Here is a 56,506-nt window from a genome sequence, read left to right as displayed (position 1 = left end):
ATCTTTTCAGATACTGTGGTCAACAAATCCAGAAAGTGACGGGTCTGGGCATAATCGGCAAACTCATAGCGTTTGCTCCATCCCAGAGGGCGACGCTGAATTTCCCAGCCATCAGGGGCCTGCAAGTCCTGGAGATCTTGGTTCACACATCCCCCGTTATCAGTCAAAGCGCCCTAACATTTCGGCCAGGGCACGCATATGGCCTTCTTCATCGGCACGAAGATGGGCAAACACCTCGGCAGAGGGAAGATCGCGCATCCGCTCGGAAAAATTCTGAGCCTCGCTGTACAGCTGCACTGCAGAAAACTCCAGATCCTGATCGTGGGTCAGCATCTCCCGCAAATCCCTGCCTGGTCGGGGAGGACGCAATTGCGCACCCGTCGGCGCTATACCCATCAACAATAACTGTTGGCTGAGCAGACCGGCATGATCCAGCTCTTCCCGCGATTCATGACGAAAATATTCAGCCCAATCGGTCATACCCCACAGCGTACAAAGACTCGATTGGGTCCGGTACTGCTGAACTGCCGTGTACTCATGGGCCAGTGCACGGGTAAAATACCCAATGATGCGGGGATGATGATTACGCATCACATTCATGGGACTCAGCTCAGATTACCGGTCACATCACCATCACGGCCACTGCCATCGGCACTGGGGGACTGAGGTAAAATATGTTCCACCTCGGTGTGTACCCGGGCAATAATGTGCGCCGCAACCAAACCGTCACCCACCCGTTCACAGGCATCCGCGCCAGCACGAACGGCAGCATTCACCGCACCGGTCTCGCCCCGCACCAGTACCGTGACATAACCGCCACCCACAAACTCACGGCCAACCAGACGCACTTCGGCAGCCTTGGTCATCGCATCCGCCGCTTCAATGGCGGGAACCAGACCACGTGTTTCAATCATACCCAGAGCAATACCCGTAAGTGCTGCCATCTGTGTCTCCTTGATAATATTTAATGCTGCCAGGAAGGGCGTAGGAACTACGCCCGCTCACTCGCGTTCATTTCACGACAATACTCAGGCTGTCGGGGCTTTGGGCAGAATGTGTTCCACCTCGGAATGGACACGGGCAATGATGTGAGCAGCAACCAGACCGTCACCAACACGTTCGCAAGCATCGGCACCAGCGCGAACGGCAGCATTCACCGCACCCGTTTCGCCACGCACCAGAACGGTCACATAACCACCACCGACAAACTGACGGCCAATCAAACGCACTTCGGCAGCCTTGGTCATCGCATCAGCCGCTTCAATAGCCGGCACCAAACCACGGGTTTCAATCATACCCAACGCAATACCTGTTACTTCAGCCATTTCTTCCACTCCTCAACAAGATAACAAAAAATTCAGGACCGAATCCTGCCACGGCTTTAGGCGGTGGCGGTTTTCGGCAGGATGTTCTCTACTTCAGAATGCACACGCGCAATGATGTGTGCCGCCACCAGACCGTCACCAACACGTTCACAGGCATCGGCACCAGCGCGAACGGCAGCATTCACCGCACCCGTTTCGCCACGCACCAGAACGGTCACATAACCACCACCGACAAACTGGCGGCCAATCAAACGCACTTCGGCGGCCTTGGTCATCGCATCAGCCGCTTCAATAGCCGGCACCAAACCACGGGTTTCAATCATACCCAACGCAATACCTGATACATCTGCCATTTGCACCCCTCCTTACGAGAACAAAACCCAATACCGGGAACGTTCAAGGTTCCCAAAAGTCAATGATTCCACCAATGGTCAAATCAGTGTGAATCTCAAAATCGCCTGCCGCATAGCGTGCTGCCGATCCTGCCACCGTAAACACCCATTTACCGGGTGGAACACCTACGGGATCCGTAGCCACATTGAGTTTCCCCATGGCATCGGCCAGAACCCGCAACGAACTTTGTTTCAGTCCCGGAACCCGACGGGTCACCACCAGCTCCGAAACCACCTGCATAATCTCCACGACTACAAGGGATCCCAGTTATCGATAATGCCGATAATGGTGAGGTCCGAAGGGTAGTCCTTACTGCCTGCCGCTTCACGGGCGGCCGAAGACCCCACACAAATCACCCAGTCACCGGGAATACAACCAATGGCATCCACGGCCAGGGAGCGGGGTCCACCTTCCTTTTCCTGGACGACCAGCAATGGACGATGCCCCATTTCCGCAATACGGTTGGTCGATACCAGGGTTTTCTCCACACGCATGATTTTCATGGGAGAGGCACCTCCTCCAATGGACTGCCCAGTTGGTGATCCTGAATACTGCCATGCAAAAAAAGCATTCCTGCTGTCAGCAATTCACTGTAGCGCGCGCAAATGGCCGCAGAAACTCGATGCAGCTTGGCGATAATCCGTTCCTTGTGACCGGGCACATTCGCATCATAGTAATAATGAATCGCCATAGGTATGGGCAAACCCTGCTCCACGTTCAGATGCCGGAAAATCTTGACCCCCACATCCAGATCGGCGGCACCTTCTTCTACCGTATCCAGACGCGCGAAGTAAGCAAGATTGCGGACCTGTAATTCCTGAAAACCATCGCCGATACTGATAAAGCGTTCGCCATGACCATTATCGGGATACCAGCCCCCGTAATTCTCCGCAACGTATTCAATCTGACTCAAATTATTGATGAGCAGATTGGCAATCAGCCGCCGCATGCCATCATGGGGCTTGCCTTCGCCCTGCCCCCAACCGCCTACATCACTGGCGTTTTCGATGGCTTCATAAATGGCGAGGCGGGCTTGATCCGCGTTCATCCCCAGCGTTTTTTTGTAGATCTCGGCATTATCCACGAAGCGGAAAAGACTGAGATCGCCCTGGCTGTCCGGCACATGAATGCGAATAGCATCCGTATCCGTATCCAGACCAATCAGCAGAATATCCGTGCTGGCACCACAACAAAAAGCATTTTCAATACCTTGGCGAAACTGCTGCAGACGCTCCAGAGCTGCTTCCATGGCCACTTTTTCATTGCTGTGGTGAGCAGCACAGCCCTGATGCGTGGGATCCAGGGAACTGCCATGGTACACCGCCACTTTCAGATAACGGCTGCCACTATCAGAAGTGCTGGGATATCCCTCTCGGAAGCGGCGCAATTCTGCCGCCTGCCAGTCGAGAATGTCCGACTCCACATCAAAGAGAGTTCCCGCGAAAGCGGAACGCCTTAACAAGTCCGAAGCAGGCAGACGTAAAATATAAGGAAACAGCCCTTTCAAACGGCCATCCGCGCAGGCGGAAACATTAACCGCATGAAAACCACAGTCCACCAGCAAGGCATCCAGACTTTGACCATCGGCCTGTTCCTGATGAATACGCTGGGAGAACTGTTCGACGCCCGCCACCAATGCGGCAAATACGCTGGCGCTATATAGCTTCGGCATATCCACACCGCGTATCCAGGACTTTTCCAACACTGCTTCAGGAAAAGTATGACCCAGGCGCTGCCCCGCCAGACGGTTGGCCTGCTCCGTAAAATCCCGAAGCCCACTCAGCGCCGCCACTTCTTTCAGAACCGGGACAATATCATCAAAACGTGCCTTGATGGTGCTTTCGCAGCGGGCAAGGCGCGCATTCTCCGTCTTGTTTACGAGAGGATGATGACACTGGCGCTCCGGCAGACTGGCACAGGCCGGATGCACTGCTGCCTGACCATCTGCCTGCAGGGGAACCTGAATACGTTCAGCCTGGGCAAACTGCCGGGCCATGGGCAGGGATTGCCCCCCGGAGCCACCACGCAAGCGTCTGATTTTGCGGGTATCCACTTTCAGACCTCGCCTCGCAGCAGGGATTCAGCGGCTTCTACAAAACAGCACATCATCCTCGGGCGCCCCCGGAATACGTCACCAGTGAACCCCGGGTAGAACTTCCGCTACTACCCGTCAACTTGGAATCGCTTACCGCTGCCGACAAGGTCTGACCCTTGTTGACGCCCGCAGACATCACGCAAATTCTGGCATCACCGCGTTGCGTCGGATTCCGCTTTTGCGCCCAGTGTCCCTCGGTTCCGGTCACCCGTTTACTCCGGCTCCAATCGTCGCCGGTAATCTGCCAGGCCCCCCGTTCCGGTACAGATGCTTCCGAAACCACTGGCACAGCCTGGGCCACGGCAGGCTGCAGTGCCGGTGCCGGACTGTGCGGAACTTCACGGGTCCGGAATTCCGGTGTACCCGTAACCAGGCCTCTCGCCAGATTTACCGGTCCCGTAACCCGATCATTCTGGTCAGCGCTGTTGCCGGTAATACGACTGGCAACCTGCCGTGAAGGCGGAACAATGCTGAAAGTCTGGGGATGACCCTGGATTACTTCAGCAGGCTGAGGCGGCATGGCCGGCGCCACAAAACGGGCACTGGCCGGGGCAGTCGTGACTGCAGGTGTCGCTGCCGCCTGTGCCAAAGCCTGTTGCTTCAGGACACAACTACTACAACAGGCAGGCTCTGGCGTTGCCGGGACTGGCACTTCCTCTGCAGATAAAGCAGTTGCTGCAGGATAGACCTCAGACAGATCACTAACGGGCTCAGCAGCATAGGGCGTTCCTGAAACCGGCGAATAGGCACCGGCTTCATTGCCGGTCACATTTTCCGAGGGCGTCAGCAATGGCCCACTGACCAGTTGGCCCGTGGAAGTTCTGGTTAAACCCACTTTGGGAGCTTCAGCATGTGGAGTGCTCTCACATGCCGCATAGTGCTCTGCTCCATAATATTCCGTACCGGTGACGGGCAAGCACTCTCCACGCTCGTCACCAGACATTTTTGGGTGTGCACTGACTCCTGTTCCGGTCAGGTTGGTTCCCGACAAGCTGGACATCATGCCCACTTTATCCACACCGCCACCGCAAAGGTTGGCTACGGCATAACCCGTACCCGTCACCCGCTGGCAGCTCCCGGGCTCATTACCAGTCACCTTTTCAGAACGGTCCACCAAGTTACCGGTAATCCGTTGCCCCTTGTCGGTACTACTGATACCCACCTTGGCTGGAACCGGTTCCGGTGCCGCCGTACGGCAGAGCGACTGAAAGGTTTCCTGACTCAAGTACTCGGTCCCCGTTACCGGCCGGCATTCTCCGGAATCCAGGCCAGTGATTTTCGGTGAACTATCCACTGCGGTGCCGGAAATCATCTCACCGGCAAATGTATGGGTTTGTGCAACCTTTGCCGGCGCACCGTTAATGGTCATCCGCGCCACACCGGCATCGGCGTACTGAGACCCGGTAATCCGCTGCTGCACACCGGATTCCGAACCTGTCACAGCGACCGCCCTGGCTTCGTCAGAACCACTGATGGGCAGGCGCTGTTTCGCTGAAACACCCATCACCACCTTCTGGGGTCGGGCGGGTAATGAGGAGTGGCAGAAAGCCCCGAAATTTTCCATGCTGAGGTATTCCGTGCCGGTTACCGTCGAACAGGTACCCGCTTCGTCACCGGTCACTTCGTTGGAACGACCCATTTGCGTGCCGGACACGGACTGCCGTGACGATGTACTCGTCACTCCCACCTTGGCGGGATTTGCTGCAGGCCGGGCTGCACAGAAACTCGCAAACTGATCAGTCCCTACATATTCCGTACCGGTAATTCCACGACAGGATCCGGCTTCATTGCCGGTCACAGAAACCTGTCGGGAAACCTGAGTTCCCGTGACTTCCGAACCGGACAAAGTGGTATCCACTTCAACTTTCTGGGGCGCGCGATATTTACGCGAACGCAACTGACCGGCAGCCTGGGCGGGTTGGGCACGACCCCGGCCATGTTCCGCCTGTTCCTGACGATGAAGACGGGCAAATTCCCGGCCGCTACCATTTTGCAGATAGCGCAGCCGAGCTGCTGCAGAACTGAGCCCACGCATCACCGTCAAGGCCACTTTACCTTTCTGGGAGAGGGTCTGACGCCGCGCCTTACAAAGCTGACGCACCGAATTTTCCCTCCAGGCGAAATCCGTGGGGTTGCTATCGACCATTTCGCAAACAGAATCCAGGAAGGATTCTTCCACGCCGGGAATCAATGCTGGCTCCGCATTTTCGGCGACCATCACCGGTTGACTAATTTCTGACGGCGCTGGACGGCGGCGCCCACGCGGCCGTCTTTCCTCCGGATCAGACCAGCATTGCGCGCCACTACATCTAGATGCACGACGCGCCAATGCCGCTTCTCTTCCAGAAGCTTTCTGGGCCATGTTTTCGATTTGAATAGATGGGGACATCACCACAGCCGTGGATTCTGTCCGCATTGTTTGGGGTACAGACTTTGGCTCAGCAGCTGCTGGCACTGACCGTGATCTCTCGGTTTGCTTGCGCACGGCCTGCTGGCGCCGCATCTTCTGCGCCAAAGCCCGACCACGCAAGTGACCGGAAGCGGATAACTCAGACATATTGCCTCCCTTGGAGTCGCCGCCGTGCAAGTTGAACACGGCGGCATCGTCACTGTTGCTCCTGATCAGGAGCCCCGGTACACCACAAACGCCAGACCCTGGCTCTGAGTGTAGTTGTCGTAACCGATCAACTTCACCAGATGACCCGGATATTCGCGGTGGCAGGCTTCCAGCTCGGCCAGAATGGTATCCACACTTCTTTCACCAAACATGGGGAGCTTCCACATATACCAGTAATGCGTGAACGAACGACTGGGCTCAACATGCTCTACGGCTGGGTTCCAGCCCTGAGAAACAATGTACTGAATCTGAGCCCGGATCTGTTCCGCAGACATGGGGGGCAGGTATGAAAATGTCTCATACCGGCGGACTTGCTTGTAATCTTGCACATCGGCCATGATGACCTCCTTCCTGAATGAGTCGATGAATGTTCAGAAATCAGCGGTTCTGCACGTCGAGCTTGTCGACCGTATCGAACTCAAACTTGATTTCTTTCCAGGTTTCCAGAGCGATTTTGAGTTCTGGGGAATGGCGGGCTGCATTCATCAACACTTCCTTGCCTTCCTTCTCGATCTCTACGCCACGGTTACGGGCTTCCACGCAGGCTTCCAAAGCCACACGGTTGGCCGCTGCACCTGCCGCATTACCCCAGGGGTGACCCAGAGTACCACCACCAAACTGCAGTACGGAGTCATCACCAAAAATGCTGACCAGAGCCGGCATGTGCCATACGTGAATACCACCGGAGGCTACGGCAAAGGCGCCGGGCATGGAACCCCAATCCTGATCGAAGAAAATACCGCGACTACGATCTTCAGGAATGTAGGATTCACGCAGCAGATCGATCCAGCCCAGGGTTGAAGCTCGATCGCCTTCCAGCTTACCGACCACCGTACCCGTATGGAGGTGATCACCACCGGACAAACGCAAAGCCTTGGTCAGCACCCGGAAGTGGATACCATGGTGGGGATTACGGTCGATCACGGCATGCATGGCGCGGTGAATATGGAGCAATACGCCATTTTTGCGGCACCAACGCGCCAGACCCGTGTTGGCGCAAAAACCGCCGGTCAGGAAGTCGTGCATGATGATGGGCATACCCAGTTCCTTGGCGAACTCGGCACGTTCATACATTTCTTCCGGAGAAGGTGCGGTCACGTTCAGATAGTGACCCTTGCGTTCACCGGTCTGGGCTTCAGCGTTGTGAATGGCATCCGCCACGAACAGGAAGCGGTCACGCCAGCGCATGAAGGGCTGGGAGTTGACGTTTTCGTCGTCCTTGGTGAAGTCCAGACCACCGCGCAGGGCTTCATACACGGCCCGGCCGTAGTTCTTGGCAGACAGACCCAGCTTGGGTTTAATGGTACATCCGAGCATCGGCCGACCGTACTTGTCGAGCAAGTCGCGTTCCACCTGAATACCGTGGGAAGGACCATTACAGGTCATGACGTAGTGCAGCGGGAAACGCACATCTTCCAGACGCAGGGCACGTACAGCCTTGAAGCCGAAGACGTTACCGACCAGCGAGGTAAATACGTTGACGACTGAACCTTCTTCAAAAAGATCAATCGGGTAAGCAATAAACGCATAAAAGGCCGCGTCGTCACCAGGAACATCTTCGATGCGATATGCGCGACCTTTGTAGTAGTCCATGTCGGTTAGCAGGTCAGTCCAGACCGTAGTCCAGGTGCCGGTAGATGATTCTGCTGCCACCGCCGCCGCCGCTTCTTCCCGATCTACACCGGGCTGCGGGATAATCTTGAAACACGCCAAAAGATCCGACTCCAGCGGCACGTAGTCCGGAGCCCAGTATGTGTGGCGGTACTCCTTGACGCCGGCTTGATATTTACCAGCCATAAGATTCCTCCTAAAGTATCAGTCTAACTTGACCTGCAAAGCTGTAACCCTTGACGAATGTACAAAGCCTATTCCATAAGGTAAAGTAAAAAGATATTAATGTTACCTTTTGGAAAAATAAAACCTTGATAACCCGTCATCCGACCCTGCACCAATTACGGATATTCACGGTGCTTGCGCGACACCTTAACATGACCCGCGCTGCGACGGAATTACACCAGACGCCATCGGCGCTGTCCATACAGATCAAGCAACTTTCCGAAACCGCCGGTGAGCCGCTCTACGAACAAATGGGCAAAAAGCTCTACCTGACCTCTGCAGGCGAGGCTGTGGCCCGGGCAGGTCATGACATCCTGCGCCGTCTGGATGCCCTCAATCAGGAACTGGATGCCCAACGTAATCTTGAATCCGGCACGCTGAATCTTTCCATCATTTCCACTGCCGAATATTTCGCGCCCCGTCTCATTGGCACCTTTTGCAAGGAACATGCCGGCATCGAGGCGCATCTGGAAATTGCCAACCGCGACAGTATCCTCGAAAGGCTCAAGCAGAATCTGGATGACATCTATATTATGGGGCAGGTGCCTGAGGATATTGATGGCGTTGCCCGCCCTTTCATGGATAATCCGCTGGTAGTGCTGGCCCCCGGCGATCACCCACTGGCCGGACAAACCCGTATTCTCCCCCAGCAACTGCGCGACGAAGCTTTTATTCTTCGTGAGGAAGGCTCAGGCACCCGCCTGACTGCCCAGAATTTTTTCCAGGAGCGGGGCATTCAGCTCAAAGTCAGAATGACCATGAGTAGTAATGAAGCGGTCAAGCAGCTGGTTGCCGGCGGATTGGGCTTGAGCGTCCTGTCGCGCAATACCATTGCCGCAGAAGCCAATGCGGGCAATATTGCGGTGCTGGATGTGGTCGGCTTTCCGATCCTCAGACACTGGCATGCGGTCTACCGCAAAAACAAACGGCTGACCGCCGTCGCGCAAAAATTCATGGATTTTTTGCTGCAGGGTCATTACTGATTCTTCAGGGACATGCTGAATGCGGTTTTATCTTGGCCGATCCCGGCAGCCGTGCCATTATTCCGCGATGTCTCCGCCCGTTCTAAAACTGCATGAGTAAACACCCCCTGCGCAGCGTATTGAAAGTGGGGAGCAACACCCTGCTTTCCCGACTTCTCGGTTTTGCCCGGGACATCATTCTTGCTCATCTGTTTGGTGCGGGAGAAATGGCTGATGCTTTTTTTGTGGCCTTCCGGATCCCCAATCTGTTTCGGCGGCTGTTTGGAGAGGGTGCATTTTCCCAATCTTTTGTTCCGGTGCTGGGGGAATATCGCGCCCAGCGAACAATGGCGGAAACTCAGGCCTTTGTCGCTGATGTCAGCGGTTGGCTGGCACTCAGTCTGGCTATTTTCACCCTGCTCGGCATCCTCGGTGCCAGCCTTGTCGTCTATGCCATCGCTCCCGGTTTTGCCGCTGATCCCGGCAAATTTCAATTGACGGTGGAATTGTTACGGATCACTTTTCCGTATCTTTTCCTGATTTCTCTGGTCGCCCTGGCCGGGGGCATTCTCAACACCCACGGGCATTTTACCGTACCCGCCTTCACCCCGGTTTTTCTGAATCTCAGCATCATCGCCGCCGCCTTGCTCTGGGCGCCACATCTGCAACAGCCGGTCATCGCCGTAGCCTGGGGGGTGCTCATTGGTGGCGTAGTGCAATTGCTGTTTCAGTTTCCTTCCCTGAAAAAACTGGGTTATCTGCGCTGGCCACGGCTGCGCCGCCGGGATCCGGGCGTCGCCAAGGTGCTGCGGCTGATGGGACCGGCCGCTTTCGGGGCATCGGTCGCCCAGGTCAATTTGTTTCTGAATACCATTCTGGCTTCTCTGGTTGGGGCTAATGTGGTTTCTTATTTATATTATTCCGACCGCCTGGTGGAATTTCCGCTGGGAGTTTTCGGCGTGGCCCTCGGCACGGTGGTCCTCCCCCTGCTTTCCCGACAGGCGGCAGAAAGCTCTGCACAATTTCCGGAAACCCTGGACTGGGCCTTGCGCCTGACCTGGCTGATCGGCCTGCCCGCCACCATCGGCCTGCTGATTCTGGCAGAACCGCTGTTGATCAGCCTGTTCCGCTACGGCGCCTACAGTGCCGCAGATGCGGCGCAAAGCAGTTTGAGCCTGATGGGCTACGGCATTGGCATTTTGCCCATTATTGCCGCCCGGGTGCTGGCGCCCGCTTTTTATGCTCATCAAAATACCCGTACACCCGTGCGTTTCGGGATGATCAGTGTGGCCGTCAATATGGGCATCAGTCTGGTGCTCGCCTGGCCTTTGCAGCAGTTGGGTCTGGCCCTGGCCACCAGTACCGCAGCCCTGGTCAATGCCGCCCTGCTCTGGCGTCGCCTGCATCGGGATGGCCTCTACCAGATGCAACCGGGATGGCTGCCCTTTTTGCTGAAATCAAGCAGCATGGCGGTTATCATGGGTCTGGTGTTATTTTTTCTGCGTGGGGATACCGCACTGTGGCTTGCCCTGCCTTTGTGGGAAAGGCTGCTGCGGGTGCTGGGCTTGGTAGCTTTGGCAGCACTCATCTATCTGGGCGGCACCTGGGGACTGGGCATCCATGAGTTGCGCGACATTATCCGAAGGAGAACTGAGCGTGTCTGACACTGACGGATTACATGGACATGGTGATTCCGTCCTGGCCATTCAGCGACCCGGCCAGATTCGGATATTCACGCTTCTGGAAGCACAACAGATTTTTCCCCTGGTGCGCAACATTACCGCCCAAGCTGTTGATGAACTCGCGCCCATTCTCGATGCCATGCGCGCCAACATGGAAAATCACCCGGTTTTACAACATCAGGAAAGCCTCTACGAAGAAATCGTGCAACGCTGGATCAACAAAATGGAGCGCCTGGGCGTGGTCGTGTCCGGCTTGTGGCTGGTGGATTTTGACACAGGCGATGGATATTTGTGCTGGCGCCACCCGGAATCGACCTTGGCCTACTACCATGGCCATGCCCAGGGCTTCGGGCAACGCCGCCCCCTGCTGGAGGTCATTCGGGAAATGCAGCCCGAATGGGCAGACTGCACTCCGATGATCTAGGGTTATCCACTAATTTACGTTAAGATGTCGCCATTTTTCCGCAAAACGGACGTGCACGGATCCCCCATGAATTTCCCAGGCTTCTTCCATCGCCGCAGCCATTGCCCTGCCAGTACGGAACTGGCGGTCAGCATCGGCAATTTTGATGGGGTTCATCGAGGACACCAGGCTCTGCTGCGGTCTTTGCAGCAAGCAGGATTGCCCACCGCCGTACTGACTTTTGAACCACTCCCCCGGGAATTTTTTCAGGCAGACAAAGCCGCACCACGACTCAGCAGCCTCCGCGAGAAAGTGCTGGCCCTGCGTCATTATGGTGTCGATCAGGTCTATTGCCTGCCTTTTGATCAGACACTGGCGCAAGTTTCTGCGGAAGATTTCATCTCCCGGATCCTGGTACAACAGTTACAGTGCCGTTTTCTGGTAGTGGGGCATGACTTCCGTTTTGGCGCCGGCCGACGCGGAGACCTGCACATGCTCCAGCATTACGGTCGGCAATACGGTTTTACGGTGATGGAACAGGCGGCATTCAGCCTGGACGGGCATCGGGTCAGCAGTACCGGGATTCGTGCAGCCCTGCAGGCAGGTCATCTCGATCAGGCCAGTCAATGGCTGGGCAGACCCTATACCCTCTGCGGAAAAATTGTCCATGGTGACCATCTCGGCCGGGAACTGGGTTTTCCGACGGCCAATATTCCCCTGAATCGCCGCCCCGTTCCGGTCCAGGGGATTTTTGCCGGACGTCTGCATAGCGAGCGGGGAAGCTGGATAGCAGCAATCAGCATTGGTTTGCGACCCACCGTCAGTGGCAAGCAGATGGTGCTGGAGGCGCACTGTCTGGATGCCGACAATCCCGATCTCTATGGTCAGCGCGTGCAAGTAGAGCTGCTCCAGCAGCTTCGTCATGAAGAAAAATACCCGGACCTCGATACCCTCAAGGCCGCCATTGCCCGGGACATCCTGAATACCCGCCGTTTTTTTACCGAACACCCTGAGGATTCACCAAACCCATGGACTACAAGCTCACACTGAACCTTCCCCAAACGGATTTCCCCATGCAGGGCAAACTTCCGGAACGTGAACCCGCTACCCTGGCGCGCTGGCAGGAGCATGATTTATATGCTTCCCTGCAGGCAGCGCGCAGCACAGCGCCGGTATTTATCCTGCACGACGGCCCGCCTTATGCCAACGGCAACATCCACATTGGCCATGCGGTCAACAAAATTCTCAAAGATATCATCAACAAAAGTAAATTGAGCGAAGGTTATCGGGTGCCCTATGTGCCGGGCTGGGATTGCCATGGTCTACCCATTGAAATCAAGGTAGAAAAAGAGCTTGGGCGTCCCGGTGAAAAAGTCAGCGCCCAGGAATTCCGCAATGCCTGCCGCCGCTATGCGGAAGGCCAGATTGGCGGACAGCGCCGGGATTTTGAGCGCCTGGGCATTCTCGGGGATTGGCAGCATCCCTATCTGACCATGCATTTTGCAGCAGAAGCCAACATTCTGCGGGAGCTGGGCCGCTTAACCGTCAATGGCCAGGTAGTGCGTGGCGCCAAACCGGTGCATTGGTGTGTGGACTGTGGCAGCGCTCTGGCCGAAGCCGAAGTGGAATATCAGGACCGCAACGATCCTTCCATCGATGTGGCCTTTGCGGTAGCTGACCCTGCCGACCTGCAGCAACGCCTGGGACTGAATGAAGCAATGGCGGCCAGCGTGGTGATCTGGACCACCACCCCCTGGACATTACCCGCCAATCAGGCGGTGGCCCTGCATCCTGAATACCGCTATGTGCTGTTGCGCAGCGGTCATCATTACATTCTGGTGGCCGCCGATCTCGCGGAAAGCACCCTCGCCCGCTATGGTGAGGCTGCGCAAGCTGCTCCTGCCGTCCTCGCGGAATGTGCCGGTGCACAACTTGAGGGATTGCTGCTGCAGCATCCCTTTCTGGATCGCCAGGTTCCCGTCATCCTCGGCGAGCATGTCACCCTCGAAGCTGGAACCGGCTGCGTACATACCGCCCCCGCCCACGGCGTAGAAGATTATGAGGCCAGTCGCCACTATCATCTGCCCGTGGACAGTCCCTTGCAGGATAATGGCCGCCTCCGCGATGACCTGCCCCATGGGCTCGGTGGTCTGAATATCCGTCAGGCCAACGAGCGCATCATCGAACTCTTGCAAGAGAACAAGGCGCTGCTGCATCTGGAAAAAATCCGTCACAGTTATCCCCACTGCTGGCGCCATAAGACCCCCCTGCTGTTCCGGGCGACGCCGCAATGGTTTATCAGCATGTCCGCCAACCAGTTGCGCGAGCAGGCCCTGAGCGCCATTGAGGATACCCGCTGGATTCCCGACTGGGGCAAAGAACGGATCGCCGGCATGGTCCGGCAACGTCCGGATTGGTGTATTTCCCGGCAGAGGGCCTGGGGTGTACCAGTAGCGCTGTTCTCCTGTGTGCAGTGCGGTGAGCCGCTCCGCGACGCGGCGACTTTTGCACGCATTGCGGACGCCGTCGAAGCCAATGGTGTCGATGCCTGGTTCAATCAACCCGCAGAGGATTTCCTCCCGGCGGATGCCCGATGCCCTGCCTGTGGGCATACCCATTTCCACAAGGGTACCGACATTCTCGATGTCTGGTTTGACTCCGGTTCGACCCATGCTTTCGTCCTCGAGCAACGTCCCGAGCTGCAGAGCCCCGCAGATTTGTATCTGGAGGGCTCTGACCAGCATCGCGGCTGGTTCCAGTCCTCCCTGCTGGAATCGGTGGCCAGTCGCGGCCGTGCGCCCTTCAAGGCGGTACTCACCCACGGTTTCACGGTGGATGGTGAAGGTCGCAAAATGAGCAAGTCGGTGGGTAACGTCATTGCCCCTCAGAGTATCATCGACCGTTACGGTGCCGACATCCTCCGGCTCTGGGTGGCTTCGGCAGATTATCGGGGCGAAATCCCCATTTCCGACGCCATTGTCAAACAACTGGGAGACAGCTATCGGCGCATCCGCAACACCGCTCGCTATATTCTCGGCAATACCCATGATTTTGACTACGCCAGAGATGCCCTGCCAAGCGCTGAATTGCTGGAAATGGACCGTTGGATGCTGGCGCGCACGGCACTGCTGCAGGAAGAAATCCGCGCCGCCTACGCAGAATATCAGTTTCTGAAAGTGCAGCAGAAACTGCATCATTTCTGCTCCGTGGATCTTGGCGGGCTGTACCTGGATATCCTCAAGGATCGTCTGTACACCTCACCAGCGGCATCCCGCGCCCGTCGTTCTGCACAGACGGTGCTGTGGCAGATGCTCGAAGCCATGGTCCGTTGGATGGCGCCCATTCTCAGTTTTACGGCGGAAGAAATCTGGCAGGAGATGCGCAACCGTTCTGCTCCCAGCGTGTTTTTCGGGGAATATCCGGCGTTGTCCTTGCCGGAAGATACGCTTGCGCTCAACGCCCGCTGGGATCGCCTCAGTCAGCTGCGGGAGGCCGTGAACGCCTCGCTGGAACCTTTGCGGCAGGACAAGAAAATCGGCTCGGGTCTGGACGCGGAACTGCGGATTTACGCCAACCAGGACTGGGAGGAATTCTTACGCCCCTTGGGAGAAGAACTCCGCTATTTTTTAATGAGTTCGGCCTGCAGCATTCTGGCCTATTCAGCGCGGCCGGAAGCCTGTGCGGAACCGCTTCCCGGAGTGGCCCTGGAGGTAGAAAGCAGTTCGGCCCGCAAATGCGCACGCTGCTGGCATCGGCGTGCTGATGTCGGAGAGCATGCCGAACATCCGGAAATCTGTGGGCGATGTGTGAGCAACCTGGAATTACCTGGCGAAAATCGGGAGTTTTGCTGATGTTACGTTATCTCTGGCTGTCTTTCGCCGTCATCATTGTTGATCAGGGCGTCAAGCTCTGGCTGAGCCACATCTGGCGGGTGGGTCAGGGGGTGGTGGTGCTTCCCGGTCTGCTCAATTTTCGTCTGGTCCACAATACCGGTGCGGCTTTCAGCTTTCTGGCCGGTGCCGGCGGCTGGCAGCGCTGGCTGCTTATCGGTATTGCCCTGCTGGTGGTGGTGGTCATCGTCGCCATCCTGCGACGCCTCAAGCCCGGCAGCACCTGGACGGCCGTGGCTCTCGCTCTCATCCTCGGCGGTGCGGTAGGCAATCTCATTGACCGCATTCGCCTTGGCTACGTGGTGGACTTTATCGGTGCCCACTGGGGCACTTTGTACTGGCCGTACTTCAATATTGCCGACAGTGCCATCAGCATCGGTGCTGTGATCCTGATTCTCGATGCTTTTCGTCGCCACTGAGTGATGCCGAGAAGCACTACGCTTGGCAGAGGGATGCTTTCAGCATTCCCCTGACCAAACATTGGGTTCCACCTACAATGGGCTATTGACAGCTCCGCCACTGTCGTCAAATCGTGACAAATTTCGGCGCCTCGACGCGTGCTGAAATTTTACGCCTTTGTTTCGCATGGGATAATATATTTGGCATAGTCCTTGCTTACTCCTCTGAAACACACGAATTGAGGAGATCACCATGGAAAGCAGCACTAACTTACTGGCCGCTCTGCGCCGGGTTCGCAGCTTCCCCAGCTATTCATCCTTCATGGCGGGGCATGAAAGACAGCGCATCAAAAGGGAGCTACAGAAACGTCTGCTGCGTTTACGACGGCAAAGACAGGGTCACCGAAACAGTTTTGTCTCAAAACAGCAACAGCTGGCCGGCGGTTTCCTGCAACAGATTTTTCACTGATCTTCAAACACAGGCGCGCTGAATATCTTTTCCGCACTCCTGTAAAAACTGCCAGCGCGCCACCCATTCATGTACCGGATGGGGAGAGACTCCGGCCATTACCTGACGGAACGCCTCAAAATCTTTTTCAACCTGTTTCAGGACGCTTAGCAAACGTCGCAAGCGCCCCGGGTCACCCTTGCGTTTGGCATTTTCAATGGCCTCTCTGGCGACAATGAGGGAGCGGGGAAAATCCATGGCTTGGCGCAAGGCGGCATCGCGTTTTTTTCTTTCGCCTCCGCCTTCACGATCAGGCATGCGGGGGACCCGCTGGTGCCATTCCTTCAGCATATCCAGAGACTGCTTTTCCAGATCCATCCGCAATTTTTCTGTAGAACCCGCCAATAAGCGGGCGCTTTTGAGTTTGCGGTCATCGTGGCGCAGTCGGGCCTGACGGGTAAGCCCCAAGGCCAGATCCTGTTCGCTGACCAGCCCTTCGGCAATCAAAAGCTTGCCCAGGCGCTCACCTCCGGCATGCTGATGGCTGAGAGCCCGTTCCAGTTGCTCCGGAGAAATGAAGCCGCTTTGCAGCAACAGTCGTCCTATGCGTCTTTTTTCTTGTTCTGTGGCCATATTTTATTGTGGGAATGTGAATGATGATAAAAACACTCAGCGCCGGTGAACCAGCCCTGCTCGGGCCTGATCCCGGGGTTTGATGATGATTTCATCGATATTGACATGAGCGGGGCGGCTGATTACCCAGACAATCGCTTCGGCAATATCTGCTGCAACCAGGGGTTCCATACCGGCATACACATTGGCCGCCCGTTCCGCGTCTCCGGCAAAGCGCACCAGACTGAATTCGGTTTCCACCAGACCCGGGTCGATTTGGCTGATTCGAACGGGTTGACCCAGCCATTCTACGCGCAGGGTTTCTGTAATGGCTTTCACCGCATGCTTGCAAGCCGTGTAGCCCCCACCGCCGGCATAAGTTTCATGGGCAGCAATACTGCCGATATTGATCAGATGCCCAGTTCCCGAAGCGGCTTTCAGGAGTCGGGGATACAGAGCTTTACTCATGCGCGCCAGGCCGAGGACATTACTGTCCCACATGCGTTGCCAGTGGGATTCTTCCATATCGGCAATGGCTTCCAGACCCAATGCCCCGCCCGCATTGTTGACCAGCACATCGACAGCTTCGGGTAACTGATCCACAAACCGACGGACACTTTCCGGGTCAGTGACATCCAGGGCCAAAGCCACTCCCTGGATTTCCGCAGCCAGGGCCTGGAGTCGCTCCAGGCGCCGGGCACCCAGATAAACCTGGTAGCCTTGTCGGGCAAGTTGACGGGCTGTTTCTGCACCAATTCCAGAAGAAGCTCCGGTAACCACGGCGCAGGGTCTGGACGCGCTCATGCCCAGCCCTCCGGTTCATTACCCGCCCGCCATTTGATGCTACAGCCGACACTGGGTAAAGTTTTTGCGGGAGGATCACGGCCATCCAGCACGGCAGCCACGGCTGCTGACAGATCGTTACCAGTAACCGGAAGCGTGTTCTTGGGACGGCTATCATCAAACTGCCCGTGATAAAAAAGCTTGCCGGCCTGATCAAACAGAAAAATATCGGGGGTGCATACAGCGTTGAAAGCCTTTGCCACACTTTGCTCCCCATCAAACAAATACGGGAAATCATAACCTGCTCGCCGGGCTTCCGCCGGCATTTTCTCGGGAGCATCTTCAGGGTAGGTTTCCGGGTCATTACTGTTGATGGCGACCACCTGTAACCCCTGACGCTGCCACTGCCGGGTCAGTTCCCCGAGCTGCTGGCTGATATGTAGTACATACGGACAGTGATTGCAGATAAACAGTACCAATAATGGCTTGCCCTGGGCAGAGCTGCTGGACCATTGCGTTTTATCCCCGCCCACGGGCAGAGAAAAAGCGGGCATGGCCCCACCTATGGGTAAATCTTTTGCTGTCATCGCCATCGTTATATCTCCTTGAATTCCTGATACATCATGTGGTCTGAAAAGCATCGCATGGGTCACTGGATACCCGGTTACACATAGATTTTCATGCGGGCGCTGGTTGCAGCCCTCCAGACAAACCCTGCTCCGGCAAAGATTCCAGTACCCAGGTACCGTTTCCCTGCAGACGCAGACAACGCTGATGAAAGCGCAACAAACTGGAGCGATGCCCCACACTGATCATGGCCGTTTCCGGCAGAGCCTCTATGAGTAACTGGTACAATTGACACTCAGCGGGCTCATCCAGGGCCGAACTGGCCTCATCCAGAAACAGCCACCGGGGTTTTTGCACCAGCACCCGCGCAAAGGCCAGCCGCTGTTGTTCCCCCAAGGATAACACATGGGACCAGAGCCGGGAGTCCTCCAGCTTATCCTGCAGCCCGGACATCCCCACCAGACCGAGAATCTGCTGCAGGCGCCGGTCATCCATGTCCGTCACGCCAAAAGGATACACCAGCACTTCCCGCAGGGTGCCGAGGGGGAGATAGGGCTTCTGGGGAAGAAACAAGGGACGTTCGGCCTTGGGTAGTCCGATTTCTCCGTCACCAAATGGCCAGATACCTGCCAGCCCCCGGATCAGGGTACTTTTACCACCCCCGGAAGGCCCCATGATCAAAAGCCTTTCTCCACCTTGCACGTCGAGATTCAGGTCATGCACCAGCTCCCGACCGTCGGGTAAACGCATATTGAGATGCCTGACCTGCAAACAGGGGGCATCACGACATTCAATCTGATAGTGGGTTTCGCGAATGACCCGCACTTCTTCCATGGATTGTTCAAAATAGCGCAGACGATCGACCACCGCATGCCAGTTGGCGAGACTGCTGTAACTGCTGACAATAAAGGACAGAGCACCCTGCACCTGGGCAAAGGCGGCGCCAATTTGTTGTAGCCCGCCAATACCAATGGCTTTGTTCACAAAATAAGCGGGCAAACTGACGATGAGTGGAAAAATGAGAGCAGCCTGGCCATAACCCGTCACCCACCAGTTGAGGCGCATGGATCGCCAGATAATCCGCCAGTAATTGGCATACACATTGGCGAAACGCTGGAGAAAATGATGGCGTTCTTCACTCTCACCGCCGTATAAAGCCACGCTCTCGCTGTTTTCGCGCAGGCGCATCATGCTGAAACGAAAATCGGCCTGATAGCGTTCCTGGTTGAAATTGAGTTTGATCAGCGGGCGGCCGATCAGGGCCGTCAGAATCGTGCCAAACACGGCATAGATCAGAGCCGCCCAAACCAGATAACCGGGAATGGTATATAAAGCTCCATTCCAGGGAATGGTAATCATGGCCGACAATTCCCAGAGCATGAAGACAAAGGCTGCCAGCGTGGTGATGGAGCTCAGCATGCCGATGATGATGTTCAGGGTCTGGTTGGTAAAACTGGCCAGGTCTTCGCTGATACGCTGATCGGGGTTATCCGTTCCGTCACCGAGTACCTGCATGTGGTAAAAAGTACTTTTGGACAGCCAGTTATCGAGATAATGTCGAGTCAGCCACCGTCGCCAACGAATTTCCAGCATCTGGGTAAAGAAAACCTGAGACACACCAGCCGCAACATAAGCAGCCGCCAACAGCAGAAAAATCAGCATCTGGTACCAGGCTGCATCAACGGCAAAATGCTGCAAGGCGTTCCAGAAAACTGCATACCACTGGGTCATCTGGTAGGAAATGAACACCATGAACAAATTGAGAAGAATGATCAGCGCAAAAACACCCCGGGCACTCCAGCGCTCTTCTGAATGCCACCAGTAGGGTTTGCTGATCCGCCACAAGTCGCGAAAAAAGGCTCCGTTAAACTGCTTCATACATTCTCTCCAGCCGCTAACATCTGGCTCATCCCAACGCCCCTCCGATTTCTGCGCTTCCCCCGGCGCAATTCTTGCTATGCTTCAGGGGATATCTTATCCGTAAAATCCAGGAGAATAACATGACCCAATCCAAAAACCATTCCCGTCGTCAGTTTATCGGAGGTATGGCCGCTGTTGCCGGAGCGGGAGCCCTGGCCATCAGTGCCCAGAGCAATGCTGAAGGCTTGATGGGACCCACCAAAAACAAGGTGGTTTTTCAGCTCAACAAATCAGATCCGGCTTATGTACTGGATATTCTGCATAGTGCTGCGGTCGTCCTCGGGCACTTCAACAGCGATGCCGACATTGTCATCGACTGCTTTGGACCGGGCCTCTGGTTGTTGGTCAAGGCCCCGAAAAACCATCAGCATTATGAAAAATTCATTATGGAACAGGTTGAAAGCCTGCATATGTATGGAGTAGTTTTCAACGCCTGCGAGCAGACCATGAAAACCATTCACATTGACAAGGCAGATCTCATCCCCCAGGCGGTTCCGGTATTCAGTGGCGCTGTGGATCTCATCACCCTGCAGCAGAAGGGTTATGCCTATATCGCCTGGTAAGCTGGCCAAGAATCCATGTGAAACGGCGGTGAGGGGAGGTTTTTCTTGCGACTTTGGCCTGCGCCGTCTTTAGTTCTTGGTGAAATCCCGCCGTTTATCTGTTAATCCAGTTGCCGATGCTGCAAAACCGGTAGCTGCTTACGGCAGCGCTGCAGGAACTCCCTGTCCATTCCAGCCATCACCCAACCCGGCCCCTGTTCCATGCGGGCCAGGACCTGCCCCCAGGGATCAATGATCATGCTGCCACCAAAGGTCTGGCGACCGTTCCGGTGAAGGCCGCCCTGATCGGCGGCCAGCACATACGCCTGGTTTTCGATGGCCCGGGCGCGCAGCAGACTCTCCCAATGGGCGCTGCCGGTCTGACGGGTAAAGGCGCTCGGCACGACCAGGATTTCCGCGCCGGCATAACGCCGATACAATTCGGGAAAGCGTAAATCATAACAAATCGACAAACCCATCTCACCCCAGGGGGTTTCCACCTGCACCGGCGCTTTTCCGGGAGCAATACTGCGAGACTCCCGGTACATTTCTCCATCGGCAAGATCCACATCAAAAAGGTGGATCTTGTCATAGCGCGCCCGGCGCAGGCCTTGTTCATCGTAAACCAGACAGGCAGCGAAACAGCGCCCATCGGGTGCTGCCAGCGGGATGCTGCCCCCTACCAGCCAGCAGCCATGCTGACGGGCCTGGGCTGCCAGCCAGGACTGAATAATCCCTTCTCCATCGGCTTCCATGAGGGCCAGCTTATCTGTTTCATGGCGGCCCATGAAAGCAAAATTTTCGGGGAGCAGGACCAGATTAGCCCCCTCACCGGCAGCCTCGTGGATCAGTCTGGCGGCCTGTTCCAGATTTTCCGGAAGGCTATCTGTAGAAACCATCTGAATGACGGCAAGCTGGGCGTCCATAGGCTTATTGATCCTTTTGGAATGAAGATGAAATGCGGGTGACCAGCGGATGGGCCCATGAGCCTTCCGCACGGTAATTTAATTCTAGCACCTTCCCCGAATGTCCAAACATTGCCGGCCCCAAAAGCGGCAAGTGACCCAGCAGCCAGTCAAAACTCTGCAAGGGATACACCCGCAGATGCAGATTCATTTCCTTATGGACCATGTCCAGAGCGCCCGCCCCGTGCATGGCCAGGGCACTGGAATGCAAGCGAATATTTTTGCTGCGGGCGACACCATGAGCCAGCGTGAAATCTGCCGAAAGTTCATGAAAAAACAGTCCTTCTCCGAATAGTGGACGATAGTCAAAGGTGAGCAGATCTTTCAGCAAGGTCGTGGGATTCACGTAAACCAGCCAGGATAGCTCCGTACCGATTTTTTGGAGTCGCCCATTTTTGATGGTGGAGCGGATATTCCCCTGCAATTGCTGCACATGACAATCCCAGGGCGCTCCCGGCCAGGAAATTTTCCCGGTATAAAGGGCATGACCGTAATCCAGACTATGCATACCCAGCGCTTCCAGAGCGGGAGCAATATTCGGGCTTTTAACCGTTCCCTGCAGCGTGGTCATGGCGCGAGGGCGGGATTGCCAGGCGCCGCTGAGATTCCACTGACTTCCCGCCCAGTTCCCGCGCAAGGTAGAAATGTGCCAGCCCTGATCGGATCGTTCGGCTTCCAGGCTGACATTCTGCAGTGGATGTCCATGCCAATCCAGATAGTCCAGGTGGGCAAACAAATTCGAGGGCTTATCCGCTGCCCTCGCCACTGGCCCCTTTGCGCCCTGATAGACCAATCTGCCGATAGACTGGGGACTTTGCCAGTGCAGGTAACTATTCCTGCCATCCAATCCACCCTGCAGATGAGCGTGCTGCATAACCTGGCCCAGCCAATGTATGGTCTGCCAATGCAGATCAAAACGGGTTGGGGGCCAGTCGCCCCCAGAACTATCCTCCTGAAGCAGGGATAACCAGGCATCCACTGGCAAGTCCGCGCCCTGTCCAGTGACGATCACGCCTTTATCCGGGAGCCTGGGGAGTGGTCCCGCCCCCAGATGCACGGCTGCGCCTCGCCACTGCCAATGGGTCGTCCTGTGTTGCCATGAGAGTTGAGCATGGCCCTGCGGGGCTTGTATGGTCAGGATAAAAGCCTGATTCCAAAGCCCCTGTCCCAGTAATCTGACCGGGGCTTCACGTCCATAATTCCAGGCCAATGGCGCCGGGAGGGTGCTCCGGCTGCGTTGCAATCCGGCTTCTCCAGACAAATACATACTGTCCTGCCGCAAACTTCCAGACAGCTGGTAAGGAATGATGCCCTGCAGCCGGGATTGCCACCGTGCCGGCAGCGGTAATTTACCGGCTTGCATGTCTCCATGGAGATGCCATTGCAGATTCACTTGCTGCTGGCGATCATCCCCCTGGATATCTAATTGGGCAGGACCGCCCATAAACTGGCCCTGCAAATCGCGGGCATCCAGTCGATGCCGCTGAAAATTCACCCTTCCAGAAACAGCCCGGGCCTGCCATCCCCCCAGCTGCATGCCTGCATCCTGCAGCTTCAGGGTCCCTTGTACCCGGGTTTTTTCATGATGAAATGGCACTTGCAGGGCCAAGTGCAATTGTGCGGCACCGGAAAGCTGCAAAGGTAAAGCATGTGCATGTCCTAAAATGGGCGTCTGACGCAAAAAGGGCAAAAGTTTCGCCAATGGCAGGGTGGTATTCACTGTGCCCTCCAAAGGGGAAGAACGCCTGCTGCGTAAAGCACTCATGGTCACCCGGACCTCGTGCAGCGGCACGCCGGCCATGTCGCCATGCTGGCTACTGATCGCCAAATTGTTTCCCGTCCACTGTAGGCGTGCATCCAGATGCTGCAGTGCTGGCCAGTGGGGGGCAAAATGCAGATGTACATTCTCGAAATCGGCCTGCAAATTCAGTTGTTGCCCATGACGGTTTTCAGGAAGCCGCTGCCAGGGACCTTGCCAGCGCAACTCCGCCTGCTTTAGCGTCCCGCTCTGAAAAGCCCTGGAAAACCAGTGCTGGAGGGCCGGTGAAATTCCTTTGTGAGGCACAAAAGTGGGTATATCGCGCACCGGAAGCTGCTGGAGCTCGGCTTGCAGCCGCAGATAACGTGGCGTCAAGTGACCCTGAAGTTGCCACTGACCCGGTCCCTGGATACGCAGTGGCGATGCTTGCAGGGACCACTGTTGCCCCTGCCATCGACCGGATATGTGGCCAGACACGCCTTGCAAAACCCAGGGATGGGTAAAGTATTGGGGCCAGAGCAGTTCCAGTTGCGGACTCTGCAGGTGCAGAAGAAATGCTGGGCTTGCGCCGTCAGATCTCCCGTCAGCCCTTGTAGATGGGGAGTATTGCCCAGGGCCGGAATACCCAGATCGTCCAGCCGGGTTTTTAATTGCCACTGGACCTTCCGGGAATGTGTTGATTTCAGGAAATGCACCTGAAAATTCCGCAAATTTCCCTGCCAGACTTGCCGGGATACCTGCCGCCACGCCTGCGGCAAGAAGGGACCAGCGATGCGCATTAAAACCGCTGCAGGGATTTGCTGAATATGCAAGTTGCCCTGCCATTGCCGCTGCCAGTCGAGTTGCAGCCGGGCGGAGAGCGGCCTGGTGCCCAGTCCTCTGAGCACGACCAGCTGCAACACCCCGGAGCGGGCAGCTCCGTGCCACTGTAACTGCCCCGCAGCATCCGGACCCGGCCCTGGATGTTGCCATTGGAAACGGCCGTGCAGCATTTTGGGCAAGCCGTCCTGCCAGAGTAGATGGCCCCGGGCATTGAGCTGACCGTGCAACACTGGAAAACGCGGATCAAAGCTATGCAGCCAGACCAAGGGCAGCGCATGCAACGACCATTGCCCATGGCCAGCCGAACGGGAAGGATGGGTAAAAACCCCCTGCACCGCCCCGGAATAATCCAGATATCCGCCCTTCGCCCAGTCCAGATGCACCTGCATTTCCGGGCGCAACCCGCCGGTACTGTGCCATTGCAGCCGTAGCTGCGTCGTCCTTCTCGCATCCTCCAGAGAAATGGTCGCATGGCGAATGTCCAGACGTGCCGGATCCAGATCGGGCAGCCAGGGGCTGCTGGCCTGGCGGTGGCGCAGCCCTTTCAGCTGCCAGTGTCCTTGAGGATTTTTGCAGGCTTGTAGCGAAGCACTAGCCACCGTCAACTGCCTGACTACCAGACTTCCCCACAACAGCGGCAGGGGGTAAAGCTGCACATCCACCTGCTTGAGGGACATATCCGGGTGCGCTGGAGGCCCTGCCCGCAGCTGCTGAAAGCGCATGGTTGGCCCATTATTCCATCCTGTGCGGATGGCGCTCAGGTACACGGGTCCGGAAAACTGCTCGGCCAGGGTAGACTGCAACCAGACCTGGAGCAGCTCCGGCCTGAAGGTAAAGAGCAGGCATGTCGCAGAGATCAACAGCAACACCAGCGCTAAAAACGCCGCTGCAATCCGGACCAGGAGGAAAGGCGCCCGACCCAGGATTTGTCGCGGTCCTGAGGAGGACGGAGCATCAGCCACGGAATTTACTTCCTGGCGAGAAAATAGCGGAAAAAATGCTTGAGATTCCTGAACAAGACGAGAAGATGTACGGCATATTCAGAGTCATATCATAACCATCTTCAGGTACACTGTGAACATCTCCACTGTCATTTCCACTGCCGAGGAAAGCCCGATGACCGAAAGCACTTTACCCGCCCTGCTTACCCAAGGTCTGTCATCGATCCCTGTAGATCAGGACATCATTAGTGAGATGGCGAACACGGTCTGGAAAACCTTATCCTCCTCACAACGCCAGGTTTTATTGAATGGCCCCGCAGATTTTTTCCGCAACTGGCTGCAAGTGGCCTGCGCCAGCCCCTTTCTGCGCCAATATCTGCAGCGCTATCCGGTGCGGCTTCTGGAACTGGCCGAAGGCCATATCACCCCCTTTCCTGACGTCGAAAATGCTGATGCAGAAACCTTTAGTAGTGCCCTGCGACGCTACCGCAATGCGCGGATGATCGAAATTCTCTGGCAGGACCGCATGGCCGGTGAGCAGCTCTCAGACACCGTTGCGGCTTTGAGTAGCCTCGCCGAAACCTGTCTGCAGCAAGCCTGTGAATATGGCCTGAAATTGCTGGAAAACAAACATGGGCGGCCCTTGAATGCTGCGGGAGAACCCGTCTATTTCAGTGTCATCGCCATGGGAAAACTGGGCGGGAAAGAGCTGAATGTGTCCTCCGATATCGATCTCATTTTCTGCTTCAGCGAAAATGGCTGCAGTGATGGCCCACGCCCGCTGGAAAACAGCGAATATTTCAGCCGCCTGGGACGTTGGTTGATCCAGACCCTGGATCAACAGCTGGCTGAGGGTTTCTGCTTTCGCGTGGACATGCGTCTGCGCCCTTTCGGCGAGGCCGGCCCCCTGTGCATCAGTGCGGCGGCCATGGAGCATTACTATCAGGTGCATGGTCGGGGCTGGGAACGTTACGCCTTCATCAAGGCCCGCCCCGTAGCCGGAGACTTGTCCTTCGGAAAGCGGCTCCTGGACATGCTCCGCCCTTTTGTATATCGCCGCTACCTGGACTTTACCGCCCTGCAGGGGCTGCGTGAGGTCAAGGCGTTGATGGATGCGGAGCAGGGCGAAAGCCGTCAGGACATCAAAAAAGGTCAGGGTGGCATCCGCGAAATCGAGTTCACCTGCCAGTCCCTGCAGATTATTCACGGTGGCCGTCACCCGCAATTACGCGACAGCAACACCCTCAGCACCCTGAATACCCTGTATGAAATGGGGCTGCTACCCGCAGCGGATTTTCATTTACTGGGTAAGGCCTACGCTTTTTTACGCAATACCGAACACTGCCTGCAAATGGTGCAGGATCAGCAAACCCAGCAACTGCCGCGCAGCGAATGCGAATGGCAGCGTCTGGCTTGCGCCATGCACTACCCGGAGGTGAACAGCTTTCGTGCCGACCTGGACCAGTTGCGTCAGCAGGTCCATCAGATTTTTGTGCAGACCCTGGCTCCGCAAGATGGGCTCTCCAGTAACGCCGTCGAACAAGGGCAGCAACTCTGGCATTACGCCCAGAATCATGCGCTGGACCTGCTTCCTGAGGAACTCCTGCAGAGCCTGCATTTTTCCAGCCCCTCCGCAAGCTGGGCGCGGCTCTGGCGCTTTGCCCATAGCCGGGATGTTTCGCTGCGTCTTTCCACGCTGGGACGTCAGCGCCTGGATCAACTGTTGCCACAGATTCTGGAAATATGTGGTCAGGAAGAAAACGCTGACGACCTCCTACAGCATTTTCTGAACCTGCTCGAAGCCATCCTCAGTAAAGCCAATTACCTCGCGCTCCTGGCCGAAAATCCCCCTTATCTTGCGCACTGCAGTGCCTTGCTGCATAGTCCCTGGCTGGCCCAACAACTGGCGCGTTTTCCTCTGCTGCTGGATGACGTGCTCAGTCAGCAGCATCCTTCCGGAGAATGGTCAGGCATTCTCCAGGCCCAGTTAGCCTATGCGGAAGACCAGGAAGAACGCATGGATACCCTGCGACGCTTCAAAAATGGTGAACAGGTGCGCCTTGCCGCCAGCTTCTGGACCCGGCAATTACCCGTGGAAGATCTGCTGGGTCAACTCAGTACCCTGGCGCAATTATCCCTGCAGACGGCATTGGCCTGGGCTCAGGAAGAGATGGAGCGGCGCCATGGTCGCATCTGCGCCGGTGATGGTCAGCCAGCGGCTTTCGCGGTCATCGCCATGGGCAAGTTGGGAGGGCAGGAGATGGGCTTCGCCTCGGACCTCGATCTGATTTATATCTATGACGCCCCACCCGATGCCGAAAGCGACGGACCGGCCCCTCTCCTCGCGTCCACCTGGTTTGCCCGCCTCGGGCAACGGCTCATCCACCTCCTCAGCACCTTGACCCGCGCGGGCGTGCTCTATGAGATTGACATGCGCCTGCGCCCCAGCGGTCAGTCAGGGCCTTTGGTCAGCAGTCTGGAAGCCTTCCGCCATTATCAGCAGCAATCGGCCTGGATCTGGGAGCATCAAGCCCTGACCCGGGCCCGCTGGGTCGCCGGAGATCGACAACTGGGAGTCCATTTTGAGGCACTCCGCCGGGAAATCCTGTGCAATCCCCGTGACTCCACTACCTTGCAAAGCGCCGTGCGGGACATGCGCAAGCGCATTTTTGACAACAAAAACATAGCGTCGGGGGCATTTCATCTGAAGCTCAGTCCGGGCGCACTGACAGATATCGAGTTTCTGGTACAATTTGCTATGCTAAGTGCTTGCCCGCAGCAGCCTGAATTGTGTCAGAATACCGGCACCGCTGCAGCCATCCGTGCCTTGATGAAATCCGGTTTATGGGATCTGCAGCGAGGCGCAGCATTGCTTCATGCCTGGCAGCTCTACCGGCAAGTAGAAAATGAACGCTGGCTGAATTTGCAGGAAAATAACGTACATGCCGATGACAGCGCGCATTGGGACGCTTTGCAGGAGGCCTCTCACCAAGTGCGACACATCTGGCAGGAATGGATTGGCAGTTATACGGATTAAGGAGAAGTCAGGATGTCCATGGAAGATCGCGACGGTTTTATCTGGTTTGATGGCAAAATGGTGCCCTGGAGAGAAGCTACAGTCCATGGACTGACCCACAGCCTCCACTATGGCATGGGCTGCTTCGAAGGTGAACGGGCTTATGCCACCCCCCAGGGTGCGGCCATTTTCCGCTTGCCGGAACACACCAAACGGCTTTTCAACAGCGCCAAAATCCTGCAGATGGAAGTCCCCTTCAGCGAAGCGGAAATCAACGCCGCCACCAAAGAAGTCATTCGCGTCAACCAACTGGAATCCGCCTATATCCGCCCACTGCTTTTTTATGGTGCTGAAGGCATGGGACTGTCTGCCAAGGGGCTGAAAGTGCATGTCCTGATTGCAGCCTGGAGTTGGGGCAGCTATCTGGGACAGGAGGCTCTGGAAAAGGGTATTCGCGTCAAGGTCAGCTCTTTCAATCGTCATCAGGTAAATATTCACCTGTGCAAAGCCAAGGCGACCGGCAACTACATGAATTCCATGCTGGCCCAGCGCGAGGCCTCGTCCTGCGGATATGATGAAGCCCTGTTGCTGGACCGTGAGGGTTATGTGGCTGAAGGTTCCGGTGAAAATGTGTTCATGGTGCGGGACGGCATTTTATATACCCCCACCCTGACCAGCGCCCTGGAAGGCATTACCCGCGACACCATTATCCGCTTTGCCCGGGATGCCGGCATTCCCATTGTCGAAAAGCAACTTACCCGTGACGAGTTTTACATTGCCGACGAAGCCTTCTTTACCGGAACCGCCGCAGAAGTGACGCCCATTCGCGAAATCGATGGCAGAATCATCGGCAGCGGCAGCCGGGGACCCATCACCACGCAACTACAAAGCCGTTATTTTGATACGGTGGCCGGGCGTCGGGATGATCATCCGGAATGGCTGCATCTGGCAGGCTGAACCATGAAAGAGACTGTTCACTGTTGCAACCGGGGTTTTACGGAGGTGGAACCCCGGCAGTTGCCTCTATACTGTCCACAACCGGGGATGAGCCGCTGGAATGGTCACCCCCGGGTGTTTCTCAAAATTGAGGAAAGCGGCGAGGCCCGCTGCCCCTATTGTGGCACCCTTTATGTACTGAAGGGTGGACCTTTGAAAAAAGCGGCGGGGCACTAAGCCTGAGTCACGGCAGGCATTTGCAGACAGCACGGATGCAGATTGCAGAATTAGACCACTTGGGCGGCGCACCTGCGCACTGCCACAGCGTCCAGAAGGCCCTTGGCAGGGGGCTAATGAGGCAACCAGTGCAGAAATGCCTGGGGGCCTAGATAGCCCTCCTGCTGTGCCTGTACCTGCCCGTTGCTACCTATGGCCATAAAGGCCGGTGGACCCACCAAGTTATAGCGTTTCAATAATGCCCGACTACTGGCATCATCCTGAGTGACATCGACGCGGATCAGCACCCGGTTTCCCAGGGCTTTTTCCACTGCTGGTGTCGCAAAGGTGACCCGGTCCATCCGCGCACACTCCACACACCAACTGGCCCAGTAATCTATCAGCACCGGCTTACCCTTGGCCTGCTGCAAGGCAGCATCCAGAGCTGCCGGACTTTTGACCACCGTAAAATGCAGCGCCGCCGACGACTGTGCTTGCGTACCCTTGGTAACCTGCAGGAAACGCGCCAGAGGCTGCAGCGGATCACTGGCGCCACTCAGTGCACCCACCCCCATGACCAGACCATAAGCCAGCAGAACAATGCCGATCCCTTTCCAGAAGCGCCGCCACCCTGCAACTTCTGCCGTCAAGGAATCCAGTGCCCCCAGATATATGGAAGAAATAATGGCCAAAGCAGCCCAGAGCGCGAGACTGACCGCTCCCGGCAGCACCCGGGCCAGCAGCCAGATGGCGACTCCCAGCATCAGTACGCCAAAAATGGCCTTGACCGCATCCATCCAGGCTCCAGCCCGGGGCAGCAGCCGCCCCGCCGAGGTACCGATAATCAGCAGGGGTACCCCCATCCCCAGACTCAGAACGAACAGAGACAGCCCCCCTAGAAACACATTACCCGTCTGGGAAATGAACAATAAAGCCCCGGCCAGGGGGGCCGCCACACAAGGCCCCACAATCAATGCCGACAAGGCCCCCATGATAAAGCTGCTGAACAGATGCCCCCCCCTCCCCATCCGGGAAAGACGGGTTTGCAGACTGCTCGGCATTTGCAACTCATAAAATCCAAACATGGACAGGGATAACAACACAAAAATCAGGGCAAAAGCCCCCAGCACCCAGGGGTTCTGGAAAGCCGCCTGCAGGTAGGCGCCGGTGATCGCGGCCAACACGCCAGCGCTGGTATAAGTCAAGGCCATGCCCAGCACATAAGCTAAAGACAGGGCAAAAGCCCGGGATTTTTGTCCTCCGCGTTTTGCCTCCTGGCCGACAATCAGCGCGGATAAAATGGGAATCATCGGAAAAATGCAGGGCGTAAAGGCCAAGCCCAGACCGGAAAGGAAAAACAGCCCCAGGGTCAGCCAGAAACTGTCCTGCAGGGCGCCCGCCAAGGCTCCGGCATTACTGGAAGGATGCAATTCCCCAGGATGGGGCTGCGGAGTGGGTGTTGCAGGCGGCGCAGAAGAAGAGGCTGACTGCAGAGGTACCTGCACCGTCTTGCTCTGTTCGGGATAACAGACTCCGGCATTGGCACAGCCCTGATAAGTCGCCTTGACTACCAGCGAATGAGGTTCGGTGCCTTTCACCGCAAAAGGCACCGTCACCGTATTTTCGCCTTCCAGCACCCGCATTTTGCCGAATGCGGGGTCATTGAGCATCACGCCACGAGGAAGCGTATATTTTCCCGGCACGATGTTGTCAGGAAGCAAGGCGATTTTAATGCGATCCCGGTAAAGGTGATATCCGGGGGCGACATCCCAACGCAACTGCAGGTGATTGGGGCTGACCAGCGTTGCGGAAAAATGAAATGCCTGATCCGGACTGAGAAAATGTTCGGCAGATGCCAGGGGACTCATCAAGCCCCATAACAGAAGGGCACTACAGAAAACCATGATTCTGGCCCAAAGGGTCCTATGTTTTTGCCGAACAACCATGTTGATTTTATCCCCGCAGTTTGTAGATTCGCCCCCGGAGGGGAAATTATGGCAGCCTACTCGTCTCTGAAAGTAGCAACAAGCAGGCCATCTCAATATCAGACGGGCCGTACTAAAGTTTTTGGACCGATTGAGCAGGGCTCAGGAACTTTTTGGAATACCCATGTTCCAATCTTTTGCAAGCGGCTGTGATAGGTTGCGAGCGCATGTTTCTTCCTCCTTTGGTGGTTTTAGGGCGAATCTTCGGATTTCGCCCTTCTTTTTTCCGACCGGTCGGGATGTTATTTGCACAAAGCCACAGCATTTGCTAATATAATCTGGCAATCTGCTTCCGTAGTTTTGGATTGCGAGCGCATGTTTCTTTCCTCCTTTGTGGTTTTAGGGCGACTATAGGGTCGCCCTTTTTTACATGGAGACACAGCCATGACCACTTCTGCCGAACGCCCCTTTACCCTCGTACATGCCAGCGGTGAGCGGCTCTCCGGCCTGATCCATGAAAACCACCAGGATCCGGTGGGTATTTTTCTGCCCGGCTTTGCCTCCAACATGCAGGGTTCCAAATCCCGGTTGCTCGCGGCCTATGCCCGGCAGCAAGACTGGTCCTGGGTACGCTTTGATCCACGTGGGGTTGGTCGTTCTGACGGCGTTTTTGAGAAACTGACCCTGAGTCGCTACCTGGAAGATCTTCACCTGGTTTTGCAGATGCTGGAAAACCGGCCCGTCATTCTGGTCGGTTCCAGCATGGGCGGATGGCTGGCCACCATTGCTGCCACACGCTGGCCCGAACGGGTGCGCGCCCTCCTCCTCATCGCACCCGCCTTCAACTTCATTCAAACCCTGTTTCAGACCCTTTCTCCGGAAGATCAGCAGCACTGGCAGGATAACAATCTCCGCTGCTGGCAGGATCATTACGGGCTCGGAGAATTACGCATGCGTTTCGATCTGGTGGCTGACAGTTGGCAATATGATCTGTTGCGCTTTCCGGCGTACCTGCACTGCCCCGCTGAAATCCTCCATGGTACCGAGGACGAAGCGGTACCATTGTCGCTCAGCTATCAGTTCGCGGCTTGCACCCATTGTGAGCAACTAGCCTTGCGCCCTTTGCCCGGCATCCATCATCGTCTGCAGGGTGCCGACCAGGTCTTGCTCCATAGCCTGCAGCGCCTCTGGCCAGCGGAATAAGGCCAGCCAACACCACGCCCCCTTGACATCGAAATCTCAGCGCCTATGATTAGCACTCGATGGGTGTGACTGCTAACAACACCCAGGATGAAGTCATCCATTCACTGGTAAACACGAGGAAATGATCAATGAAACTGCGTCCTTTACATGATCGCGTCGTAATTCGTCGTCTGGAAGAAGAGCAGAAAACGGCTGGCGGGATCATCATCCCCGACACCGCCAAGGAAAAGCCGGTCCGTGGCGAAATCGTCGCTGCCGGTCACGGCAAGATTCTGGAAGATGGCAAAGTCCGCGCCCTGGATGTGAAAAAAGGCGACCAGGTACTGTTTGCCAAATATGCCGGCACCGAAATCAAGGTGGAAGGTGAAGAACTGCTGGTGATGCGTGAAGACGACATCATGGCGGTTATCGAAAAGTAATCATTGCTGAATAGTCACCCACATTCATCTATTTTGAGGAGTATTTATGCCAGCCAAACAAGTTGCCTTTGCTGAACACGCCCGCGAAAAAATGCTGCGCGGCGTCAACGTACTTGCCGATGCCGTCAAGGTTACCCTGGGCCCCAAAGGCCGTAACGTGGTCCTCGACAAGTCATTCGGTGCCCCCACCATCACCAAAGACGGTGTTTCTGTCGCCAAGGAAATCGAACTGGCCGACAAGTTTGAAAACATGGGCGCCCAGATGGTGAAGGAAGTGGCCTCCCAGGCTTCAGACGAAGCCGGTGACGGCACCACCACCGCCACGGTTCTGGCCCAGGCCATCATCCGCGAAGGCCTCAAGGCCGTCATCGCCGGCATGAACCCCATGGACCTCAAGCGCGGTATCGACAAGTCCGTCACGGTCATCGTCGAAGAACTGAAAAAACAGTCCAAGCCCTGTAAGACCCAGAAAGAAGTCGCCCAGGTCGGCACCATTTCCGCCAACTCCGATGACTCCATCGGCAAGATCATTGCCGAAGCCATGGAAAAGGTCGGCAACGAAGGCGTCATCACTGTGGAAGAAGGTTCCGGTCTCGACAACGAACTGGATGTCGTCGAAGGTATGCAGTTTGATCGCGGTTATCTGTCCCCCTACTTCGTCAACAATCAGGACAAGATGGTGGCCGACCTGGAGAATCCTTACATTCTTCTCCACGACAAGAAGATTTCTTCCATCCGTGACATGCTGCCCGTCCTGGAACAGGTGGCCAAGTCCAGCCGTCCTCTGCTGATCATCGCCGAAGACGTGGAAGGCGAAGCCCTGGCTACCCTGGTGGTCAACACCATGCGCGGCATCATCAAGGTCGCCGCCGTCAAGGCCCCGGGCTTTGGTGATCGTCGCAAAGCGATGCTCGAAGACATGGCCATCCTCACCGGCGGCCGCGTGGTTTCCGAAGAAATCGGTATGAAACTGGAAAGCACCACCCTCGCCGACCTCGGCCAGGCCAAGAAAGTCGTCATCGACAAGGAAAACACCACCATTATTGATGGTGCCGGCCAGCAGAACGAAATTAAGGCCCGTGTCGAGCAGATCCGTCGTCAGATGGAAGACGCCAGCTCCGACTACGATCGTGAAAAACTCCAGGAACGTGTCGCCAAACTGGCGGGTGGCGTTGCGGTCATCAAGGTCGGTGCCGGCTCCGAAATGGAAATGAAGGAGAAGAAGGCCCGTGTTGAAGACGCTCTGCACGCTACCCGTGCGGCCGTTGAAGAAGGCATCGTCCCCGGCGGCGGTGTGGCTCTGGTACGCGCCCGTCACGCCCTGGAGAAGTTCAAGACCGACAACCATGACCAGGATATGGGTGTGGCCATCATCCGTCGCGCCATTGAAGAGCCCTTGCGGCAGATCGTCGCCAACGCCGGTGGCGAAGGCAGCGTGATCCTCAACAAGGTAGTGGATGGCAAGGCAGGCTATGGATACAACGCCGCCACCGACGAATATGGTGACATGTTCGAAATGGGCGTCATTGACCCGACCAAGGTCACCCGCACCGCGTTGCAGAAGGCCTCCAGCATTGCCGGCCTGATGATTACCACGGAAGCCATGGTTACCGAACTGCCCAAGAAAGACGACAAAGCAGGCGGCGATATGGGCGGTGACATGGGTGGTATGGGCGGCATGGGTGGTATGGGCGGCTTCTAAGCCTTTTCATCCAGACGTCGGTACCGTCAGAGAACCGGCCTCCTTTTTGGGGGCCGGTTTTTATTGTCATGGCACAAAAAAAACTCTGTCCATATCTGCATTCCCAAGATGAGATTTTTATAGAAACTGACGATCAGGCTCGAAAGACAACCTCAGACCGTCCAAGCAGATTGGCTGTACTAAAGAACTTACACTTTCAACACACCTTTTACATACCCTCAAAATAAATAATAACACATTGATAAATATGATTTATTTTTCTGAGCAGAAAAGCATCGCACAGATGGACATATGATCGTGTTACTCCTGCATTACAAAAAATATCAGAGGGCCTGAACCACAAGAATATACAACATATTGATATATATATGTTTTAATAGCTGGCACGATAGCTGCTTTGGGTATCCCGTAACCACTACTTATTGGTGCATACGAAATGGATGCTAAAAAATATCAGTTCATACATAAACGTTCATCATTTTTGGTGGGTCTTGTGTGCGGGACGCTGTGCATAGGTTTTGCCCATGCAGGAACTGCCGTGAAGCAAATAGACCATTTAAAAATAACGGGCACAATCATTCAACAAAAAAACTTTAGTAAAACTTCTTCAGAAGCCACCCAGTCAGATCCATTCATCGGGCGCGACAACTCTCTGTCCGACAAAATGCTTGGTGAAATTGCTGGCAAGGGTGTTCCAGTCAATTTACCCTCTGTGACTCGCAACAGTAATAGCGTTGTTCTCTGGGATGAAATGCAGAATCGCTCTGGCGGCGGTAAAAGCTCTATTGAATTGGGCGGTGGAAACAATTTGCAAAGCATCAGCATGATGGCTAACCGGTGATCTGTGATCAGCTGGAAAGGATGTACAGGATGAGAAAATTATCAGCAGGCATTTTTATGGGATTAGTTTTGTCACTAAGTGGCATTTCCATGGATGCCGCCTCAGCAGCCCCTCAGCAGCCATCTCATAATCAATCTAACAGCATCATCGGAAATAACGCTTTTGCTCACAGCCAGGGTGTTATTACTATCAATCAAGTTGCTGGTAGCGGAAATGCACAAATCAATAGTATTAACATGGTTATAGGAGCCACAAAGCCAGTACCAAATAGCATTTTGGCACAAAGTGTCACGGCCCTCCCTAAACAGGCTTCGACAACGGATTCATCCAGCGATTTTAATACTGTGGGAATTACTGCCACAGCATTTAAGGGTGCTGCAGGTATTGTGCAGATCAATCAGGTTTCAGGATCTGGAAACACTTCAGCAAACAGCTTTGCACTTGGGATAGCCCCAGGTGTGCTTCACTAAGCAGTGTTTATTTCACTGTTGTTTTTTCCACTTAAGGAGATCATCATGAAAACATCTCGTAAATTCAGCCCCATTGCCTTGGCCATAGCGGCATTGTGTCTTTCCCCTCTGGCTTTTGCTGGAGCCAGTGTTGACAATTCACAGGTCACCACCACTAACTCTCAAGGCTCCGGCATGAATGGTAACACTGACTCCATTCTTGGAGGCAATGCTGCTAGAGGTTCTTCTGGTAATATTGGTATCAACATCGCTACGGGATCTCAAAACCAGCAGGGAAATGCTGGGTCATTGTCCTCGAACAGCAATATCACCTCATCTGCCAATACCGTTGCTAAAGTTAGCGCCAATCAACAGGAATTTCTGGATTATGCCTACTCAGAAATGAATGGCGCCAATCTGGTAAGCTTGTCTGGCAATGCACTTGTAGGGGCTTCAGGCAATGTGGGCGTCAATATGGCCTCGGGCACCTTTAATCAGCAACAAAACAACCTTTCGATTGCTGACAGCACCTACTCGAACCGCGCTGTCGCAACTACGTCGGCCACGCAGGTTGCTGGAACAAATACCAGCAAAACTGCTAATAATTTCGGTTATGCCGAGAATGCCAGCAACAATACGGGTCTTTACGGCAACGTTCTCAGCAAAGCTAAGGGTAATATCAGTGTCAATGAGGCTGCGGGCCTCAGCAATCAGCAAAGTAACAACCTGTCCGTTGCTTACACAACCAACAAAAAAAGTGAAGATTTCTCAGTGGGTGCAAAAGCTTCTGTCGATAACACGCAGTCCATGGGCAGTAACAATTCCCAGCAAGGTATTACATCTTTTCCAATGAATCAGATCGGCACCAGGAATATTACTGGCCTTGGTCAAAATGCCCTGAAAAGAGCTTCTGGAAACATTGGAGTAAATCTTGCGTCCGGTGACAGTAACCAGCAAACCAACTCCACCGCCATCAGCGCCACCAAGGATAGTCATAACGTCTATCATACGGATTACGCTGAAGCGACTGCAGGTGCCAACCAGCTGCAAAATGGCAATGCCACAAAGGATACCTCAGTAACTGATGGAGCTGGACTGAGTGGAAATGCAGCTCGAAATGCTAGTGGCAACATCAACATCAACGTGGCTTCTGGCTCCCAGAATCAGCAACAAAATGGTCTGGCCATAGCATCTATCGCTTCAGCGAAGGCCATGGGATCCGCAAATGCCCCCATCGAACAGGTAGCACTTCTCAACACCAGTGGTAGCCTGAACTCCACCTACACCAGCACCGTAGATGGTAATGCATTGCGGGGCGCTTCTGGAAACATCGGACTGAATGTTGCCTCCGGTAATAACAACCAGCAGGTAAACTCCTTGGCCATCGCCAGCGTAAACCGCTAAGTTTCGTCTAAGATTTCGCCACCCTTCGGGGTGGCCGTTTGCTGGAGAGTTAGGTATGTTTTCTGCTACTCGTCCTTTCATGCCTCTCGCCATAATGCTCATTGCGGTTTTTTTTATGGCTCAAAGTAACATTGTGAAGGCAGCAGCCTTCGGAAATGCAATCCCAGGCGCAGGCATAATCCACTTGCAAGTCAAGAACATGATTGAAATGCATTTTATTCATGTTGTAAGGCAGCGCACTGATTTTTCCTGTGGTGCAGCATCATTGGCAACAATCCTCAAATATGCTTTTGATCAAAATGTTGACGAAGAAGAGGTCATTAAAGGTCTTTTCACCGTGAGCAATCCGACAGAAGTTAAAAAAGTTGGCTTCTCCATGCTTGATCTCAAAAGGTACGTCGAAAAAATCGGACTTAAAGGCGAAGGCTACGTTGTCAACCCTGTAGAACTGCAGAAAATTCATATTCCCGTCATAGTTCTATTGGATCTAGGAGGCTACAAACACTTCGTGGTTCTAGAAAAAACCGGGCAGAATAACGTTTACCTTGCTGATCCGGCTCTGGGTAATCGCATTATGAAGAAAACGAAATTTATAAAAGACTGGAACAGAATTGTATTTGCTGTATTTGGTAAAGGTTTTGAACCTCACTCGGTACTTCTGACGCCACCAGAACCCCCGAGCGCGCTTAAACTTCTGCATGGCATCTTGCCAGCACCGGCTCTTATACCAGCACACTTTGGTTTTGACCAAGCAGGTTATTTCTAAAAAGAGACAGTTGCACACTTGAGAGAGGTCTCACCATGAAAACATATAATGTATATCGCTTTGCACGACTAGCAGGTTATTGTTTAAGCATATCGTCGGTTTTTGCCAGCCCCGTCGCTTTTGCTCAGACACCGATGAATCCCATAGCAATCGCTGCTCATCCCGTACCTGATCAAATTTTATCACAGATAATAGGGCGGGGAGTTCTGGGAGGAACCATTGTTTATTTTGGTGTAGAGATGCAAACCAACTGGACATCACCCACTAACCGAACGCCCATGCGCAGCAGCATGAATATCGCACTTAACAGTCAAGGGACTATATTTAAACCCACCATCACTTTCACTATGGATGGCATGCTCCCAAAATCACAGCCCTCAACAGATAACATGGTAAATGGCGAAGGACTAAATAATATTAAAGGGGTAACCCAAGCTATCCAAATAGGGGGAAACGACAACAGCGTGAGTAATGGCATGTCTTTAAATGTAATCCACGGTACACCGAAAATCACTAGTAGCGCTGGCGCACCAATCTCTCTTGGCCAGCACACTGATCATGGAGTTACGCTAACAGTCCTACCCGGTCAATTATCTATGGAGCTCAGTAATGGAGCTACCCGTATCCGCCAGGGAATCGGTTCAAATGGAGTATTCCAGACTTCCCAGGTAGGAAGTGATATGAACAATATTCAAAATCATATGGCCTTAACCTTAGGTATTAACCCTGCAAAAGCCAACACTATGAATACGGGTCAATTGCAGACTCTTCTCAGCACAATGCGAGGCATTCAATAAATAGCAACATCAGAAATTATAGGGGATCGTTGCAGTAAGTTGAAAACTGGGAGCACTGCTGGTCATTCCAGCAGCGAGGTTCATGATCAAGGATGTTTTGGGTGTGAACGCATAGGTCATACCTACATTGGCTTCAGCCACATTGGCTCCGCTCCCGACGATCGGCGTCCAGCTCCCTCCGGGAGTGCGAATTTTTGTGTCGCTCTGAAGGCGATCAGCAAAAGATGTGCTCAAACTCAAACGATCGTTGAGTGCAAAAGCAACGCCGAGGTTGTACTGAAAGGCATTTCCTAAAGCCACCTGACCAGGCTGTATCACATCCGGAGTCGTACTGATATCAGGAAAATTCTTATTTAGATTATAATAATAATTGACACTACCGAAAAAAATCGCCGGATCAGAAGTAGCCACAAAGGACAGACCTGGAGTTAAAGTCCAGACACCATTACCGGTAGGCAAAGCTGTAGGTACTGTCAAATTACTGTTGTTAGAGTCAGGTTGATAGGTTTTGATACCATAGGGATTGATACCAGTAGGAGCAGTGATCAACAAGCTTCCTGTAAGACTCGGCCAGTTTTTGCTTTCCGCTAGCAACTGGTAATAAGCACCAAAACTGATATCACCGAGGCGGGGACCATGAGTTGTAACTGTAGCCTGCCCCAATGTATCGGCGGCATAACCCTCCCCTCCAATTTGATAGGTAGTCTGTCGATAGATGAGAGGAACGTTCAGGACTAATTGCAATTTTTTGGTAAGTGGATAGTATGCAGATTCGGTGAACGTGTAAATGCTTGATTTTACCTTGGAAACACTAATATTTCCCAGGAAGATTGCACCAAGAGCAAGAAAACCATTAAGATTGAGCGTATTTTGATCTGAATACGCGTATGACACACTGGACTGCAAGGTTAATTGAGGATAGAAAAAATCCGAATTTTGTTGCAAAATTGCCTTTTTGCTAGCAGACTCTGGGGGAGCTTTCACTACAGCATAACCTGCGCATGCAACTTCAGCATTCAACAACATAGGGATACTAGCAACAGCAAGACAGAACATACGGCCACGATGCATAATCAAAACTCCCCCATTTTACAGGTCAAAACACCCAGTTGCTTGGCATACCCCAGCAACCGGGGTGTTTGTTACTTCCGCATGGTAGCGCAAGAACCAATAAAAAACCAGAGAAAATGTCAAAATAACCGAAAGAAAATAACTGGAGTGAAAAAAATCATTATAAACTTAAATACAGAGAACCATGAATAGAAGAAACTTCATTAAGTATGGTGCATATTACTACCTGGCGCCACGGATAATGACAACTTCAGACATCATGACAGATAAGCACAAATTCAAAATTATTCCTAAGAGCTTGTGGGTTTGGTCCACAAATATTACCAACTTAAAAGACGTATCTTTATTTGCGTTAAAATTCGGCTTTAATCCGATTTACATATCGTTACCACTTAAAACCAATCTATTATTAAAGAAAAATGAAATAGCACAAATGAAAAAAAATGGACAAACAATTTATATAGCCGGAGGAGATCCAAAATGGATTCAAGAAAATACTGGGGTATCACAATTCCAAAAACTCATTGAACAAGCGTTTATTGTTAATGCAGACGGCATCGCTTTAGACATTGAGCCACAAACCACCAAAGAATGGCACAGTAAAAAAATAGATATAATAGCAAAAGAATATAACAGGTTGATACAAAAGCTTGGGTCCTCCGCCTACGCCCATAAAATCCCCTTGGTAGTAACAACAACACCAGAATACAGCAAATTAAAAACAGAAACAGGAAAAAGTTTGATAGACTCGGTTGGCGATATTTCTCAGTATATAGTATTGATGTCTTATCAAAAACACACCAAAGAGGCTTTTCGCAAGGCTACAGGATCAATACAACAACTCGAAGTAAATAATACTCCGTTTTGGTTTGGAGTTAACATTTCAATCATGAAAGACACTGCCTCTAAAATCATTCAAAACACTTTGATGATTAATTCACAATTTAGAACAACCAAAGGATTTATGGGAATCGCGTTCAATGATTATGAAACAATAAAAAACATCCTCAATTAAAGAAATCATATTTAGTCTGCAAGGTCACCATCAATAGAATTTAAAGCTACTTCATCTTTGACAATAGGTTTACGCTTTGGATGCCCCCATTTTGTTCGCCAGGCGAATAATGTGCCAATTGCTCTTTCGACATCAACAATTTGCCGATACCCAAAAAATTCTAAGCTACATGTAAGCGCAACCTTAAAAATATCAATATTGCTTTCATAACGTTTGGTAATCAAATTATCAAAAACTACAGCAGAAACATTAAGAAGCCCTCCCCACAAAATTGCCAATATAAGAAAAAGCACAAGAAATTCCCAATTTATCCACCCAAGAAAAAAGAAAAAAACAACACTAATATAGCCTGTTAACTCTATAAAAGGTCCAAGCATTTCAATAAACAAAAAATATGGATAAGCAATGAAACCTACCAGTCCATATCTTGGATTTAAAAACATTCCACGACTGTGCCAAAGAGCTGAAACCAGACCCCGCTGCCAGCGATTACGTTGCATAAGAATTGATTTAAAGTCAGCAGGAACCTGTGTCCAGCAAACCGGCTCAGGGTCAAATGCAACATGGTATTCCATATTGCTTTTAACACAATAACGATGAAGACGAACGACAAGGTCCATATCTTCACCTACAGTATGTCTATACCCACCGATAGCATGAATCAGATCTTTTCTAAAAACTCCAAAAGCACCAGAGATAATTAATAAGCTGCGCATCTTGTCCCAAACAACACGGCCAGCAAGGAATCCCCTCAAATATTCCGCAATTTGAATCCTCTCTATAATTGAAGCTGGAGCTTTAATGCGTGTTACCGTACCACTAACAACCTCACAACCATTTAGGACTCTTACAGAACCACCAGAGGCAACAATACTCTTATCATAAAGAAAATGGTTAGCCATTCGCATCAAGGCATCTGATTCCAACAAAGAGTCGGCATCCATTGCACAAAAGAGGGGGAATTTAGAAACATCAAGTCCTGCATTCAAAGCATCCGCTTTACCACCATTTTCCTTGTCCACAACGAAAATATTAGAATATGCACTCGAGGCATACAAGGCATTGATAACTTTGTACTCCAGGCGTTTCTGAATAGGTTTATCAATTTTTATCAATGAAAAATGATCAACCAATATTTGAAGTGTATCATCAGTCGAACCATCGTTGACAACAATTATTTCAAATTCAGGGTAAATACATTTCTGCGCAGAGATAACAGTTTGCAGAATATTTATAGATTCATTATATGCAGGTATAATAATAGAAATTGGTCTCGGATTCGAAGTGTGCAACAAGTTTTCCAGATCCTGGTCATTCAAACGCACAATAGAATTTTTTCGCAATTGATTAAAAGCATATAAAATTATTCCACTATAAATAATTGCTAACAAAAGAAAATACAAAAGAATAACATATTGATAGGCAATCAAATATGATCCAAGATCTCTAAACATCGCGACTTTCCTCTGCAAGTACATACCGACATACCGAACTTCTAAACGGGTCGGCTTCCTTTTTGATATCATTTACAGATATTATATTGTTAACAACCCGCTCTAATTGTTCTTTGGCCCCAACCTGTAAGAGAGCTCTAGCAGCATTGAGGCGAACATAATATGCCGGATCTCCAAGCAGACCATATAGAATGTCGCTTATTTCCTTAACACGCAGGATACCAGCCGATGTACATGCGGTCGCACGTACTCTCCAATCCCGATCTAAAAATCCTACCTTAAGGGAATGTATATTATTTTCAACTAGATCAAGTCCACTTAAAGCTCTTAAGCAAGCGATCTTAATAATCGTTAAATCATCGGTTTCATTATTAGCTATATGACTATAGACATCATTTATTTGAGCACTCATTGTGCTAAGTCTAAGCTTTCCTACAGCTGATATAAGCGATGAATATATGGCATCCTTATAGTCAATTGTTTTTAATAAGATTGCTATCTCTTCAACCAGCGCGGCTTCTCCAAGGGTAGATTTCACAGAATTACCCGCCTGAATAATTAACCCTTCCTGCAATCCTCTCGCTATCTTACCATTGCTTCTAATAAAATGCACAAGCTTTGTTATATCATTATGACTTACACTTAATTTTGCGACCGAAAGAAGACAAGCAGCACTCAACTTCCCATTATTATTTTTTTTAGTTTCATTGTCAGCAGCTTCAAAGAAAAAATCTTTTAATCCGGGAAGTCCGATACGATTAAGCTGCAAATAAGCATATAACCTTTTTTCTGGATAACGACTTTTAGCCTTTTCAATATAATATGGAATAGCATCAGAAGATGAAAGTATAGCAATCAACTTATTAGATATATCATAATTGTCACTGCAGGCTAACTCCCGATATGCAGCTATCATTCCGTCACGCTCAATTTTTGTAAGCGAGGTAACCTGTGCGACAGCCTCAGTGAAACTTGTATGCAAAAAAATGTTTTTATATTTTATGGTAAATGAATTTAATTCCTTAGCATACTTTTCTGTTCTTTCTTTAGAATACCAGAGAAGTAATAATGTAATAATGAATAAACATATTATTACTGCAATAGACCATTCTAATATTTCTTGAACCTGTGCCCCATTGTTATACATGAAGATATTCATTATTTACCACCAGTAGCGTATATAACCGAGTCCACCGACACGATTATAAAGTGCTTTGCGGTATTCCATAAAAGCTTCAACCCCTATTTGAACATGAGCAGTCAGCCTATACCTATCGCCTACTCCAAAATTCACACTCGGCGTATTAAGTATTCCGAGATTTATTCCAAGATTTTCTCCTGCCATACCCCATGAAATATTACTATACAATTGATTTGTATTACTAGAACGCCATTCAGGGGAAAGCATTATACTATAAGCAGCTGTTTGTGGAACATAATATAGCGTCATACCTAATGAAGCCGGTACACTGAAATAGTAACGCAACCCTCCTGATAATACGGTTGCAGATAGCGCAGTAAATTCTAACTGTCTTATTGAACCATAAACGTTAATATTTTTAATTGACTTGGATATCCCAGCAGAAAAACTATAGTGTGCAATAAAGTTATTTTCTGGACTATACTGACCACCAACATAAGCATCATACCCATGCGGTAATGCGAAATAGTATACCCCCTCTATTTGCGTTGAATCTTGATTGAACCTGTTCCAACGACTAACCGAGAGATATAATGCGCTTTTTTTAAATGATTTATTAATTACGATACCAACTTCATTATCGACTGGATAATTTCTTGTGCTTGTGGCTGCCCCCCCATACACCATTAGATAATTGGTATAATATTTCGAAATATTTTCTCTAGATGCTATTAATAATTTTTGTTTTTTTGGTAAAGTATTATAGTATTCAAGTGCCGAGTCATCATGATAGGTGCCTAATAAAAAATTCATATAATCTTTAGATAGGCTTGCATCTTGAGGATATTTTTTCAATAATTCTGTATATATATTAAGCGCGCGTATGTTTTCTTGTTCTTTTATATAAGCTCTCGCCAAAAGTACGCCTATAGTCTTATCTGGATCAGTTTCTATAAAAAATGGTTTGATAATGTTTATTGCTTTTCTAGACTCTCCTCTATCGATAAAAAATGCCGCCCGGGATATGGCAATTTGTTTTTCTATATTCTCGGCTTCTTCACGCAAGGAAATATTATCTGGGTATTTTTTTATCATGGCAGTAAAAATTTCAAGGGCTTTATCAAGGTGACCCAATCTATATTCTGAGCGCGCCACTATCAACCCCGTTCGATAGGTGTTTATCCCTTGTTTAAATAATGGATTGCCAAGTTTTATAGATTTTTTATAATTTTTTCTGTTAAAATAATCTTCTAGCAGCTCTATTTCCTTAAAATTGTGGTATTTTGCTTGCAGCATGTTAATTTCTGGATTCCCAGGATAACGCATGGAAAGTTTATCAAGCGTCTTTATAGCCTCATCCAGTTCATGATTGGCGAGTAGTGCTCGCGAATAAAGGATTCCTGCATCATAATTGCCATGGGTTTCAAGGTAGTATTTTCTAGCTACAACCAGTGCATCTTTTCTTTGGTTGTCTATCAACAATCGGTTTACTCCCTTCTCAATACTTTCTTGTTTTATAATTTCCCCCGATGCACCCAGAGGAATTAATAGCATTGCAATCATCAATGTATTAAAAAACAATAAAGTTTTATTTTTTTTAGAGCTAATACAAAAAAAACCTCCTAGAAAATCTCTCCTAACCATTGTCCCCTTCCCCTGTTTTCTTATAATCATTTACTGCCAATAACCTTGAGACTCGCGCCCTAAACCTTAATAACCCTTTCATACATGCATTTCTAGGTGTTTAGCAATTAACGTGCCATATTTTTATCTTTGAATATCAATGCGTTGTAATTCTGCTTTATATTCAAGGCGCTTTCTCTGTAAGGCATTAATTACATAAATAAGAAAAAATGTAAAATTTTCTTTTTAATCATATTGTTAATCACAAAGTCAACTTGATTCATATTTATTACAACCATTCAAAAGTCCTAGCCTTTGCACAGTGATAAAGTAAAATATCAGTATGCAATTAATTCCTAATCTTCAAACACTTCACTGCTTGGTGATTAAAAAAGGTTTAGACTTCTTTATTCTATAAAATTGTCGACAGTTCTTTGTTTATAGAACCTTCAAGGGTTTCCTATCTAAATCTTGTAGTTTAGTGTAACAACGTAACGAGGATATTTATGTTATTGGCGGAGAGGGTGGGATTCGAACCCACGTGGGGCTATTAACCCCCATCCGATTTCGAGTCGAATAACCACCCCATGCAAAAACAATGCCTTGCAATGTTTTCAATAGGTTACAACTCCCGCAATTTCCCAAAATCACCCGTTTTTTCCCGAAATTGCACACCCAATTGCACACATTGCACACATTGCACACGTTCCGTTATGCTCCTTCATACCGCTATAACACAACAGCAGAGGACACCATGGCGAGCATATTTCAGAACGGCAAATTCTGGCGGGCGCAGATTCGCCGGAAAGGTTATCCCATCATGACCATGACCTTTGACACAAAGTTGGAAGCCCAGCGCTGGGCGGTCGAGAAAGAAACGGAAATTGGACGGAACAGCCCGGAACAGGTGCGCCAACGCATAGAAAACCGCCAGTTTACCCTGAATGATGCGTTGGACCGATACGAAAAAGAGGTTTTGCCGGGCAAGAGCCCCTCTGCCAAGCGTACAGAACCGTCCATGATTCGCGGGCTGCGGCAGGCATTGGGCACTCTGCCCTTAGTGGATGTAACGGGAGGGCAACTCACGAGTGCCATCCGCCGTTGGCAAAATGAGTGTGAATGGGGCGCAAATCATATACGCCTACATCTGGCGTTACTGTCCTTTTTGTATGGTGTGGCCCGCAAAGAATGGGACATGCCTGAACTTATCAATCCTGTCCCTCTGGTACGTAAACCCAGACTCCCCAAAGGACGCGACCGGCGATTGGCTGGCGATGAAGAAAGCCGGTTGCTTCGGGAATGTGAAAGCATCGACCCTGAACTAGCGGACATCGTGCGCTTTGCCATAGAAACCGCCATGCGCCAAGGGGAAATAATGGACATGACCTGGGAGCATGTGTACCTGGACCGACATATCGTATTCCTGCCCCGCACCAAAGACCCCAAAATAATAGAAAGCCGCACCGTACCCCTCTCCGAAGCCGCTGAAGAGTGCCTAGTGCGGCAGCGAGAACGCCTACACAACAGTGACAGGAACATTTCGCAGCGAGTTTGGCGGATACAGGTAGAACAATTAAAATATGCTTATGCCACTGCCAAACGTCGTGCGGGCATCACCGGACTGACATTTCATGACCTGCGCCATGAAGCCACCAGCCGCCTGGCAGAGAAAGGCTTGCCCATTATGACGCTGCAAGCTATTACGGGACATAAATCCATGCAGATGCTGAAACGCTACACACACATATCGCCCTCTGCCCTGGTGTCGGCATTGCGAGGGTGAGCTATCCACAAACAGCTATTCCCGGACTTCGTACTGACAGCGACAATGCCCAGCCGCCCCCCCCCGCTATTATTTCTGTGCTACTCTTATTAAGTATGACAACAATATCAATTATCACCATTAAATATGGCCGTCATACTTAATATGTGAGCATTAGCCCGCTTGGGACCAGAGGGCGGCTACAACCAGAACACCACCACCTTTTTGCCGTCCCGTTGCTCGATATGGCAGGCAATGGGTTCCCCCGTCCGGTCCAGCTTTTCCAGCACGACAGACCGATTGGCGTCCTTGCGATACAGCCAGCCCAGAACGGGAGTATAGCTGCCGCCTGCAAGGCCATCCAGCCAGATGCCTACCGCATCCGAGTCAAAGGGATTGTCACTGTCACGCTGGATAAATGCCGGAAGGTCGCGGGGAATGCCGGATAGACCAGAGAGGGCAGGGAACTCACGGTTAAAGGCGAGATTGGATTGGCGTTTCATGGGTCGGTCCTCATGACGGGTTACATAAGGGTATAGCGGATGAGGGAGCGGTGCGCAGCGGGGGATTTGGTCAAACTGTTGTGGTAACATATAACGAATGCTGGATAAATCTACTTGGTTAAAACCGGATTTCAGGAGCACACAATAAACCCTATGGAAAAGGAAATTATCTCAGAAGGCTTGCAGTCACTGCGTGATGAGTTTGTCGCACTCCGTGCCGAGCTGCGCATAGAGATGATTACGATGAAAGAACGCTTGAGACGCATTGACGAACGGCTTGCTGATAACCCACCCCCTATCGAAAATCCCCGGCGTCTGCTGCACATCAAAAACTGCGCGGATTATTCGTCCGCAGACATCAATCAATTATCAGAACGCTTAGGTATTTGCGAGCAGTCCGTCAGGGTGCGAATAGAAAGATTGGGAAAAAGTCTGGCAACTTTGAGTGGACATGCAACGATTCCTGAGGATGAATTATCCCCGCACAAAAAACTGGACCTTGCAGAGGCACAAATGCTCAATATGCTGACCTTTGAGACGCTTTCCTGACACGAAGGGACTGCATGTGCAACGTATCGGTTTACAAGCAGACTGAAGCGTAAGCAAGGAAGTTATTATCCTCCGGTATAGGCAAAGGATAACAGGGTCCTTTTGGCGTGTCGCACAAAACAAACGTCATCCTGGAAGGTGGCTTTTCGTACCACTTCCGGCGTGGCATAAGCTGTAGTGACCGAAATTGGCCGCAGTGATACCCTTGGTCTGGCTGCGGCGCAGGGCGTAAATGGCCTGCAATTCGCTACGCACTACACTCAACTCCATGTCAATGCTCACCATATTGAAATCCTGTTTTTCTCGACGATGAAGCAGGCGATGGCGTAAATCCTGGAGTTCTTGTATACGGCTTGTCCAATCTGTTTCGTTCATGCGTTCTCCTCCTTTTTATTTACCCCGGTTTGATGTTGGGGATAAAGAACTTGATTCATGCGTGTCTGCGGTTAAGGGTTCCACCACGCAATCTGTGAGTCGCTAGTGGTTATGGCTGTCAAGGGCACTGAGATAGTGTAAGAGGTAGGTGATGGCGTGGCGGGGGTGGTTTGGCATCCACCAAAAAAGCAAGCAAAGCCATTAAAAATGCTTCCAAACAACTGACCGATACCATTAAACAATCCGGGAGTGCATGCCTGTGTGGCCTGCGCAGGGCTTAATGTAATCGAGATAGGGAGACCAATGGCTTGTTCCTTAGCGCCTAGCGGCACAATGAATGTGGGCTGGGATTGTGTATTAGCCGTTGCTGCAGATTTTTCCATGCCATATTGTTCCCCGTTTAAAATATGTTCAACGCCAACCATCTGTGCGTTGGACTGGACAAACAAGTAGCTGACACTGGCTCCGACCAGCAGAAAAATGAGCAAGGAAACGAGTATTTCCACTAAACTGAAGCCGGACTCATTGCGTTTTTCCCGTTTATTGGAAAGTAAGTTTGGACGACCCATCGGTTATGCTCCAAGTAAAAGGGGATGTTGGGTTTTTGGCTGTACAAGCCACAGGAAGATGGGGAATGCCATTATCCGGGAATCCTTTAGGATTCAGTACCAGACAGCTAAATGATTTATTATTCAATGTAATCTGAACGTTTTTCGGAAGTGCATAATTTTGGCTAACCGGGTTACTCCCCAACGATATAATGCTAAGTTGCCCATTGTCGGCATTCCAGGTCATTTCTGCGCCTTCGTCCGTGAGCGCCTTTACGGTAAATTGACGCACCGCCCCCTTGAGAATGGAACCAGCAGTCGCGTCTGCGGTCGGCGAAATCCACGATACCACCGCGTACCCCCCTGCCGCCAAAATCGCGAGTATAGCCAGAACGACCAGAGTTTCCATCAACGTGAAACCACGGTTTTGCGTTGAATTCATTTTCAGCTTATCCATTGCAACCCCAAAAGACCGATAGATTCCTGGGTCATACTACTGATGGATGGTGAAGTCGCACTATATTTTGAGGCGTTCAGGACGGTTGGATTGAATGTGGATGGGGCTGCATTATTATTGTCTATCGTGGTGGTTCCGGACAGATTATTGCTTTTCCCCTCTGCGACAATAAAACCATATTCTGTAAGGTTGTCGGTGGATAAGTTGCCGCGCGAAAGAATATCCCCGTAGACGGAAGCGTTATTGCCTATAGTCGTCGTACCATCCGCATACAGCGCAATATTACCGATGCTCGCAGGTATATATTGTGTTCCCTGCGGACCACAAAAGTTAGTAGGATAAAGCCCCGCTGATATTTGGTTGGCAGTTTGCGTCGGCCACCCGCAAACATCGGTGGGACCCGCGTAATTGGGAGCGTAAACCGTACCATCGTCTTTAATGTTACCGGTGCTGATAATGGCGTTATCCACAACTCCGGTGGACAGGGTCACATTGCCGTTAAAATAAGCGGCACCGGGAATCAAAAGAGCGGGCGTCGTTGAGGACGATGTAGTTCTCAAGGTCCATGTGCCATTGCTGTACGAAAGTGAGGTACCTGGTGCGAAAATCGGAACCCGGTTATAACAGTTCCCGGTCCACCATGAGTAGCCCGTACAAATCCCTTGACTGACCGCCGTAGGAGATAATCGGTATGGCCCATTATCCAAATTTTCATTTCCCGCAATATTTTCCAGTGAAACTCTCGGATACGTTTGTCCATTCATCGGCGGCTCAAATATGAGATTCGCTTGATTTTTGAGCGTTCGCGCTGAAATGTTGACCTGTGATTGTGTGGAGTGCTGAATGATAGACGTAAAACCCGTAGGAGCCGTACCACCGCTAGGTGTAGTTATGGTCTTTGAAGTTTGCAAATAGGTATGCTGTGCTGCCGGAGCCTCATTCACAATTTTATCAGCCGTGGTTTTTCCGTTGACAAAAAGACTCGTATTTTCTACGCCGGGAGCATAGGCGACCGGGCCTAGCACGGCTTCGGCAATAGCTGATGATTGACCACTCATTCCCTGAGAAATGACGGTAATCAAGCCGGGGGCTGGCGGAACTGCGGAATTATCCGACGTTTTCTCGGCGGCAATCTGATAAGTGTTACCCACTATACGCACATCCACGGTGGCGTTGATATACGGTGTGCTGTTTTTTAAGCTAATGTTCTTGATGTCTAAAGCGCCGGGCTTAAAGTAGCCGATGGCACCTAAACCGCCGTTGGGGGGTATGACCGTGTTGCCACTGGAGTTCCCCCAAAAGGCATTGGTGATAGCGCTGGTCACTTGACAAATCGGGTTGGTCCCGCAGCTGGTTTGTGCGCCATGTGCCGTGTTCGGTCTCGTCTGTACCGCATTCAGAAAGTCTTTCACCCCGGCTATACCGACCAAGGCTGCCGTGCGTGATTCGTTATAATTTGCCATTTGGGCCGTAGTTTCGGCGTTTTGTTGCGTCAACTCAATGGAAGCCGCAGCAATCAGTCCCGCGATGACGGAAAGGGTGATAACGGACAAGATTAATGCGGCACCAGATTCTTCATTTTCACGGTTTTTACCGGTCTTGCGTGTGGCCTGGCTCCACTTTTTAACCGTGTTTACATGGCGGGTAAGCATACGGACACCTCCGTTGGAGCCATTCCATGGGCAGATTTGTCCGTAGCGACAATGGCTTCTGGTGTTGTTCCTGAGTAAGCCTTGCCCAGACAAACCGTGTCATTCACCGGTTGAGAAAAAGACCAGCCCTTACCGACCGGATAATCCGTTGTCTGTTGGTTACTGTGTATAGGAGAACCACAATCGGAATGTCCATTGTTCGCGGAACCTTTTATGGTATAGGTCAACATATTCCCCGTAAGTTGCAACGTACCCTGGCACAACTCATCGCCACCTTTGGTGTGCGCAGTCAGCCAGTAGAAAGAGATGGAGGAAGCCGTGACGGCTATAGGCTGCGCAGGGATTGTCACTCCTCCATTCAAGTTTGAATTACCTCCCGTAGCCGTTGTGTGAAAATGGTTGTAACCACCAAAAAACAGTTCGTCAAAAAAATTGTTACCTATATTATTAAAGAAATTAAATCCTTCACCAAAAATCCCCTGACTCGGGCAGTTTCCATATAATAGGGTACTGAAGAAACTGCCAAAACTGAATGGTGTATGCCCGTTATTTTCCTGTGTGGTACCGCTCGAAAGCACCGGTGCAGCGATGGAACCCGCAGACGAAACGGTATCATCCAATGCGGCTTTCATCATCAAAGCTTTCTGTGTCCGTTGGGCCAGATGGTAGGTGGTCATTTGTTGCGCATATACACCCTGCATAAAATACAGTATGCCCGTTGACATGATGCCGACAATGGCCAGGCTGATCAACAATTCAACCAGGGTAAATCCTGCATTTTGTGACAAGGAAATGGATTTGTTTCCCTGTCGTGAATCCGTTTTGTCATTTTTCCTGTTGGCGGCCATCTTAAATATCACCCACCCTGCGCTTTATCTGCACCACATCTGCAAAGGCCAGAATAGCTGCAAAACAAAATGGCACCGCCATACGGGCCATGTCCAGTCCGCTGATGGGGATGTGCTGCACCATCCACCAGACCGGGAACAACAGGACATAGACGATGCTGACGATGGCTATGGCTGCCGATGCTATCCAGGCAGAAAGCCCTAACAGGGCATCGGGTTGTCGGGCATAGGCCCAGTGACCGAAAACCCACAAAGCCAAGGCGAATCCCAATAGCGTCCATGCAATAGTCATATTCATCAGCCTACCCCGGACCCGTGCAGGATGGCCTTGCCCATATCCAGCATGGGCAGGAACATGGCGACAATCAGTGTACCCACAATGACGCCCAGCAGTATCATGATGAAGGGCTCTAACAGTGTAGACATGCGGGCCACCATTTCATCGACTTCATTGCTGTAGTGGTCGCCGGTCTTTTGGGCCATGACTTCGACATTGCCCGACGATTCACCAATTGCTAACATGCGCACGGCCAAATCCGGCAACCGGGTTTCGGTTAAACCATCCGCTATTTTGCCGCCTGCCAACACGCTTTGTCGTGCCTTGGCAACACCGGCATCAATGACGGTATTCCCCGACACATGGGAAAGGGTTTCCATGGCTTCTTGGATGGGAACGCCTGCGGAATAAAGCAGTGCCAGGGTGTGCATGAAACGGGCGGTGGCTCCGAGTAACATCAGCTTGCCGATGACCGGAATCCGCAACAGCAGACGGTCTATGAACCAGCGCACCTGGTGCGAGCGGTTATAACCAAAAACCAGCAGCACGACGCTGAGCAAGGGCACAAATACCAGGAACAACACATTATTTTTCATCCAGTCGGAAAGATTGACCACCATCTGGGTCAATTCCGGCAGTTGCGCATTGAAACTATGGAAAAGATGGGCAAAAACCGGAATCACCTTGACCATCAGAATGACGACCACCACAATCATGACAGATACGGTGACACCGGGGTATATCAAGGCGGAGCGGATTTTTTTCTTGATACCGTAATCTTTTTCCTTAAATTCAGCGATGTTCTTCAAGACCGCTTCCAGGACACCGCCCTGTTCTCCGGCGCGAACAAGATTCACGCTGATATGGTCGAAGTATTTCGGGTACAGGGCCAAGGCTTCCGATAGCTGCTTGCCTTCCTGCAGCGCCTGCATCATTTTTTGTACCATCCGGCGCATTGCCGGTTTTTTGGAAGTCAGGTGCAACATCTGCATCCCTTCCATGGTAGAGACGCCCGCATTCTGCAACGTGGACAGTTGCTGAAGAAACGCGACAATATCCGCAGGCTTGATACCATCGCCGAAAATCGAGCCCGGCTGTTTCCTGATGCTCAGGTGTTCCCGATGAATCATGCCGCGCCTGCGCAACTCCACTTGCGCTGCTGCGAGAGAAACCGCTTCTACTTCCCCCGTGGAAACGGCCCCCTTTTGCAGAGGGTCCTTGTAGGTCCAGAGAAACACCTGCTTTTTAGGGGCACGTACAGACGCACTCTGCGGTTTCTTCGCTGGCCGCAGGTGTGCTTTTCGGGTGGAATCCACTGCCATTATCTCTCCCCCATCGCCATTTTGGGTGAATCATGCTGGATGACTGCCGGTGTATCGTTGGCCGCCATCCGCTCTCTTAACGCAATTAGTCCACGTTCCTGTATTTGTCTAGCGGCTTCCCGTGAGATACCCAGATAATGGCCCGCTTCTTCCAGTGTCATTTCGCAATAAAAGCGCAAGTAAACGATTTGCTGCTGCTTCTTGCGCAGGGTCTGCAGGTGCTCCTGGAGGACATGCTGGTCGACCAGGTCTCCCGGGTCGTTCGTCGCCGTACACATCGCTATTTCTTGTTCCAGCGTTTGCTGGGATACCCGCTCTGCGGGTGTGGCGCGACAGGTGGGCGTATCTATTCTCTCTGCAAAACGGGAAAAGGTCATCGCCCGTCCGGCGACCTCTTTAGTCCGCTCTGTCGGTTCCACTTTCCGCGTTGATGGCGGGCTTCCGGCCTGCGCGGAATGGTAGTCGGACAGGACCACTTTCCCCAGGCCCAACGGCACATGCACTAACAGGTTCCGGTTACAGGCTTCCTGGAGCCGGTTAATCACCCAGGCGCGGGCATAGGTGCGAACACTGGTGCCTTTACAGACATCGTAGCGTGCAAGCCCCTCAAGAAACCCCATCTTGGCTTCCTGCATGGCATCTTCTCGTTCCAGCAAACCACTTTTCATGAACCGGTCTACCATGCTGCGCAATAGCGGACGGGCCATTTTCAACTCAGCGAGCTTTTCCTGCTCGGTCAGGGTTACAGTCATTGCTATTTCCTTGTTCTTCTAGTGTTATGAGCGTTTCCTTCGGGGTCGATTGCGCAGCCTCCTGAAAAAGCCGCCAGCGTCGAAATTTTGAGGCCAACAATGCCAGTGCCAGACTCAGCACCAACGCGGTGGCCGGACCGACAAACAGTCCATCGTGAAAACCCTCGCCGCCCACGCCGAACCAGAAATCGCCTGCCCAATGACCCCACTGACCGGCACCCCAGACATCATCAAAAAGCATGGCAAAGTAGGTGAGGGGATAGGCCCACGCGGGATGAAAAGCAGGACTTAAAAAAGCCAGCAGCGGCCAGACCAGGAGGCCCGCGTCCAGAAAGTGATAGCCCAACGGTCCCCAATAGCCGGTATATACACCGACGACCAAGGCCCCCAAAAACAGGCCCAGAATTATCTGTTTGAAAGGGTCGTCCTGGGGGGCGTCCTGAACTGCAGGCAGACGGTGAAAAATCCGTCCCGGATGCTGAAAAACATTCTGTATCAGTTCTCGCAACGCATAAAAATGGAACAGGGAAAAAAGCGGAAAGCGATACAGAATGAGCAGGCTGACCAGCAACGGGATGCCTGCTCCGTAAAGGCCTGGACCTTCGAGGTACACCACCAGGGGCTGTTCCTGAAAGAGCAGCCAGAGGTAAATGACGGTATGCCAGAAAGCCCAGAGGTTCATAACCGCTTATTTTTTAGCCGCCAGTAGCAGTAGTAGCAGAATAAGTCACGCCGCCATTGCTGGTGACTGTTGCAGTGACAGGAACAGATACGGATGTATCTGAAGCTGTCACCACCCCCTGCTTATACAACATTCCATTAAGGTCCTTTTCCACAGTCGCTGATGTGGGTGCGCTTAATTTGATTGTTAAAGCCGTACCGCCGGAGCTAATGGTCAGAGCGCTAGCCGTTAACTTTGCCCCACCCGTACCAGCCAATGTTTGCGGAGTTCCGGCGGTTGTGCCGTATAGGCTTGCCGGAGATAAAGTGGCTGCCACACCCGCCTGCGCCTGCGCTTCAGCAGCTGTAGCATTTGTTATGGCCTCGTGAAAATCCTGCGCGGCAGTGGTGGCTTCAGATGTGCGCACATACGCCGCATATTGGGGAATGGCAATGGCTGCCAGAATGCCGATAATGGCAATGACAATCAGCAGTTCGATGAGGGTAAAACCGCCTTCGGCGTTGGCGGCGATGGCCCCGCGCTCATCGGCGAAGGCGGTGAGTTTAGCTTTCATACTCATTTGGTGTCTCCTTTTTGTTACAAAAGATGAAATTTGTGTTACTACGTTGGTCATTGTCTGCCGTTTTGTGGGCGATGAATAGCTGTATAAACTTGGACAAAGTTATACATCGACGGACAGAGAACGGAATTCACGCGGAGTTCAGGAGATTTTGCAGGGTCCGGCAGCGTTCCAGGGCGGATTGGGTATCGCCCCGTTGCAGAGACAGATAAATTTCGCGGGCGACACAGAGTTCATGCGTGGTGGGGTCCATGACTTCTATAGGCGGCTCTGACGCACAACACAGATGGTCCCGCAGCAACTGCTGGACATCGGTAAAAAGATAATAACGCCATCCTTGCAGATTTCGGCCCTGAGACTTCAGTTTCCCTTCACGGTCCCAGCGTCGTACCGTTTCCACGGTCACGCCCGCGCTTTCCGCCACCTTTTTGATGGAGACATACTGGTCCTGGTTTTCGGACTTTTCGGATTTTCCTGACTCAGACACCGGACATTTCCCCTATGCTCACCAGCGTTTCCAGGCTCTTGCGACTATACAAGCGCCATCCGCCTATCGTTCTCCGGTCGGGCATGATTTTCCCTTCGCTCTCCCATCGCCGCAGCGTGCGCGTGGAAACGCCCAGAAATTCGGCGGCATCGGCTATGTGCATGTACTCGGATTCGGATGGTTTTTGAGCCGTGTTTTGCGATTTTTTCGGCATGGGCACCCCTAATCTCCCTCTGTGAAAGCGTCCGTCCTATGCACGCGGCAGTTATTTGGCTCCTCACCAAACCGTTAGGAAAAATCATGACAGCAATTCCTAATTAGTTGATTTTGGCGGGATGTCAACGGCATCCGCCCTTGCGCCGAACACCGTCAGTGTCTTCAGTTTACCTGTATCCGAATCTGTTTGCCCCAAAATATGGGCGGCAGCTTCTATCTGGTCCAGCCTTGCTGCGTGACGTAAATCAAACAGACGGTCCACTTGCGGCATGTACCACCCCAAACGGCGGGCCAGTTCCGCTTTTTTGATACCTTGTTCCATCATCGCCTGATAAACGCCCAGCTTGGCACATTCCAGGGCTGATGGCTGCACGGTCTTTTGTCCGGGCTTCGGTGGACGGGCCACCGGCAGGGGCTTCCGTGCATCCACATAGAAGGACAAGCCGGTTTCCAGCGCGTCGATAGCATTGAGCAAAGCCTCCTCTTCATCCGCACCAAACGTCATGGCTTCGGGCACGTCCATAAACGTCACCAGTACCGTGCCATCATCCGGGGTTAACGTGACGGGGTAATCAAACA

57 protein-coding genes, 1 tRNA gene and 1 pseudogene (1 of these 59 cut by a window edge) are annotated in these 56,506 nt (G+C 52.2%); 22 read left to right on the top strand and 37 right to left on the bottom strand.

Going from position 1 to position 56,506, the window contains the following annotated elements; all coding sequences use genetic code 11:
- The 11 genes from AC2VLR_RS09100 to AC2VLR_RS09050 form a co-directional block, all read right to left on the bottom strand.
- A protein-coding gene (locus AC2VLR_RS09100; RefSeq protein WP_215843861.1) for a 4a-hydroxytetrahydrobiopterin dehydratase crosses the window boundary here: on the bottom strand, window positions 1-146 show its 5' portion. 139 nt of this gene lie to the left of the window's left edge; only the first 146 of its 285 coding nucleotides appear in the window; its start codon is at window positions 144-146; its stop codon lies beyond the left edge, outside the window.
- A gap of 13 nt (window positions 147-159) precedes the next feature.
- A complete protein-coding gene (locus AC2VLR_RS09095; RefSeq protein ID WP_414041627.1) occupies window positions 160-600 on the bottom strand; it encodes a ferritin-like domain-containing protein in 441 nt (146 codons plus the stop codon).
- 5 nt (window positions 601-605) lie between these two features.
- Window positions 606-944 carry an alpha-carboxysome major shell protein CsoS1 gene (gene csoS1, locus AC2VLR_RS09090; protein WP_486881844.1) on the bottom strand — a complete coding sequence of 113 codons (339 nt, stop codon included), beginning with the start codon at window positions 942-944 and terminating at the stop codon, window positions 606-608.
- Between the two features lie 84 nt (window positions 945-1,028).
- Entirely contained in the window at window positions 1,029-1,325 is a 297-nt protein-coding gene (csoS1, locus tag AC2VLR_RS09085) for an alpha-carboxysome major shell protein CsoS1 (protein WP_101538126.1), read from the bottom strand.
- 56 nt (window positions 1,326-1,381) lie between these two features.
- Complete coding sequence (gene csoS1 / locus AC2VLR_RS09080; RefSeq protein ID WP_101538125.1) at window positions 1,382-1,678, bottom strand: alpha-carboxysome major shell protein CsoS1; 297 nt, start codon at window positions 1,676-1,678, stop codon at window positions 1,382-1,384.
- Between the two features lie 43 nt (window positions 1,679-1,721).
- A complete protein-coding gene (locus AC2VLR_RS09075) occupies window positions 1,722-1,958 on the bottom strand; it encodes a carboxysome peptide B (RefSeq protein ID WP_486881871.1) in 237 nt (78 codons plus the stop codon).
- Between the two features lie 11 nt (window positions 1,959-1,969).
- The gene (gene csoS4 / locus AC2VLR_RS09070) at window positions 1,970-2,221 is read right to left on the bottom strand and encodes an alpha-carboxysome shell vertex protein CsoS4 (RefSeq protein ID WP_486881843.1); all 252 of its coding nucleotides are present in this window, start codon (window positions 2,219-2,221) and stop codon (window positions 1,970-1,972) included.
- A complete protein-coding gene (locus AC2VLR_RS09065; protein ID WP_486881842.1) occupies window positions 2,218-3,771 on the bottom strand; it encodes a carboxysome shell carbonic anhydrase in 1,554 nt (517 codons plus the stop codon). The genes csoS4 and AC2VLR_RS09065 overlap by 4 nt, the downstream gene beginning before the upstream one ends.
- Before the next feature lie 52 nt (window positions 3,772-3,823).
- Window positions 3,824-6,370, bottom strand: a complete 2,547-nt coding sequence (locus tag AC2VLR_RS09060; protein ID WP_486881841.1) for an alpha-carboxysome scaffolding protein CsoS2 — start codon at window positions 6,368-6,370, stop codon at window positions 3,824-3,826.
- A gap of 65 nt (window positions 6,371-6,435) precedes the next feature.
- Window positions 6,436-6,768: a ribulose bisphosphate carboxylase small subunit gene (locus AC2VLR_RS09055; RefSeq protein ID WP_101538120.1), complete on the bottom strand. Its 333-nt coding sequence runs from the start codon at window positions 6,766-6,768 to the stop codon at window positions 6,436-6,438.
- 40 nt (window positions 6,769-6,808) lie between these two features.
- Window positions 6,809-8,227: a form I ribulose bisphosphate carboxylase large subunit gene (locus AC2VLR_RS09050; protein ID WP_486881840.1), complete on the bottom strand. Its 1,419-nt coding sequence runs from the start codon at window positions 8,225-8,227 to the stop codon at window positions 6,809-6,811.
- A gap of 125 nt (window positions 8,228-8,352) precedes the next feature.
- On the opposite strand from AC2VLR_RS09050, the gene AC2VLR_RS09045 reads away from it, so the two are divergent.
- The 7 genes from AC2VLR_RS09045 to AC2VLR_RS09015 all read left to right on the top strand — a co-directional run bounded on the left by AC2VLR_RS09045 (window position 8,353) and on the right by AC2VLR_RS09015 (window position 16,070).
- Window positions 8,353-9,249 (top strand): LysR substrate-binding domain-containing protein, encoded by an 897-nt coding sequence (locus AC2VLR_RS09045; RefSeq protein WP_486881839.1) that lies wholly within the window; start codon window positions 8,353-8,355, stop codon window positions 9,247-9,249.
- A 92-nt stretch (window positions 9,250-9,341) separates the two neighbouring features.
- The gene (gene murJ / locus AC2VLR_RS09040) at window positions 9,342-10,892 is read left to right on the top strand and encodes a murein biosynthesis integral membrane protein MurJ (protein ID WP_486881838.1); all 1,551 of its coding nucleotides are present in this window, start codon (window positions 9,342-9,344) and stop codon (window positions 10,890-10,892) included.
- Complete coding sequence (locus AC2VLR_RS09035) at window positions 10,885-11,334, top strand: DUF2203 family protein (protein ID WP_486881837.1); 450 nt, start codon at window positions 10,885-10,887, stop codon at window positions 11,332-11,334. Before murJ ends, AC2VLR_RS09035 begins: the two co-directional genes overlap by 8 nt.
- Before the next feature lie 66 nt (window positions 11,335-11,400).
- Complete coding sequence (locus tag AC2VLR_RS09030) at window positions 11,401-12,363, top strand: bifunctional riboflavin kinase/FAD synthetase (RefSeq protein ID WP_486881836.1); 963 nt, start codon at window positions 11,401-11,403, stop codon at window positions 12,361-12,363.
- On the top strand, window positions 12,342-15,164 hold the full coding sequence (gene ileS / locus AC2VLR_RS09025) for an isoleucine--tRNA ligase (protein WP_486881835.1): 2,823 nt from the start codon (window positions 12,342-12,344) through the stop codon (window positions 15,162-15,164). The genes AC2VLR_RS09030 and ileS overlap by 22 nt, the downstream gene beginning before the upstream one ends.
- Entirely contained in the window at window positions 15,164-15,622 is a 459-nt protein-coding gene (gene lspA, locus AC2VLR_RS09020; RefSeq protein ID WP_486881834.1) for a signal peptidase II, read from the top strand. Before ileS ends, lspA begins: the two co-directional genes overlap by 1 nt.
- Before the next feature lie 232 nt (window positions 15,623-15,854).
- Window positions 15,855-16,070 (top strand): hypothetical protein, encoded by a 216-nt coding sequence (locus AC2VLR_RS09015; RefSeq protein WP_486881833.1) that lies wholly within the window; start codon window positions 15,855-15,857, stop codon window positions 16,068-16,070.
- 3 nt (window positions 16,071-16,073) lie between these two features.
- Here AC2VLR_RS09015 and AC2VLR_RS09010 read toward each other — a convergent pair whose 3' ends face one another.
- The 4 genes from AC2VLR_RS09010 to AC2VLR_RS08995 all read right to left on the bottom strand — a co-directional run bounded on the left by AC2VLR_RS09010 (window position 16,074) and on the right by AC2VLR_RS08995 (window position 19,889).
- On the bottom strand, window positions 16,074-16,682 hold the full coding sequence (locus tag AC2VLR_RS09010; protein WP_486881832.1) for a cyclic di-GMP-binding domain-containing protein, MshE-related: 609 nt from the start codon (window positions 16,680-16,682) through the stop codon (window positions 16,074-16,076).
- Window positions 16,683-16,718: 36 nt separating this feature from the next.
- The gene (locus tag AC2VLR_RS09005) at window positions 16,719-17,465 is read right to left on the bottom strand and encodes an SDR family NAD(P)-dependent oxidoreductase (RefSeq protein WP_486881831.1); all 747 of its coding nucleotides are present in this window, start codon (window positions 17,463-17,465) and stop codon (window positions 16,719-16,721) included.
- On the bottom strand, window positions 17,462-18,037 hold the full coding sequence (locus AC2VLR_RS09000; protein WP_486881830.1) for a thioredoxin family protein: 576 nt from the start codon (window positions 18,035-18,037) through the stop codon (window positions 17,462-17,464). Before AC2VLR_RS09000 ends, AC2VLR_RS09005 begins: the two co-directional genes overlap by 4 nt.
- An 85-nt stretch (window positions 18,038-18,122) precedes the next feature.
- Window positions 18,123-19,889 carry an ABC transporter ATP-binding protein/permease gene (locus AC2VLR_RS08995; protein WP_486881829.1) on the bottom strand — a complete coding sequence of 589 codons (1,767 nt, stop codon included), beginning with the start codon at window positions 19,887-19,889 and terminating at the stop codon, window positions 18,123-18,125.
- A gap of 122 nt (window positions 19,890-20,011) precedes the next feature.
- Between AC2VLR_RS08995 and AC2VLR_RS08990 the strand changes: the two genes are divergently transcribed.
- Entirely contained in the window at window positions 20,012-20,494 is a 483-nt protein-coding gene (locus AC2VLR_RS08990; protein WP_486881828.1) for a DsrE family protein, read from the top strand.
- A 101-nt stretch (window positions 20,495-20,595) separates the two neighbouring features.
- On the opposite strand, the gene AC2VLR_RS08985 is transcribed toward AC2VLR_RS08990, so the two are convergent.
- Together AC2VLR_RS08985 and AC2VLR_RS08980 are read right to left on the bottom strand one after the other, a co-directional pair.
- A complete protein-coding gene (locus AC2VLR_RS08985) occupies window positions 20,596-21,399 on the bottom strand; it encodes a carbon-nitrogen hydrolase family protein (RefSeq protein WP_486881827.1) in 804 nt (267 codons plus the stop codon).
- A gap of 4 nt (window positions 21,400-21,403) precedes the next feature.
- Window positions 21,404-24,888 (bottom strand): annotated as a pseudogene (locus AC2VLR_RS08980) (YhdP family phospholipid transporter).
- Between the two features lie 247 nt (window positions 24,889-25,135).
- Between AC2VLR_RS08980 and glnE the strand changes: the two are divergent.
- The 3 genes from glnE to AC2VLR_RS08965 are packed head-to-tail and all read left to right on the top strand — an operon-like array spanning window position 25,136 to window position 29,149.
- Window positions 25,136-27,997, top strand: coding sequence for a bifunctional [glutamate--ammonia ligase]-adenylyl-L-tyrosine phosphorylase/[glutamate--ammonia-ligase] adenylyltransferase (glnE, locus tag AC2VLR_RS08975; RefSeq protein WP_486881826.1), 2,862 nt, complete (start codon window positions 25,136-25,138; stop codon window positions 27,995-27,997).
- A 12-nt stretch (window positions 27,998-28,009) separates the two neighbouring features.
- Window positions 28,010-28,933, top strand: a complete 924-nt coding sequence (locus AC2VLR_RS08970; protein ID WP_486881825.1) for a branched-chain amino acid transaminase — start codon at window positions 28,010-28,012, stop codon at window positions 28,931-28,933.
- Window positions 28,934-28,936: 3 nt separating this feature from the next.
- Window positions 28,937-29,149 (top strand): zinc-finger domain-containing protein, encoded by a 213-nt coding sequence (locus AC2VLR_RS08965; protein ID WP_215843840.1) that lies wholly within the window; start codon window positions 28,937-28,939, stop codon window positions 29,147-29,149.
- A gap of 113 nt (window positions 29,150-29,262) precedes the next feature.
- On the opposite strand, the gene dsbD is transcribed toward AC2VLR_RS08965, so the two are convergent.
- Entirely contained in the window at window positions 29,263-31,074 is a 1,812-nt protein-coding gene (dsbD, locus tag AC2VLR_RS08960; protein ID WP_486881824.1) for a protein-disulfide reductase DsbD, read from the bottom strand.
- Between the two features lie 423 nt (window positions 31,075-31,497).
- Here dsbD and AC2VLR_RS08955 point away from each other — a divergent pair, with 423 nt between their 5' ends.
- The 8 genes from AC2VLR_RS08955 (at window position 31,498) to AC2VLR_RS08920 (ending at window position 38,634) form a co-directional block, all read left to right on the top strand.
- Window positions 31,498-32,256 (top strand): alpha/beta fold hydrolase, encoded by a 759-nt coding sequence (locus AC2VLR_RS08955; protein ID WP_486881823.1) that lies wholly within the window; start codon window positions 31,498-31,500, stop codon window positions 32,254-32,256.
- Between the two features lie 128 nt (window positions 32,257-32,384).
- Window positions 32,385-32,675 (top strand): co-chaperone GroES, encoded by a 291-nt coding sequence (gene groES, locus AC2VLR_RS08950; protein ID WP_101538101.1) that lies wholly within the window; start codon window positions 32,385-32,387, stop codon window positions 32,673-32,675.
- A 46-nt stretch (window positions 32,676-32,721) separates the two neighbouring features.
- Window positions 32,722-34,377: a chaperonin GroEL gene (groL, locus tag AC2VLR_RS08945; protein ID WP_215843837.1), complete on the top strand. Its 1,656-nt coding sequence runs from the start codon at window positions 32,722-32,724 to the stop codon at window positions 34,375-34,377.
- Between the two features lie 436 nt (window positions 34,378-34,813).
- Entirely contained in the window at window positions 34,814-35,218 is a 405-nt protein-coding gene (locus tag AC2VLR_RS08940; protein ID WP_486881822.1) for a hypothetical protein, read from the top strand.
- A gap of 29 nt (window positions 35,219-35,247) precedes the next feature.
- Window positions 35,248-35,688, top strand: coding sequence for a hypothetical protein (locus AC2VLR_RS08935; protein ID WP_486881821.1), 441 nt, complete (start codon window positions 35,248-35,250; stop codon window positions 35,686-35,688).
- Between the two features lie 45 nt (window positions 35,689-35,733).
- Window positions 35,734-37,071: an autotransporter outer membrane beta-barrel domain-containing protein gene (locus AC2VLR_RS08930; protein WP_486881820.1), complete on the top strand. Its 1,338-nt coding sequence runs from the start codon at window positions 35,734-35,736 to the stop codon at window positions 37,069-37,071.
- Window positions 37,072-37,126: 55 nt separating this feature from the next.
- Window positions 37,127-37,837: a C39 family peptidase gene (locus AC2VLR_RS08925; protein ID WP_486881819.1), complete on the top strand. Its 711-nt coding sequence runs from the start codon at window positions 37,127-37,129 to the stop codon at window positions 37,835-37,837.
- A gap of 35 nt (window positions 37,838-37,872) precedes the next feature.
- Window positions 37,873-38,634 carry a hypothetical protein gene (locus tag AC2VLR_RS08920; RefSeq protein WP_486881818.1) on the top strand — a complete coding sequence of 254 codons (762 nt, stop codon included), beginning with the start codon at window positions 37,873-37,875 and terminating at the stop codon, window positions 38,632-38,634.
- Window positions 38,635-38,643: 9 nt separating this feature from the next.
- On the opposite strand, the gene AC2VLR_RS08915 is transcribed toward AC2VLR_RS08920, so the two are convergent.
- Window positions 38,644-39,705: a transporter gene (locus AC2VLR_RS08915; protein WP_486881817.1), complete on the bottom strand. Its 1,062-nt coding sequence runs from the start codon at window positions 39,703-39,705 to the stop codon at window positions 38,644-38,646.
- A 184-nt stretch (window positions 39,706-39,889) separates the two neighbouring features.
- Between AC2VLR_RS08915 and AC2VLR_RS08910 the strand changes: the two genes are divergently transcribed.
- Entirely contained in the window at window positions 39,890-40,720 is an 831-nt protein-coding gene (locus AC2VLR_RS08910) for a hypothetical protein (RefSeq protein ID WP_486881816.1), read from the top strand.
- Between the two features lie 11 nt (window positions 40,721-40,731).
- Here AC2VLR_RS08910 and AC2VLR_RS08905 read toward each other — a convergent pair whose 3' ends face one another.
- The 4 genes from AC2VLR_RS08905 to AC2VLR_RS08890 form a co-directional block, all read right to left on the bottom strand.
- The gene (locus AC2VLR_RS08905; RefSeq protein ID WP_486881815.1) at window positions 40,732-42,174 is read right to left on the bottom strand and encodes a glycosyltransferase family 2 protein; all 1,443 of its coding nucleotides are present in this window, start codon (window positions 42,172-42,174) and stop codon (window positions 40,732-40,734) included.
- The gene (locus tag AC2VLR_RS08900) at window positions 42,167-43,333 is read right to left on the bottom strand and encodes a HEAT repeat domain-containing protein (RefSeq protein WP_486881814.1); all 1,167 of its coding nucleotides are present in this window, start codon (window positions 43,331-43,333) and stop codon (window positions 42,167-42,169) included. The genes AC2VLR_RS08905 and AC2VLR_RS08900 overlap by 8 nt, the downstream gene beginning before the upstream one ends.
- A 3-nt stretch (window positions 43,334-43,336) precedes the next feature.
- Window positions 43,337-44,989, bottom strand: coding sequence for a tetratricopeptide repeat protein (locus AC2VLR_RS08895; protein WP_486881813.1), 1,653 nt, complete (start codon window positions 44,987-44,989; stop codon window positions 43,337-43,339).
- A gap of 462 nt (window positions 44,990-45,451) precedes the next feature.
- Window positions 45,452-45,570, bottom strand: a tRNA-Ser gene (locus tag AC2VLR_RS08890).
- Between the two features lie 122 nt (window positions 45,571-45,692).
- Here AC2VLR_RS08890 and AC2VLR_RS08885 point away from each other — a divergent pair.
- Window positions 45,693-46,721, top strand: coding sequence for a site-specific integrase (locus AC2VLR_RS08885; protein ID WP_486881812.1), 1,029 nt, complete (start codon window positions 45,693-45,695; stop codon window positions 46,719-46,721).
- A 179-nt stretch (window positions 46,722-46,900) separates the two neighbouring features.
- On the opposite strand, the gene AC2VLR_RS08880 is transcribed toward AC2VLR_RS08885, so the two are convergent.
- Window positions 46,901-47,203, bottom strand: a complete 303-nt coding sequence (locus tag AC2VLR_RS08880) for a hypothetical protein (RefSeq protein WP_486881811.1) — start codon at window positions 47,201-47,203, stop codon at window positions 46,901-46,903.
- A 114-nt stretch (window positions 47,204-47,317) separates the two neighbouring features.
- Between AC2VLR_RS08880 and AC2VLR_RS08875 the strand changes: the two genes are divergently transcribed.
- On the top strand, window positions 47,318-47,752 hold the full coding sequence (locus tag AC2VLR_RS08875; RefSeq protein WP_486881810.1) for a hypothetical protein: 435 nt from the start codon (window positions 47,318-47,320) through the stop codon (window positions 47,750-47,752).
- A gap of 126 nt (window positions 47,753-47,878) precedes the next feature.
- Here the strand turns inward: AC2VLR_RS08875 and AC2VLR_RS08870 are convergent, their stop codons facing one another.
- From AC2VLR_RS08870 to AC2VLR_RS08810, 13 genes are all read right to left on the bottom strand, one after another.
- Window positions 47,879-48,127, bottom strand: coding sequence for a hypothetical protein (locus tag AC2VLR_RS08870; RefSeq protein ID WP_486881809.1), 249 nt, complete (start codon window positions 48,125-48,127; stop codon window positions 47,879-47,881).
- 71 nt (window positions 48,128-48,198) lie between these two features.
- The gene (locus tag AC2VLR_RS08865; RefSeq protein ID WP_486881808.1) at window positions 48,199-48,696 is read right to left on the bottom strand and encodes a PilW family protein; all 498 of its coding nucleotides are present in this window, start codon (window positions 48,694-48,696) and stop codon (window positions 48,199-48,201) included.
- A complete protein-coding gene (locus tag AC2VLR_RS08860; RefSeq protein ID WP_486881807.1) occupies window positions 48,668-49,132 on the bottom strand; it encodes a type II secretion system protein in 465 nt (154 codons plus the stop codon). The genes AC2VLR_RS08865 and AC2VLR_RS08860 overlap by 29 nt, the downstream gene beginning before the upstream one ends.
- Window positions 49,120-50,784, bottom strand: coding sequence for a hypothetical protein (locus AC2VLR_RS08855; RefSeq protein ID WP_486881806.1), 1,665 nt, complete (start codon window positions 50,782-50,784; stop codon window positions 49,120-49,122). Before AC2VLR_RS08855 ends, AC2VLR_RS08860 begins: the two co-directional genes overlap by 13 nt.
- Complete coding sequence (locus tag AC2VLR_RS08850; protein ID WP_486881805.1) at window positions 50,766-51,632, bottom strand: prepilin-type N-terminal cleavage/methylation domain-containing protein; 867 nt, start codon at window positions 51,630-51,632, stop codon at window positions 50,766-50,768. The genes AC2VLR_RS08855 and AC2VLR_RS08850 overlap by 19 nt, the downstream gene beginning before the upstream one ends.
- A 1-nt stretch (window position 51,633) precedes the next feature.
- Window positions 51,634-51,930, bottom strand: coding sequence for a hypothetical protein (locus AC2VLR_RS08845; RefSeq protein WP_486881804.1), 297 nt, complete (start codon window positions 51,928-51,930; stop codon window positions 51,634-51,636).
- A complete protein-coding gene (locus tag AC2VLR_RS08840; RefSeq protein WP_486881803.1) occupies window positions 51,930-53,231 on the bottom strand; it encodes a type II secretion system F family protein in 1,302 nt (433 codons plus the stop codon). Before AC2VLR_RS08840 ends, AC2VLR_RS08845 begins: the two co-directional genes overlap by 1 nt.
- On the bottom strand, window positions 53,231-53,983 hold the full coding sequence (locus AC2VLR_RS08835; protein WP_486881802.1) for a sigma-70 family RNA polymerase sigma factor: 753 nt from the start codon (window positions 53,981-53,983) through the stop codon (window positions 53,231-53,233). The genes AC2VLR_RS08840 and AC2VLR_RS08835 overlap by 1 nt, the downstream gene beginning before the upstream one ends.
- On the bottom strand, window positions 53,946-54,665 hold the full coding sequence (locus AC2VLR_RS08830) for a hypothetical protein (protein WP_486881801.1): 720 nt from the start codon (window positions 54,663-54,665) through the stop codon (window positions 53,946-53,948). The genes AC2VLR_RS08835 and AC2VLR_RS08830 overlap by 38 nt, the downstream gene beginning before the upstream one ends.
- Window positions 54,666-54,678: 13 nt before the next feature.
- Window positions 54,679-55,224 (bottom strand): prepilin-type N-terminal cleavage/methylation domain-containing protein, encoded by a 546-nt coding sequence (locus tag AC2VLR_RS08825; RefSeq protein WP_486881800.1) that lies wholly within the window; start codon window positions 55,222-55,224, stop codon window positions 54,679-54,681.
- A gap of 130 nt (window positions 55,225-55,354) precedes the next feature.
- Window positions 55,355-55,711 carry a MerR family DNA-binding transcriptional regulator gene (locus AC2VLR_RS08820; protein WP_486881799.1) on the bottom strand — a complete coding sequence of 119 codons (357 nt, stop codon included), beginning with the start codon at window positions 55,709-55,711 and terminating at the stop codon, window positions 55,355-55,357.
- The gene (locus AC2VLR_RS08815) at window positions 55,704-55,925 is read right to left on the bottom strand and encodes a MerR family transcriptional regulator (RefSeq protein WP_486881798.1); all 222 of its coding nucleotides are present in this window, start codon (window positions 55,923-55,925) and stop codon (window positions 55,704-55,706) included. Before AC2VLR_RS08815 ends, AC2VLR_RS08820 begins: the two co-directional genes overlap by 8 nt.
- A gap of 99 nt (window positions 55,926-56,024) precedes the next feature.
- Window positions 56,025-56,506 (bottom strand): type II toxin-antitoxin system HicB family antitoxin (locus AC2VLR_RS08810; protein ID WP_486881797.1); only part of this gene is annotated, 482 nt, incomplete at its 5' end.

Source organism: Acidithiobacillus sp. TH-A117, from assembly GCF_057473465.1.
This window is presented reverse-complemented; position numbering and strand designations above follow the sequence as displayed.

What these genes read in the sequence shown, in the direction of transcription:
- AC2VLR_RS09095 (WP_414041627.1), bottom strand. Translation starts at nt 600, where the DNA reads ATGAATGTGATGCGTAATCATCATCCCCGCATCATTGGGTATTTTACC.
- csoS1 (WP_486881844.1), bottom strand. Translation starts at nt 944, where the DNA reads ATGGCAGCACTTACGGGTATTGCTCTGGGTATGATTGAAACACGTGGT.
- csoS1 (WP_101538126.1), bottom strand. Translation starts at nt 1,325, where the DNA reads ATGGCTGAAGTAACAGGTATTGCGTTGGGTATGATTGAAACCCGTGGT.
- csoS1 (WP_101538125.1), bottom strand. Translation starts at nt 1,678, where the DNA reads ATGGCAGATGTATCAGGTATTGCGTTGGGTATGATTGAAACCCGTGGT.
- AC2VLR_RS09075 (WP_486881871.1), bottom strand. Translation starts at nt 1,958, where the DNA reads ATGCAGGTGGTTTCGGAGCTGGTGGTGACCCGTCGGGTTCCGGGACTG.
- csoS4 (WP_486881843.1), bottom strand. Translation starts at nt 2,221, where the DNA reads ATGAAAATCATGCGTGTGGAGAAAACCCTGGTATCGACCAACCGTATT.
- AC2VLR_RS09060 (WP_486881841.1), bottom strand. Translation starts at nt 6,370, where the DNA reads ATGTCTGAGTTATCCGCTTCCGGTCACTTGCGTGGTCGGGCTTTGGCG.
- AC2VLR_RS09055 (WP_101538120.1), bottom strand. Translation starts at nt 6,768, where the DNA reads ATGGCCGATGTGCAAGATTACAAGCAAGTCCGCCGGTATGAGACATTT.
- AC2VLR_RS09050 (WP_486881840.1), bottom strand. Translation starts at nt 8,227, where the DNA reads ATGGCTGGTAAATATCAAGCCGGCGTCAAGGAGTACCGCCACACATAC.
- murJ (WP_486881838.1), top strand. Translation starts at nt 9,342, where the DNA reads ATGAGTAAACACCCCCTGCGCAGCGTATTGAAAGTGGGGAGCAACACC.
- AC2VLR_RS09030 (WP_486881836.1), top strand. Translation starts at nt 11,401, where the DNA reads ATGAATTTCCCAGGCTTCTTCCATCGCCGCAGCCATTGCCCTGCCAGT.
- ileS (WP_486881835.1), top strand. Translation starts at nt 12,342, where the DNA reads ATGGACTACAAGCTCACACTGAACCTTCCCCAAACGGATTTCCCCATG.
- lspA (WP_486881834.1), top strand. Translation starts at nt 15,164, where the DNA reads ATGTTACGTTATCTCTGGCTGTCTTTCGCCGTCATCATTGTTGATCAG.
- AC2VLR_RS09015 (WP_486881833.1), top strand. Translation starts at nt 15,855, where the DNA reads ATGGAAAGCAGCACTAACTTACTGGCCGCTCTGCGCCGGGTTCGCAGC.
- AC2VLR_RS09010 (WP_486881832.1), bottom strand. Translation starts at nt 16,682, where the DNA reads ATGGCCACAGAACAAGAAAAAAGACGCATAGGACGACTGTTGCTGCAA.
- AC2VLR_RS09005 (WP_486881831.1), bottom strand. Translation starts at nt 17,465, where the DNA reads ATGAGCGCGTCCAGACCCTGCGCCGTGGTTACCGGAGCTTCTTCTGGA.
- AC2VLR_RS09000 (WP_486881830.1), bottom strand. Translation starts at nt 18,037, where the DNA reads ATGGCGATGACAGCAAAAGATTTACCCATAGGTGGGGCCATGCCCGCT.
- AC2VLR_RS08995 (WP_486881829.1), bottom strand. Translation starts at nt 19,889, where the DNA reads ATGAAGCAGTTTAACGGAGCCTTTTTTCGCGACTTGTGGCGGATCAGC.
- AC2VLR_RS08990 (WP_486881828.1), top strand. Translation starts at nt 20,012, where the DNA reads ATGACCCAATCCAAAAACCATTCCCGTCGTCAGTTTATCGGAGGTATG.
- AC2VLR_RS08985 (WP_486881827.1), bottom strand. Translation starts at nt 21,399, where the DNA reads ATGGACGCCCAGCTTGCCGTCATTCAGATGGTTTCTACAGATAGCCTT.
- glnE (WP_486881826.1), top strand. Translation starts at nt 25,136, where the DNA reads ATGACCGAAAGCACTTTACCCGCCCTGCTTACCCAAGGTCTGTCATCG.
- AC2VLR_RS08970 (WP_486881825.1), top strand. Translation starts at nt 28,010, where the DNA reads ATGTCCATGGAAGATCGCGACGGTTTTATCTGGTTTGATGGCAAAATG.
- AC2VLR_RS08965 (WP_215843840.1), top strand. Translation starts at nt 28,937, where the DNA reads ATGAAAGAGACTGTTCACTGTTGCAACCGGGGTTTTACGGAGGTGGAA.
- dsbD (WP_486881824.1), bottom strand. Translation starts at nt 31,074, where the DNA reads ATGGTTGTTCGGCAAAAACATAGGACCCTTTGGGCCAGAATCATGGTT.
- AC2VLR_RS08955 (WP_486881823.1), top strand. Translation starts at nt 31,498, where the DNA reads ATGACCACTTCTGCCGAACGCCCCTTTACCCTCGTACATGCCAGCGGT.
- groES (WP_101538101.1), top strand. Translation starts at nt 32,385, where the DNA reads ATGAAACTGCGTCCTTTACATGATCGCGTCGTAATTCGTCGTCTGGAA.
- groL (WP_215843837.1), top strand. Translation starts at nt 32,722, where the DNA reads ATGCCAGCCAAACAAGTTGCCTTTGCTGAACACGCCCGCGAAAAAATG.
- AC2VLR_RS08940 (WP_486881822.1), top strand. Translation starts at nt 34,814, where the DNA reads ATGGATGCTAAAAAATATCAGTTCATACATAAACGTTCATCATTTTTG.
- AC2VLR_RS08935 (WP_486881821.1), top strand. Translation starts at nt 35,248, where the DNA reads ATGAGAAAATTATCAGCAGGCATTTTTATGGGATTAGTTTTGTCACTA.
- AC2VLR_RS08930 (WP_486881820.1), top strand. Translation starts at nt 35,734, where the DNA reads ATGAAAACATCTCGTAAATTCAGCCCCATTGCCTTGGCCATAGCGGCA.
- AC2VLR_RS08925 (WP_486881819.1), top strand. Translation starts at nt 37,127, where the DNA reads ATGTTTTCTGCTACTCGTCCTTTCATGCCTCTCGCCATAATGCTCATT.
- AC2VLR_RS08920 (WP_486881818.1), top strand. Translation starts at nt 37,873, where the DNA reads ATGAAAACATATAATGTATATCGCTTTGCACGACTAGCAGGTTATTGT.
- AC2VLR_RS08915 (WP_486881817.1), bottom strand. Translation starts at nt 39,705, where the DNA reads ATGCATCGTGGCCGTATGTTCTGTCTTGCTGTTGCTAGTATCCCTATG.
- AC2VLR_RS08910 (WP_486881816.1), top strand. Translation starts at nt 39,890, where the DNA reads ATGAATAGAAGAAACTTCATTAAGTATGGTGCATATTACTACCTGGCG.
- AC2VLR_RS08905 (WP_486881815.1), bottom strand. Translation starts at nt 42,174, where the DNA reads ATGTTTAGAGATCTTGGATCATATTTGATTGCCTATCAATATGTTATT.
- AC2VLR_RS08900 (WP_486881814.1), bottom strand. Translation starts at nt 43,333, where the DNA reads ATGAATATCTTCATGTATAACAATGGGGCACAGGTTCAAGAAATATTA.
- AC2VLR_RS08895 (WP_486881813.1), bottom strand. Translation starts at nt 44,989, where the DNA reads ATGATTATAAGAAAACAGGGGAAGGGGACAATGGTTAGGAGAGATTTT.
- AC2VLR_RS08885 (WP_486881812.1), top strand. Translation starts at nt 45,693, where the DNA reads ATGGCGAGCATATTTCAGAACGGCAAATTCTGGCGGGCGCAGATTCGC.
- AC2VLR_RS08880 (WP_486881811.1), bottom strand. Translation starts at nt 47,203, where the DNA reads ATGAAACGCCAATCCAATCTCGCCTTTAACCGTGAGTTCCCTGCCCTC.
- AC2VLR_RS08870 (WP_486881809.1), bottom strand. Translation starts at nt 48,127, where the DNA reads ATGAACGAAACAGATTGGACAAGCCGTATACAAGAACTCCAGGATTTA.
- AC2VLR_RS08865 (WP_486881808.1), bottom strand. Translation starts at nt 48,696, where the DNA reads ATGGGTCGTCCAAACTTACTTTCCAATAAACGGGAAAAACGCAATGAG.
- AC2VLR_RS08860 (WP_486881807.1), bottom strand. Translation starts at nt 49,132, where the DNA reads ATGGATAAGCTGAAAATGAATTCAACGCAAAACCGTGGTTTCACGTTG.
- AC2VLR_RS08855 (WP_486881806.1), bottom strand. Translation starts at nt 50,784, where the DNA reads ATGCTTACCCGCCATGTAAACACGGTTAAAAAGTGGAGCCAGGCCACA.
- AC2VLR_RS08850 (WP_486881805.1), bottom strand. Translation starts at nt 51,632, where the DNA reads ATGGCCGCCAACAGGAAAAATGACAAAACGGATTCACGACAGGGAAAC.
- AC2VLR_RS08845 (WP_486881804.1), bottom strand. Translation starts at nt 51,930, where the DNA reads ATGAATATGACTATTGCATGGACGCTATTGGGATTCGCCTTGGCTTTG.
- AC2VLR_RS08840 (WP_486881803.1), bottom strand. Translation starts at nt 53,231, where the DNA reads ATGGCAGTGGATTCCACCCGAAAAGCACACCTGCGGCCAGCGAAGAAA.
- AC2VLR_RS08835 (WP_486881802.1), bottom strand. Translation starts at nt 53,983, where the DNA reads ATGACTGTAACCCTGACCGAGCAGGAAAAGCTCGCTGAGTTGAAAATG.
- AC2VLR_RS08830 (WP_486881801.1), bottom strand. Translation starts at nt 54,665, where the DNA reads ATGAACCTCTGGGCTTTCTGGCATACCGTCATTTACCTCTGGCTGCTC.
- AC2VLR_RS08825 (WP_486881800.1), bottom strand. Translation starts at nt 55,224, where the DNA reads ATGAGTATGAAAGCTAAACTCACCGCCTTCGCCGATGAGCGCGGGGCC.
- AC2VLR_RS08815 (WP_486881798.1), bottom strand. Translation starts at nt 55,925, where the DNA reads ATGCCGAAAAAATCGCAAAACACGGCTCAAAAACCATCCGAATCCGAG.